General features: G+C 68.6%; 46 protein-coding genes and 1 tRNA gene (2 of these 47 only partly in view). 27 read left to right on the top strand and 20 right to left on the bottom strand.

Translation table 11 applies throughout. The features are described from left to right. Nucleotides 1–297, bottom strand: partial view of a UDP-N-acetylglucosamine 1-carboxyvinyltransferase gene (gene murA, locus ACSQ2G_RS21785; RefSeq protein WP_436034480.1) — the beginning only. The gene continues 999 nt to the left of window position 1, outside the view; the window shows 297 of its 1,296 coding nt (coding positions 1–297); its start codon is at nucleotides 295–297; its stop codon lies off the left edge, out of view. A 120-nt stretch (nucleotides 298–417) separates the two neighbouring features. Continuing rightward, the gene (locus ACSQ2G_RS21780; RefSeq protein ID WP_436034479.1) at nucleotides 418–585 is read right to left on the bottom strand and encodes a hypothetical protein; all 168 of its coding nucleotides are present in this window, start codon (nucleotides 583–585) and stop codon (nucleotides 418–420) included. A gap of 90 nt (nucleotides 586–675) precedes the next feature. Here ACSQ2G_RS21780 and ACSQ2G_RS21775 point away from each other — a divergent pair. The 4 genes from ACSQ2G_RS21775 (at nucleotide 676) to ACSQ2G_RS21760 (ending at nucleotide 4,044) form a co-directional block, all read left to right on the top strand. Next, a tRNA-Thr gene (locus tag ACSQ2G_RS21775) sits at nucleotides 676–750 on the top strand. A 178-nt stretch (nucleotides 751–928) separates the two neighbouring features. Beyond that, nucleotides 929–1,012 (top strand): hypothetical protein, encoded by an 84-nt coding sequence (locus ACSQ2G_RS21770; protein ID WP_145688053.1) that lies wholly within the window; start codon nucleotides 929–931, stop codon nucleotides 1,010–1,012. Nucleotides 1,013–1,107: 95 nt separating this feature from the next. Further along, nucleotides 1,108–2,205, top strand: coding sequence for a 3-deoxy-7-phosphoheptulonate synthase (locus ACSQ2G_RS21765; protein ID WP_436034478.1), 1,098 nt, complete (start codon nucleotides 1,108–1,110; stop codon nucleotides 2,203–2,205). 144 nt (nucleotides 2,206–2,349) lie between these two features. After that, entirely contained in the window at nucleotides 2,350–4,044 is a 1,695-nt protein-coding gene (locus ACSQ2G_RS21760; protein ID WP_436034477.1) for a GH39 family glycosyl hydrolase, read from the top strand. Nucleotides 4,045–4,091: 47 nt separating this feature from the next. On the opposite strand, the gene ACSQ2G_RS21755 is transcribed toward ACSQ2G_RS21760, so the two are convergent. Beyond that, nucleotides 4,092–6,995, bottom strand: coding sequence for a TonB-dependent receptor (locus tag ACSQ2G_RS21755; protein ID WP_436034476.1), 2,904 nt, complete (start codon nucleotides 6,993–6,995; stop codon nucleotides 4,092–4,094). Between the two features lie 457 nt (nucleotides 6,996–7,452). Between ACSQ2G_RS21755 and ACSQ2G_RS21750 the strand changes: the two genes are divergently transcribed. The 5 genes from ACSQ2G_RS21750 (at nucleotide 7,453) to ACSQ2G_RS21730 (ending at nucleotide 14,453) form a co-directional block, all read left to right on the top strand. Next, nucleotides 7,453–9,846 (top strand): glycoside hydrolase family 2 TIM barrel-domain containing protein, encoded by a 2,394-nt coding sequence (locus tag ACSQ2G_RS21750; RefSeq protein ID WP_436034475.1) that lies wholly within the window; start codon nucleotides 7,453–7,455, stop codon nucleotides 9,844–9,846. 195 nt (nucleotides 9,847–10,041) lie between these two features. Continuing rightward, complete coding sequence (locus tag ACSQ2G_RS21745) at nucleotides 10,042–11,232, top strand: rhamnogalacturonan acetylesterase (protein WP_436034474.1); 1,191 nt, start codon at nucleotides 10,042–10,044, stop codon at nucleotides 11,230–11,232. Nucleotide 11,233: 1 nt separating this feature from the next. Then, entirely contained in the window at nucleotides 11,234–12,202 is a 969-nt protein-coding gene (locus ACSQ2G_RS21740; protein WP_436034473.1) for an alpha/beta hydrolase, read from the top strand. Then, nucleotides 12,199–13,752: a rhamnogalacturonidase gene (locus tag ACSQ2G_RS21735; RefSeq protein ID WP_436034471.1), complete on the top strand. Its 1,554-nt coding sequence runs from the start codon at nucleotides 12,199–12,201 to the stop codon at nucleotides 13,750–13,752. The genes ACSQ2G_RS21740 and ACSQ2G_RS21735 overlap by 4 nt, the downstream gene beginning before the upstream one ends. Then, nucleotides 13,749–14,453 carry a DUF6250 domain-containing protein gene (locus tag ACSQ2G_RS21730; protein ID WP_436034469.1) on the top strand — a complete coding sequence of 235 codons (705 nt, stop codon included), beginning with the start codon at nucleotides 13,749–13,751 and terminating at the stop codon, nucleotides 14,451–14,453. Before ACSQ2G_RS21735 ends, ACSQ2G_RS21730 begins: the two co-directional genes overlap by 4 nt. 142 nt (nucleotides 14,454–14,595) lie before the next feature. On the opposite strand, the gene ACSQ2G_RS21725 is transcribed toward ACSQ2G_RS21730, so the two are convergent. Beyond that, complete coding sequence (locus ACSQ2G_RS21725) at nucleotides 14,596–17,715, bottom strand: TonB-dependent receptor (RefSeq protein ID WP_436034467.1); 3,120 nt, start codon at nucleotides 17,713–17,715, stop codon at nucleotides 14,596–14,598. A gap of 294 nt (nucleotides 17,716–18,009) precedes the next feature. On the opposite strand from ACSQ2G_RS21725, the gene ACSQ2G_RS21720 reads away from it, so the two are divergent. Next, the gene (locus ACSQ2G_RS21720; protein WP_436034465.1) at nucleotides 18,010–18,216 is read left to right on the top strand and encodes a hypothetical protein; all 207 of its coding nucleotides are present in this window, start codon (nucleotides 18,010–18,012) and stop codon (nucleotides 18,214–18,216) included. A gap of 8 nt (nucleotides 18,217–18,224) precedes the next feature. Further along, on the top strand, nucleotides 18,225–19,553 hold the full coding sequence (locus ACSQ2G_RS21715; RefSeq protein WP_436034463.1) for an oligogalacturonate lyase family protein: 1,329 nt from the start codon (nucleotides 18,225–18,227) through the stop codon (nucleotides 19,551–19,553). A gap of 151 nt (nucleotides 19,554–19,704) precedes the next feature. Here the strand turns inward: ACSQ2G_RS21715 and ACSQ2G_RS21710 are convergent, their stop codons facing one another. The 5 genes from ACSQ2G_RS21710 to ACSQ2G_RS21690 form a co-directional block, all read right to left on the bottom strand. Continuing rightward, complete coding sequence (locus tag ACSQ2G_RS21710) at nucleotides 19,705–22,758, bottom strand: DUF4982 domain-containing protein (protein ID WP_436034461.1); 3,054 nt, start codon at nucleotides 22,756–22,758, stop codon at nucleotides 19,705–19,707. A 259-nt stretch (nucleotides 22,759–23,017) separates the two neighbouring features. Continuing rightward, nucleotides 23,018–23,863 (bottom strand): rhamnogalacturonan acetylesterase, encoded by an 846-nt coding sequence (locus ACSQ2G_RS21705; protein WP_436034459.1) that lies wholly within the window; start codon nucleotides 23,861–23,863, stop codon nucleotides 23,018–23,020. Continuing rightward, on the bottom strand, nucleotides 23,860–25,002 hold the full coding sequence (lldD, locus tag ACSQ2G_RS21700; RefSeq protein ID WP_436034457.1) for an FMN-dependent L-lactate dehydrogenase LldD: 1,143 nt from the start codon (nucleotides 25,000–25,002) through the stop codon (nucleotides 23,860–23,862). Before lldD ends, ACSQ2G_RS21705 begins: the two co-directional genes overlap by 4 nt. A 4-nt stretch (nucleotides 25,003–25,006) precedes the next feature. Beyond that, nucleotides 25,007–25,768 (bottom strand): SDR family oxidoreductase, encoded by a 762-nt coding sequence (locus tag ACSQ2G_RS21695; protein ID WP_028041443.1) that lies wholly within the window; start codon nucleotides 25,766–25,768, stop codon nucleotides 25,007–25,009. Between the two features lie 32 nt (nucleotides 25,769–25,800). After that, complete coding sequence (locus ACSQ2G_RS21690) at nucleotides 25,801–26,601, bottom strand: IclR family transcriptional regulator (RefSeq protein ID WP_436034455.1); 801 nt, start codon at nucleotides 26,599–26,601, stop codon at nucleotides 25,801–25,803. A 263-nt stretch (nucleotides 26,602–26,864) separates the two neighbouring features. On the opposite strand from ACSQ2G_RS21690, the gene rhmD reads away from it, so the two are divergent. The 8 genes from rhmD to ACSQ2G_RS21650 all read left to right on the top strand — a co-directional run bounded on the left by rhmD (nucleotide 26,865) and on the right by ACSQ2G_RS21650 (nucleotide 37,615). Then, nucleotides 26,865–28,043 (top strand): L-rhamnonate dehydratase, encoded by a 1,179-nt coding sequence (gene rhmD / locus ACSQ2G_RS21685; protein WP_056759691.1) that lies wholly within the window; start codon nucleotides 26,865–26,867, stop codon nucleotides 28,041–28,043. A gap of 21 nt (nucleotides 28,044–28,064) precedes the next feature. Beyond that, the gene (locus tag ACSQ2G_RS21680; protein ID WP_436034453.1) at nucleotides 28,065–28,928 is read left to right on the top strand and encodes a fumarylacetoacetate hydrolase family protein; all 864 of its coding nucleotides are present in this window, start codon (nucleotides 28,065–28,067) and stop codon (nucleotides 28,926–28,928) included. Further along, nucleotides 28,925–29,689, top strand: a complete 765-nt coding sequence (locus ACSQ2G_RS21675) for an SDR family NAD(P)-dependent oxidoreductase (protein WP_436034451.1) — start codon at nucleotides 28,925–28,927, stop codon at nucleotides 29,687–29,689. Before ACSQ2G_RS21680 ends, ACSQ2G_RS21675 begins: the two co-directional genes overlap by 4 nt. 28 nt (nucleotides 29,690–29,717) lie before the next feature. Then, nucleotides 29,718–30,635 (top strand): amidohydrolase family protein, encoded by a 918-nt coding sequence (locus tag ACSQ2G_RS21670; RefSeq protein WP_436034449.1) that lies wholly within the window; start codon nucleotides 29,718–29,720, stop codon nucleotides 30,633–30,635. Nucleotides 30,636–30,667: 32 nt separating this feature from the next. Further along, nucleotides 30,668–31,000 carry an L-rhamnose mutarotase gene (gene rhaM / locus ACSQ2G_RS21665; RefSeq protein ID WP_028041357.1) on the top strand — a complete coding sequence of 111 codons (333 nt, stop codon included), beginning with the start codon at nucleotides 30,668–30,670 and terminating at the stop codon, nucleotides 30,998–31,000. 2 nt (nucleotides 31,001–31,002) lie between these two features. After that, a complete protein-coding gene (locus ACSQ2G_RS21660; protein ID WP_436034446.1) occupies nucleotides 31,003–34,797 on the top strand; it encodes a beta-galactosidase in 3,795 nt (1,264 codons plus the stop codon). 49 nt (nucleotides 34,798–34,846) lie between these two features. Further along, nucleotides 34,847–35,956 (top strand): beta-galactosidase BglB, encoded by a 1,110-nt coding sequence (bglB, locus tag ACSQ2G_RS21655; protein WP_436034444.1) that lies wholly within the window; start codon nucleotides 34,847–34,849, stop codon nucleotides 35,954–35,956. 84 nt (nucleotides 35,957–36,040) lie between these two features. Then, nucleotides 36,041–37,615, top strand: a complete 1,575-nt coding sequence (locus tag ACSQ2G_RS21650) for an MFS transporter (protein ID WP_436034442.1) — start codon at nucleotides 36,041–36,043, stop codon at nucleotides 37,613–37,615. Between the two features lie 69 nt (nucleotides 37,616–37,684). On the opposite strand, the gene ACSQ2G_RS21645 is transcribed toward ACSQ2G_RS21650, so the two are convergent. Then, a complete protein-coding gene (locus tag ACSQ2G_RS21645) occupies nucleotides 37,685–38,023 on the bottom strand; it encodes a hypothetical protein (RefSeq protein ID WP_436034440.1) in 339 nt (112 codons plus the stop codon). A gap of 145 nt (nucleotides 38,024–38,168) precedes the next feature. Between ACSQ2G_RS21645 and ACSQ2G_RS21640 the strand changes: the two genes are divergently transcribed. Then, nucleotides 38,169–40,202: a discoidin domain-containing protein gene (locus ACSQ2G_RS21640; RefSeq protein WP_436034438.1), complete on the top strand. Its 2,034-nt coding sequence runs from the start codon at nucleotides 38,169–38,171 to the stop codon at nucleotides 40,200–40,202. A gap of 82 nt (nucleotides 40,203–40,284) precedes the next feature. Here the strand turns inward: ACSQ2G_RS21640 and ACSQ2G_RS21635 are convergent, their stop codons facing one another. The 3 genes from ACSQ2G_RS21635 to ACSQ2G_RS21625 form a co-directional block, all read right to left on the bottom strand. Next, a complete protein-coding gene (locus ACSQ2G_RS21635) occupies nucleotides 40,285–41,850 on the bottom strand; it encodes an alpha-N-arabinofuranosidase (protein ID WP_436034436.1) in 1,566 nt (521 codons plus the stop codon). 52 nt (nucleotides 41,851–41,902) lie between these two features. Then, nucleotides 41,903–43,705 (bottom strand): IlvD/Edd family dehydratase, encoded by a 1,803-nt coding sequence (locus ACSQ2G_RS21630; protein WP_436034434.1) that lies wholly within the window; start codon nucleotides 43,703–43,705, stop codon nucleotides 41,903–41,905. A 441-nt stretch (nucleotides 43,706–44,146) separates the two neighbouring features. After that, nucleotides 44,147–44,848, bottom strand: a complete 702-nt coding sequence (locus tag ACSQ2G_RS21625; RefSeq protein WP_404979958.1) for a FadR/GntR family transcriptional regulator — start codon at nucleotides 44,846–44,848, stop codon at nucleotides 44,147–44,149. Between the two features lie 375 nt (nucleotides 44,849–45,223). Here ACSQ2G_RS21625 and araD1 point away from each other — a divergent pair, with 375 nt between their 5' ends. The 6 genes from araD1 to ACSQ2G_RS21595 all read left to right on the top strand — a co-directional run bounded on the left by araD1 (nucleotide 45,224) and on the right by ACSQ2G_RS21595 (nucleotide 51,655). Then, nucleotides 45,224–46,246 carry an AraD1 family protein gene (araD1, locus tag ACSQ2G_RS21620; RefSeq protein WP_436034432.1) on the top strand — a complete coding sequence of 341 codons (1,023 nt, stop codon included), beginning with the start codon at nucleotides 45,224–45,226 and terminating at the stop codon, nucleotides 46,244–46,246. Continuing rightward, nucleotides 46,243–47,169 (top strand): Gfo/Idh/MocA family protein, encoded by a 927-nt coding sequence (locus ACSQ2G_RS21615; RefSeq protein WP_310084105.1) that lies wholly within the window; start codon nucleotides 46,243–46,245, stop codon nucleotides 47,167–47,169. The genes araD1 and ACSQ2G_RS21615 overlap by 4 nt, the downstream gene beginning before the upstream one ends. A gap of 14 nt (nucleotides 47,170–47,183) precedes the next feature. After that, nucleotides 47,184–48,710: an aldehyde dehydrogenase (NADP(+)) gene (locus ACSQ2G_RS21610; RefSeq protein ID WP_436034430.1), complete on the top strand. Its 1,527-nt coding sequence runs from the start codon at nucleotides 47,184–47,186 to the stop codon at nucleotides 48,708–48,710. 105 nt (nucleotides 48,711–48,815) lie between these two features. Further along, nucleotides 48,816–49,823, top strand: a complete 1,008-nt coding sequence (locus tag ACSQ2G_RS21605; RefSeq protein ID WP_436034428.1) for an arabinan endo-1,5-alpha-L-arabinosidase — start codon at nucleotides 48,816–48,818, stop codon at nucleotides 49,821–49,823. 145 nt (nucleotides 49,824–49,968) lie between these two features. After that, complete coding sequence (locus ACSQ2G_RS21600; RefSeq protein ID WP_436034426.1) at nucleotides 49,969–51,123, top strand: aldose epimerase family protein; 1,155 nt, start codon at nucleotides 49,969–49,971, stop codon at nucleotides 51,121–51,123. Nucleotides 51,124–51,166: 43 nt separating this feature from the next. Then, nucleotides 51,167–51,655 (top strand): GNAT family N-acetyltransferase, encoded by a 489-nt coding sequence (locus ACSQ2G_RS21595; protein ID WP_436034424.1) that lies wholly within the window; start codon nucleotides 51,167–51,169, stop codon nucleotides 51,653–51,655. On the opposite strand, the gene ACSQ2G_RS21590 is transcribed toward ACSQ2G_RS21595, so the two are convergent. The 6 genes from ACSQ2G_RS21590 to ACSQ2G_RS21565 form a co-directional block, all read right to left on the bottom strand. Further along, on the bottom strand, nucleotides 51,652–52,041 hold the full coding sequence (locus ACSQ2G_RS21590) for a DUF1801 domain-containing protein (protein WP_436034422.1): 390 nt from the start codon (nucleotides 52,039–52,041) through the stop codon (nucleotides 51,652–51,654). The two genes, ACSQ2G_RS21595 and ACSQ2G_RS21590, sit on opposite strands and share 4 nt — an antisense overlap. Before the next feature lie 102 nt (nucleotides 52,042–52,143). Continuing rightward, nucleotides 52,144–52,359 (bottom strand): hypothetical protein, encoded by a 216-nt coding sequence (locus ACSQ2G_RS21585; protein ID WP_436034420.1) that lies wholly within the window; start codon nucleotides 52,357–52,359, stop codon nucleotides 52,144–52,146. A gap of 187 nt (nucleotides 52,360–52,546) precedes the next feature. Continuing rightward, nucleotides 52,547–52,978, bottom strand: coding sequence for an SRPBCC family protein (locus ACSQ2G_RS21580; protein WP_028041375.1), 432 nt, complete (start codon nucleotides 52,976–52,978; stop codon nucleotides 52,547–52,549). Then, a complete protein-coding gene (locus ACSQ2G_RS21575; RefSeq protein WP_436034417.1) occupies nucleotides 52,975–53,298 on the bottom strand; it encodes an ArsR/SmtB family transcription factor in 324 nt (107 codons plus the stop codon). Before ACSQ2G_RS21575 ends, ACSQ2G_RS21580 begins: the two co-directional genes overlap by 4 nt. An 835-nt stretch (nucleotides 53,299–54,133) precedes the next feature. After that, nucleotides 54,134–54,514 carry a tryptophan 7-halogenase gene (locus ACSQ2G_RS21570; protein WP_436034414.1) on the bottom strand — a complete coding sequence of 127 codons (381 nt, stop codon included), beginning with the start codon at nucleotides 54,512–54,514 and terminating at the stop codon, nucleotides 54,134–54,136. Further along, nucleotides 54,460–55,026 carry a LacI family DNA-binding transcriptional regulator gene (locus tag ACSQ2G_RS21565; protein WP_436034412.1) on the bottom strand — a complete coding sequence of 189 codons (567 nt, stop codon included), beginning with the start codon at nucleotides 55,024–55,026 and terminating at the stop codon, nucleotides 54,460–54,462. The genes ACSQ2G_RS21570 and ACSQ2G_RS21565 overlap by 55 nt, the downstream gene beginning before the upstream one ends. Nucleotides 55,027–55,162: 136 nt before the next feature. Here ACSQ2G_RS21565 and ACSQ2G_RS21560 point away from each other — a divergent pair, with 136 nt between their 5' ends. Next, a complete protein-coding gene (locus ACSQ2G_RS21560) occupies nucleotides 55,163–56,740 on the top strand; it encodes an aldehyde dehydrogenase (NADP(+)) (RefSeq protein WP_436034410.1) in 1,578 nt (525 codons plus the stop codon). A gap of 54 nt (nucleotides 56,741–56,794) precedes the next feature. Here ACSQ2G_RS21560 and ACSQ2G_RS21555 read toward each other — a convergent pair whose 3' ends face one another. After that, nucleotides 56,795–57,671: the final stretch of a hydantoinase B/oxoprolinase family protein gene (locus ACSQ2G_RS21555; protein ID WP_436034408.1), read on the bottom strand. The gene runs 2,738 nt beyond the window's last position; 877 of the gene's 3,615 nt are visible here — the last part of the coding sequence; the start codon falls outside the window, past its right edge; the stop codon is at nucleotides 56,795–56,797.

The raw sequence follows: 57,671 nt of genomic DNA, 5'->3' as shown, positions 1-57,671 counted from the left end.
GAACGAGGCGCGCATCTGGCGGACCAGGTCATAGGGCGCGAAGCCGCTGGTGATCTCCGGCGCGTGCAGCACCGTCTCCGAGCCGTCCGGCCCCTCGCGCTCGTCCACGGTCGCGCCCAGGCGCGCCAGCAGCTTGCCCAGGAACCGGGTGTCGGCCAGGCGCGGCATGTTGGTCAGCCGCAGCGGCTGGTCGGTCAGCAGGCTGGCCGCCATCAGCTTGATGGCCGAGTTCTTGGCGCCGCTCACCGGGATGATCCCGTTCAGCTGCGCGCCGCCGGTGATGGCGATACGATCCAATGAAAGTCCCTCGTCACGCGGCCTGTCGGGGGTGTCGCCGCGCGGTCACATGTGAAGGGGCGGTTCTACTGGTTGCAAGAGCCCGCGCAAGAGGGGGCGCCGATTCCTCATGGTTCCTCCTCAGCTGGAGGGGGTCTCGTCGTCCGACGCGGGCGAGTCCGGCCTGGCCGCGCCCTTGTCGGCGGCGGGCGGCGCGGCCTTCCTGCGGCGGAGATTGGTGCGCAGCGCCTGGGCCAGCCGCGCCTCGCGCGCGGCTTTTTCGTTGTGGGGCTTGGGGTTCCGGCTCATCTTTCCACAGGTGAAAGCGCTGCGACGATCGGTCAAGACGATTTTGTCTTTGCCAACCGCGTTTGGTTCGCTATACGCCCCCTCCTCTTCGCCGCCGTAGCTCAGTGGTAGAGCGCATCCTTGGTAAGGCTGAGGTCGGCAGTTCAATCCTGCCCGGCGGCACCATGAGGGTCCAAGCCTTCCAAAGGCTTGGACCCTCGCCACTTCCCCCCAAAAATCCCAGGCTTCCCTCGCCGGTCGCGGCGGGCGTGATCTCGCGACGCCTTTGGCGCTATGAGGTTCCTTCCACCCTCTGTTCCGTCCAGGCGTGGACAGGCCGCCGACTTGGCTCTAGGGTGTCCCCATGATCCTCGCCGCCAGCCAACAGCTGTTTTGGTACTTTAGCTATCCGACGCCTCTGGCGCCGGGAGGGGATCGTTCGGCCTGAATTCAGAGCCGCGAACGTCTTCACCAGCCGCCAGGGGTTCCCCGGGCGGCTTTTTTCATGGCCGCCGGACGCCCAGATTTCTCCGGAGTTCCGCCATGCCTTCCTCGACCGCCGCCCACCTGTCCTCGATCCCCGTCCCCACGGACGATCTGCGCATCCAGCGCCTGCAGACCCTCAGCCCGCCCGCCCAGGTGATCGGCGAGGCCCCGGCCACCTCGTCGATCGCCGAGGTCGTCGGCGACGCCCGCCAGGCCGTGCACCAGATCCTGCACGGCCGCGACGACCGCCTGGTGGTGGTGATCGGGCCGTGCTCGATCCACGACCCCAAGGCCGCCCTGGACTACGCCCGCCGCCTGGCCGTTCAGCGCGAGCGCCACGCTGGCGAGCTGGAAGTGGTCATGCGGGTCTATTTCGAGAAGCCGCGCACCACGGTGGGCTGGAAAGGGCTGATCAACGATCCCGACCTGGATGGCGGTTTCCGGATCAACGAGGGCCTGCGGCTGGCGCGGCGCGTGCTGCTGGACGTCAGCGCCCAGGGCCTGCCGGCCGCCTGCGAGTTCCTGGATGTCACCACCCCGCAATATATCGCCGACCTGGTGGCCTGGGGCGCGATCGGAGCGCGCACCACCGAGAGCCAGATCCACCGCGAGATGGCCTCGGGCCTCTCCTGCCCGGTCGGCTTCAAGAACGGCACGAACGGCGACGTCAAGGTGGCCATCGACGCGGTGCTGGCCGCCGCCCAGCCGCACCATTTCCTGGCGGTGACCAAGGAAGGCCGCGCCGCCATCGCCACCACCACCGGCAACGGCGACAGCCACGTCGTGCTGCGCGGCGGCAAGACGCCCAACTACGACGCCGCCAGCGTCGCGGCCGTGGCGCAGGCCCTGGTCAAGGCCGGCCTGCCGCCGCGCATCATGGTCGACGCCAGCCACGCCAACAGCGGCAAGAACCACGAGAACCAGCCCGCCGTCGTGGCCGACCTCTGCGCCCAGGTGGCGACTGGCCAGGCGCCGATCATGGGGGTGATGATCGAGAGCAACCTGGTCGCCGGCCGTCAGGACATCGTCCCCGGTCAGCCCCTGACCTACGGCCAGTCGGTCACCGACGCCTGCGTCGACTGGGAGACCTCGGTGCGGCTGCTCGACGATCTGGCGGCGGCGGTGCGCGCCGGACGCCAGGCGGCGAAGGACTAGGCCTCGCGGGTGACGGGACGCGCCGGCGTGTCCCGTCACCCCTCCTTCTCCCTATTGTCCTACAATTCGTCTGGCCCGTTCCGCGATCCGTGTTACCCATGGCTCGACGGCGCGCGACAGGCGCTGGCGATAGGGGATGACGTCATGCGGAACGGTGTCGGCGCGGGCTTGTTCGCCGCTTTCTGGCTGGCGGGATCGTCGGCCCTGGCCCAGGCGCCGCCCGCCGACATTCCGGTCTCGATCACCGTCGACGCCGGCAAACGGGTCGGCGAGCTGCGGCCGATCTGGCGGTTCTTCGGCGCCGACGAGCCGAACTATGCGACCATGAAGGACGGCCGCAAGCTGCTGGGCCACATGGGCGCGCTCAAGCCCAAGGGCGTCTATTTCCGCACCCACAACCTGCTGAACACCGGCGACGGCACGCCCGCCCTGAAGTGGGGCAGCACCAACGTCTATACCGAGGACGCCCAGGGGCGGCCGGTCTATGACTGGACCATCCTGGACCATCTGTTCGACACCTACCTGGCCAACGGGGTGCGGCCCTACGTCCAGATCGGCTTCATGCCCCAGGCGCTGTCGACCAACCCCGAACCCTACCAGCACGCGTGGCGGCCCGGTTTCGACTACAACCTGATCAGCGGCGGCTGGGGCTATCCGCCCAAGGACTACGACAAGTGGTCGGAGCTGGCCTACCAGTGGGTGCGCCACTGTGTCGAACGCTACGGCCAGGCCGAGGTCGAAACCTGGTACTTCGAGGTCTGGAACGAACCGAACGGCCCCGCCTATTGGAAAGGCACGCCGCAGGAATTCCACAAGCTGCACGACTACGCCGTCGCCGGGGTCCGGCGGGCCCTGCCCACCGCCAAGGTCGGCGGACCGGACGTCGCCGGCAGCGGCGGCCAGTTCATGGAGGACTTCCTTACCCACCTGACCGACGGGACCAACTATGCGACCGGCCAGAAGGGCACGCCGACCGATTTCCTATCCTTCCACGCCAAGGGCTCGCCGCGCTTCGTCGACGGCCATGTGCAGATGGGGATCGCCAACCAACTGGCCGGCATCGACAAGGGCTTCGCGATGATCGCGGCCCGCCCGGCGCTGAAGGACAAGCCGATCGTCATCGGCGAGTCCGACCCCGAAGGCTGCGCCGCCTGCCAGGGCCCCAGCTTCGGCTATCGCAACGGCACGGTCTATTCCAGCTACACCGCCGCCAGCTTCGCCCGCGCGCACGACCTGGCGGCGCGGCGCGGCGTGACCCTGGACGGCGCCCTGACCTGGGCGTTCGAGTTCGAGGACCAGCCCTATTTCGCCGGCTTCCGCCAGCTGTCGAGCAACGGCTTGGACCTGGCGGTGCTGAACGTGTTCCGCATGTTCAGCCTGATGGGTCCCGAGCGGGTGCAGGCGGTCAGTTCGGGACAGATCCCGCTGGACGAGATCGTCGCCAGCGGCGTGCGCGGACGACCCGACGTCGGGACCCTGGCCAGCCTGGGTCCCGACCGATTGGCGATCATGGTCTGGAACTATCACGACGACGACGTGCCGGGTCCGACGGCCGACGTCAGCCTGGTCCTCAAGAACCTGCCCCGCGCCTTCGCCGACGCCAGGCTGGTCCAATACCGGGTCGACGAGACGCACGGCAATGTCTACGGCGCCTGGCGGCGGATGGGCTCGCCCATGGCGCCCAGCAAGGCCCAGTACGACGCCCTGGAACAGGCCAGCGGCCTGGCCGCGATCGACACCCCGCCGCCGGTTCGCGGCAAGGACGGCCTGACCCTGAGCTTCCAGCTGCCGCGGCAGGGCGTGTCCCTGCTGGTCCTGGAGCGGCCCAAGCCGCAATAGCCGGAGATGACCGGCCGCGGCGATGCTCGCCGCGGCCGGCGCCCGATCTAGAACTTGTACTGCAGCCCCAGATTCCACTGCCGTCCGGTGTGGGTGTAGACGAACGTGCTGTCGCGGTCGGAATCGATGAACTGGCGATTGAACCGGTCGAAGATGTTCAGCCCCTCCAGCGAGAGCTTGAAGTTCTCGTTGATCTGGTAGGAGGCGGCCAGGTCGAAGGTCAGGTTCTCGTCATAGCCTTCCAGGTCCTGGTAAGGATTGTTGGCCGGCAGGGCGACGATCGATTTGTCGCGGTAGGCGGCCGAAATCCTGGCGCTGAACTTGTCGTCTTCGTAGAAGAGAGTGGCGTTGTAGGCGTTCTTGGACAGGCCGACGAGGTCGTTTGTGGTCACCCCGCCCGCCGCCAGGAAGTAATCGATCTGGGAGTCGACATAAGTGTAGTTGATCAGCGCGCCGGTGTGCCGCAGCAGACCGGGCAGGAACGTGAAGTTCTGCTGGTAGTTGATCTCGAATCCCTTGAGCGGGCCGCCCGGGGTATTTACCGGCCTGGTGACCGTAAAGTACGTTTGGTCTGGATCGAGTCTGGAGTCACCCAGCAACGATAGCGGCAAGCCCGTTTGCCGGAAGGTCATCTGCTGGGATTGGTTCTGAACATAGGTCTCGATGTCCTTGTAGAAGACACCGAAACCCAGCAGCGCCCCGGGTGCGAAGTACCATTCGGCGCCCAGATCGGCGGTGGTGGCGCGGATCGGCTCCAAGTCCGGATTGCCCGAGGTGATCGAGGGCGTGCCGTTCAGGTTCAGGCTGCCTCCCGGCGTCAGGAAGCCAAGGTCTGGCCGCGCGACGACCTTGGCCCCGGAGAAGCGCAGCACCAGGTTGTCGGTGGCGTCGACCGCGACGTTAAAGGACGGCAGGACATCGTGATATTTGTTCTCGGCGGTGACCTGCTGAGGCAGCGGACCGATCTGGTAGCCGCGCGACTGCAGCTCGGTCTGGGCGAAGCGGAAGCCGATGTCGCCGCGCACCGGCAGGCCGCCGATCACGGTCTTCAGGTCGGCCTGGAAATAGGCCGAGGCCACCTTCTCGTCGACGCGCCGGATGCCGCCGTAGTTGGGGACCAGGGCGTACATCCCTGTCTCGCTGTAGAGGTTCTGGCTGGCGACGAACTTGTCGTAGTCGATGGTCGCCCAGCTGCTGGGGAACACGCCCTCGTCGATGCCGTGGCCGCCGAAGCCGGACACCACCTTGGTCACCGCCTGCAGCTCGGCCGTGCTCAGGGTCGGGACCAGGAAGTTGTTCGACCGCTGCTTGGCCGATGTGTCGAACGAGAACTCGTCATAGTGCCCGCCGACCTTGAGCGTCAGGTCGTCGTCATAGGCCCAGGCCAGGTTCACCTCGCCGGTCTTGTAGATGTTGGTCGTGTAGATCTGCTGCAGCCGCACCTCGGCGTTGGGCGCCCCGAAGCTGTAGAGCCCGGCGTTGGTGACGTCGAAGTCGTGCTTGATGATCGGCTGGTCGCGGTTGTTGCGGAAGTCGATGGTCATGCCGGCGTTCTGGCGCTGGAACATGATCGTGGTGGTCATCGGCTGATCGTAGTCGGACTTGGAGTAGCCGATCAGCCCGGTCACCTTCAGGCGGTCGGTCAGCTCGTGCGTCCCGGCCAGGGTGTATTGCTGGAAGACGTTCTCGAACTCGTCGTGTTGGGTGTCGGAGCGGATGTCGACGCCGTCGAAGCGGGCGTAGTCAACGTCGTAGACCGTCTGGCCGAAATTGATTCCGGCGGTGTGGCTCGTCCCCGCATCGCGCAGGACCAGCTCGCGCACCGCGGTCTGCGGCTTGCCGTTCTGGGTGATCGGGCGGGCGAACGAGAAGCCCTCCAACCAGTTCTCCTCGCGCTTGACGTCGTAGTCCGAATAGAGGGCGTCGAAGCTGAGCGAGGTCCGCGAGGTCGGCTTCCACTGCAGGGCCAGGGTGGCGCCGGTGCGCTCCTGGTTGTGATGGAAGCGGCCATAGCGCGGCAGGCGCGGGAAAAACACGGTCGAGCGGTTGGCCTGGGCGTAGACCGGGTCGCCGGTCGGCGGCCGGGCCACGCCGGTGGCGCAGTTGGCCGCGTCCGTGCCGTTGCCGGCGTTGGTGGCTGGGTTCTGCGGCGTGACCCCGACCGGGGTGCAGAAGCCTCCATCGATGGTGGCCGGGTTCCAGCCGCCCGAGCCCCACTGGTCCTCAAGGAACTTGCGCTTGCTGTAGGCCAGCGAGGCCTGGGCCCCGAACTCGCCCCAGCGGGTGTCCCAGCTGTTGCCGACCACGGCCGTGAACTTGGGATCGACGTTCTTGGCCAGGTCGTTGTAGCCGGCCGAGGCGCCCAGCACGAAGGTCAGGCCCTTGTGGTCCAGCGGCTTGGCGGTCTCGAGGTCGACGGTCGCGCCCAGCGAGCCCTCGATCACCTCGGCCTGGGCCGTCTTGCGCACCGTGATGCCGCTGAACAGTTCCGAGGCGAAGGTGTTGAAGTCGAAGCCCCGGCCCAGGTTGGCGCCGCGGTCGCTGGTGGTGGCGCCGCTGGTCGACTGGGCCTCCATGCCGTTGATACGCACGCGGGTGAAGGTCGGCGGCAGGCCGCGGACGGTGATCGTGCGCCCCTCGCCGGCCACGCGGGTGATCGACACGCCGGGCACGCGCTGGATCGACTCGGCCAGGTTGGCGTCGGGGAAGTCGGCGATATCCTCGGCCTTGATGGCGTCGACCACACCCGAGGACTGGCGCTTGACGCTCAGGGCGCTCCTGAGGCTCTCGCGGAAGCCGGTGACCACCACCTCCTCGACGGTGTTTTCCGGCGACTGGCCAGCCGATGGGGCGGTCTGCGCGCTGGCGGCGCCGGCGGCCAGGACCCCGGCGAAAGTCAGGGCGAGCGCCGAGCAACCCATGCTCCAGCGCTGAATGCGACGGTCAGACATCTATCCCTCCTGGTGGAGGCCCGGCCCATGCCGGCCTCCCGTGTTTCCCCCAGGGCCGGTTCGTCCGATCCTGATGTCGAGAGAAATCCCATTTGTTGGGATGAACTCTCATTTTGTCGATAAGATAAATCCGACAGGGTGAATTGCAACCGTTTTGAAATATTCATTCCGGCGTGAAGTTCGCCGAAGCGACGTGGGCGCGGTATCCCAGGCGCCGGGTTGCCCGGACGAGGCTTTGACGCTAGCCTTCCATGAAATGGGACAAAGTCTCATTTTGTGAGAAATAAGACCCGCCAAAAACGGCGAGGCGCGAACCCGCGAGGGAGGAAACATGGTCACACCACGCCTTTCCGCGGCGCGTCTGACCCTGGCTTGTTCGCGGTCGGCGAGCCTTGGATTCCAAAGCGAGCGGCCAGGCCCGTCGCCGTCCCGTGGCATGACGCTCCAGGAGCCCGCCTTGTCCAAGACCCGTCCCCTGCTGCTCACCGCCTCGGCCCTGGCCCTGCTGGCGAGCGCCGCCAGCGCCGCCGAGCGCGTCACCGTCCCATTGACCGCCGGCTGGCGCTTCGTTCAGGGCGATCCCGAGGGCGCGGAGACCCCGGCGCTGGACGACTCCCGCTGGGCGACCGTGTCGGTCCCGCACGATTGGGCCATCGCCGGGCCGTTCGACGTCAAGGCCCGGGCCGGCGGGGCAGGCGGCTTCCTGCCCACGGGCGTGGCCTGGTACCGCCGGACCCTGGACCTCAGGCCAACGCCGGGCCGCCGCGTGTTCGTCGAACTGGACGGGGTGATGGAGCGCAGCGGCGTCTGGATCAACGGCCACCATCTGGGCCATCGGCCCAGCGGCTATGTCGGCCTACGCTACGACGTCACCGACTTCCTGCGCGCTGACGGCCCCAACGTGCTGGCCGTGCGGGCCGACACCTCGTTCGCCCCGTCCTCGCGCTGGTATGCCGGCTCGGGACTGGTCGGAAAGGTCCGACTGATCGAGACCGGCGACCTGCACGTCGAGCAGGGCGGGGTGTTCGTCAGCACGCCGACCATCGCCAAGGACAGGGCCGTCGCCAAGGTCGAGGTCGACCTCACCAACAGCGGAGCGGCCGACACGCGCGTCGGGCTGGAGATCGTCGTCACCGATCCCGACGGCAAGGTCGTGGCCCGGCAAGGAGTCCCGGCCGTCACGGTCGGCGTCGCCCGAACCGAGACCCTGAGCGCCGAGGTCGCCCTGCCCTCGCCCCGCCTGTGGGACCTAGCCAGCCCGAACCTCTACCAGGCCGCCGTCCGAGTGGTCGGCGCCGACGGCCAAGTGCTTGACAGTGACGTCGTCCCGTTCGGCGTCCGCGAGGCCCGGTTCGAGGCCGGCACCGGGTTCTGGCTGAACGGCAAGAACATCAAGCTCAAGGGCGTGGCCCTGCACGCCGACGGCGGCGCGCTGGGCGCGGCCGTGCCGATCGCCGTCTGGCGCCAGCGCTTCACGGCCCTGAAGGCCGTGGGCGCCAACGCCGTCCGCACCGCCCACAACCCGCCCTCGCCGCAGGTGCTGGACCTGGCCGACCAGATGGGCCTGGTGGTCATGGACGAGCTGTTCGACCAGTGGAACGTCGCCAAGACGCCGGGCGACTATCACCTGTTCTTCGGCGACTGGCACAGGCGCGACGCCCGCGACATGCTGCGCCGCGACCGCAATCATCCCAGCGTGGTCATCTGGAGCGCCGGCAACGAGATCCACGACACCGCCTATCCGGTCCAGGCCAAGGCGGCGCTGAAGAGCCTGCTGGACGTGATGCACGCCACCGATCCGACCCGGCCGGTGACCATGGGCCTGTTCCGGCCGAACGTGACCGGCGACTACGATAACGGCCTGGCCGACATGCTGGACGTGGTCGGCCAGAACTATCGCGAGAACGAGCTGACCGCCGCCCATGAGGTCAGGCCGACCCGCAAGATCATCGGGACCGAGAACAGCCACGCCCGCGCCTCTTGGATCGCCGTGCGCGACTACGCCCCCTATGCCGGCATGTTCCTGTGGACCGGGGTCGATTATCTGGGCGAGGCCGACCGCAGCGGCTGGCCCAATATCGACAATCCCGCCGGCCTGCTGGACCGCACCGGCGCCGTGAAGGTCTCCGGCATGCAGCGGGCCGGCTGGTGGGCCGAGCAGCCGGTGATCCACGTGGTCCGCAACGCCGCGCCCGCCGCTCCGCCGCCCTCGAACGATGGCGCGGGTCCCGCTCCCGCCCTGCCGACCATGATCGCCGTCGCCACGCCCCGTCCCAAGATCGACATCGCCGACGACTGGACGCCGGCCGACCTGTCGCCGCACCCCGAGACCATCGAGGTCTACAGCAACTGCCCGACCGTGGAGGTGATGCTGAACGGCAAGGCCCTCGGCGCCAAGCCCCTGCCCGCCGACGGCTCGCCCCGCCAGTGGGCCGTGACCTTCACGCCCGGCGAGGTCGTGGCGTCCTGCGGCGCAGCCGGTCCGCGCGACACGCTGCGCACCGCCGGGCCGGCCGCCCGCCTGTTGCTGTCGACCGACGACAAGGCCGTGGGCTCGACCTTTGACGACCTGGCCATCGTCCGCGCCCAGGTGGTCGACGCCAAGGGCGTGATCGTGCCGGCGTCCAGTGCGGCCATCACCTTCGCGGTCAGCGGATCGGGCCGCTTCGTCGCCGCCGACAACGCCGCCCCGACCGACCACACGCCGTTCGCCTCGCCCACCCGCCAGGCCTGGCGCGGCAAGGCCACGGCCTTCCTGCGCGGGTCAGGCTCCGGCGGCGCGGTGACGGTCCAGGCCAGTGCGCCGGGCCTGAAGCCCGCCGTCCTCACCTTGCCGGTCGCTCGACCTTGAGTTCCAATTTACGGGACTTGATCTCGCAATATGAAATCCATTGCCTCGACGCGGGACGGCGGATATTTGTGGGATCAATGTAGCGCGACCCAGATCGCCAAGGGAGGCCGGGCCTTGATGTGGCATAGACGCGCGGTCCTGGCCGCCCTCGCCGTCGCGCCAACCGCGAGCTGGGCGGCGGAGCCCGTGACACCGATGCAGAGCTGGGCCTTCGACTTCGGCGACGACAAGCCGGCCCCCGGCTACGTCCGCGTGGCCCGCGACGCCGCCTATGACCCGACCGTCGGCCACGGCTTCGAACCCTCCCCTGCCGGCGGCCCGTTCCTGTTCTCGCTGGCCGTCCCCGAAGGCGACTACCGGGTGAGCCTGGAACTGGGCGGCAAGGCCGCGTCCGACACCACGGTCAAGGCCGAGTCCCGCCGGCTGATGGCCGAACGGATCGTCGCCCGGGCCGGCAAGACCGCGACCGTCGAGTTCGTCATCAACGTCCGCACCGCCGCCCTGACCGCGCCGCCGACCAACGCGCCGGGCGGAGTACGGGTGCTGCTCAATCCGCGCGAGGTCGGCGCCTACGACTGGGACGACAAGCTGACCCTGGAGTTCTGCGGCCCGGCCCCGGCCCTGCGCCGCCTGCGCGTCGAGCCCGTCACCGTGCCGGTGGTCTACCTGGCCGGCGACTCCACCGTGACCGACCAGCGCTTCGAGCCCGGGGCCAGCTGGGGCCAGATGCTGCCCCGGTTCTTCAAGCCCGACGTTTCGGTGGCCAACCACGCGGAGTCCGGCGAGACGCTGAAGTCGTTCCTGTTCGAGCACCGGCTGGACAAGCTGCTCAGCCGGATCAAGCCCGGCGACTGGCTGCTGATCCAGTTCGGCCACAACGACCAAAAGGTCCAGTGGCCCCAGACCTATGTCGAGGCCGCCACCACCTATCGCGACTATCTGAAGGCCTATATCGGCGAAGCCCGGCGGCGCGGGGCCAAGCCCGTGCTGGTCACCTCGATGCACCGCCGCAAGTTCGACGCGGCCGGCAAGATCGTCAACACCCACGGCGACTATCCCGAAGCCGTGCGCGCCGTCGGCCGCGAGACCGGCGTCCCGGTCATCGACCTGCTGGACATGAGCGCGTCGCTGTACGAGGCCCTGGGTCCAGACAACGCCTGGAAGGCTTTCGCCGACGGCGGCAAGGACGCCACCCACCACAACAACTACGGGGCCTATGTGCTGGCCGAGTGCGTCGTCAACGGCGTCCGCGCCCAGGTTCCGGACCTGGCGGCCCATCTGGTCGAAGGCCTGCCGCCGTTCGATCCGGCTCATCCGCCCTCGCCCGACAGCTTCGTCCTGGCGCCCAGCGCCGCCCACAGCACGGAGGCTCCCCGTGGGAATTGATATGGCGACCGATCGCCGTTCGCTCCTGGGGCTGGGGGCCCTGGCCCTGGCCGCGCCGACCCTGGCCCGCGCCCAGGCGTCCGCCGCTCCCTCGACGATCGAGGTCATGGACCTGTGGCCCGGCAAGGCGCCGGGCGGCGAGAAGGTCACGGTCACCGAGCAGGTGATCCTGCGCAAGCCCGGCGGCGATCCCAACGACACGGCCTTCCTGAACGTCACCAAACCCTGGCTGACGATGCGCCGGCCGGCCAAGCCCAATGGCGCGGCGATCCTGATGATCCCGGGCGGCGGCTATATCCGCGTGGCGGTCAGCAAGGCGGGCGGACCGATCGACGCCTGGATCGCCGACCAGGGCGTCACCGCCTTCGTCATGGACTACCGCCTGCCGGCCGACGGCTGGGCGGCGGGGCCGGACGTCTCGCTGCAGGACGCCCAGCGCGCCATCCGCCTGATCCGCGCCAATGCCGGCAAATGGGGTCTGGACCCCGAACGGATCGCCGTGACCGGCTTCTCGGCCGGCGGCCACGTCGCCGCGCGGCTGGCCACCCGCTTCGGCGTCGAGACCTACGCGCCCGTCGACGCCGCCGACCGCCTGTCGACCCGGCCGGCGGCGGCGGGCCTGTTCTATCCGGTCGTCACCATGACCGCGCCCCATGCCCACGGCAGCTCGCTGAAATCGCTGCTCGGGACCAACCCGACGGACGCCCAGCGCCTGGCGGTGTCGGCCGAGCACGACATCCCTGCCGACGCCCCGCCGACCTTCATCGCCGCCGCGGCCGACGACAAGGTGGTTCCAATGGAGAACAGCCTGATGATGTTCCAGGCCCTGCGCGCCCGGAAAATCGCCAGCGAGCTGCACGTCTTCGAGTCCGGCGGCCACGGCTTCGGCCTGACCGGCCCCGCCGGCGTCGCCATGCCCTGGCCAGCCCTGCTGGACGCCTTCCTGAAGCGGCACGGCCTCTACGCATGATCACCGCGCCCTTCGACGTCCGGGCGTTCGGCGCGACGGGCGACGGCGCGACCCTGGACACCGCCGCCATCAACGCCGCGATCCAGGCCGCCCACGCGGCCGGCGGCTGCGAGGTTGTGCTGCCGGCCGGGCGCTGGCTGTCGTTCTCGATCCGCCTGCTGAGCGGCGTCGCCCTGCGGCTGGACGAGGGCTGCGTGCTGGAGGCCGCCGACCCGGCCCGTCACGCCGGTGCCTACGATCCGGCCGAGCCCAATCCGTTCGACCTCTACCAGGACTTCGGCCACAGCCACTGGCGCAACAGCCTGATCTGGGGCGACGGCGTCGAGGACGTCGCCATCGTCGGCCCGGGGATGATCGACGGCGCCGGCCTGACCCGCGAGGGTCCCGGCTCGCGCTGGACGCGCCAGGCCGGCGAGTTTCCGGTCAGCATGGCGGGTCTCTCGCCCGAGGAGATGGCGATCCTGGTTCCCGATCTGGAGACCATGGCCGGCCAGGGCAACAAGACTGTCGCCCTGAAGAGCGCCCGCCGCGTTCGGCTGGAAGGCTTCACCATCTGGCGCGGCGGGCACTTCGCGGTGCTGGCCACCGGCTGCGACCACTTGGCGATCAGGAACCTGCGGATCGACACCAACCGCGACGGGATCGACATCGACAGCTGTCGTCACGTGACCATCGCCGACTGCCGGGTCAACACCCCCAACGACGACGCCATCGTGCTGAAGAGTTCGCTGGCCCTGGGCGAGCTTCGCTCCACCGAGCGGGTCGAGATCACCCGCTGCCACGTCAGCGGCTTCGACCTGGGCACGATGCTGGACGGGACCGAGGGACGGACCCAGCAGCTGGCCCCCGACCAGGACCGCGTCACCGGCCGGATCAAGCTGGGCACCGAGTCCAACGGCGACTTTCGCCACATCGCCATCCGCGACTGCGTGTTCACCCGCTCGCGGGGGCTGGCGCTGGAGACCGTCGATGGCGGGACCATCGAGGACGTCGCGATCGACAACCTCGTCCTGCGCGAGGTGACCACCGCCCCGCTGTTCCTGCGCCTGGGCCATCGGAGTCGCGGACCGGAGGGGACAGGCCGCGGGGCCATGCGGCGGATCAGCGTGCGCAACCTGACAGCCTTCGACATCCTGCCCGACTACGCCGCGACGATCGCCGGCCTGGAGGGCGACCCGATCGAAGACGTCACCCTGGCCGACATTCGACTGGTCTATGCCGGCGGCGGCGAGACGGACTGGGCGCGGCGGCGTCCGGACGACATGGCCCAGGCCTATCCGGAACCCAGCATGTTCGGCCCGACCCCCGCCCACGGCCTCTGGGCCCGGCACGTGACCGGCCTGACCCTGGACAGGGTGCGGATCGAGACCCTGAAGCCCGACCCCCGCCCGCCCATCCTGCTGCAGGCCGTGCACGGCGCGCGGTTCAGTCGGCTGGACCTGACCTGGCCGGAGGGCGCCGAGCCCATCGTCTGTGAGAACGTTTCCGGCCTGGTCGCCGAGCCGCCCCGGCGATCGGCGCTGGCGACCGTCGAAGGAAACCCTCGGTGAGGCGTCGCGCGATACTGGGCGGCCTGGCGGCCCTGGCCGCGGGCCCGGCTGTCGCCGCCTCGACGCGGCCGCCCCGACCCGGGCGTCGCCTGAACACGGACGACTTCCGCCACGGCCTGGAGCAATGGGCGCTCGAGGCCGAGAAGCCCGCCAAGGTCAGCGCCCTGGACGGCGTGCTGGACATCGACACCCCCGCCGGCCTGACCCTGTGGTTCCGGCCCGAACTGGTCGGGCCGATGCTGATCCAGTACCAGGCCCAGGCCGTCTCGGCGGGCGGTCCCAACGACCGGGTCAGCGACCTGAACGCCTTCTGGATGGCGCGCGACGCCGACGGCGGCGGCCCGCTGGCCACGCCGCGCACGGGGGCCTTCGCCGACTACGACACCCTGAAGACCTATTATGTCGGCCAGGGCGGCAACGGGAACACCTCGACCCGCTTTCGCCGCTATGTCGGCCGTCCGGGCGAGCGGCCGCTGCTGCCCCGCCACGACCATGCGGCCGCCGACGAGATGCTGTTTCCCAACCGCTGGCAAACCGTGCGGCTGGTCGCCGACGGCGGGCGGATCCAGTACTGGAACGACGACCGCAAGCTGTTCGAGCTGGACGACGCCGAGCCCTATACGCGCGGCTGGTTCGGCCTGCGCACGACGTTCAGCCACCTGCGGGTGCGGCGGTTCAGGGTGTACGCGCTGGGCCATTAGCCCTCACCGGCGACCGTAGGCGGAAAAAGAAAAGGCCGCGCCATGCCGGCGCGGCGTTGAGTCATCCTAGATCGTGATCCGCGAAGGCGGCGATGGCGAAGGACCCGGGCTCGACACCGGACCTTCGCCACGCCATCTCGTCCTAGAACTTCGCCGTCATGCCGACGAAGAAGCGGCGGCCGAAGTAGCCCAGTTCGGTCAGGCGGATGTCGCCCGCCGTCGAACGCTCGTCTTCCTTGGTCAGGTTCTTGCCTTCGACGAAGAACGACAGGTTGGGCGCCCAGCTGAAACCGGGCTTCACGGTGACCTTGCCGTCGAGATAGCCGGTCGAGTCGCGATAGACCGGCTGGAGCGAGTTGTCGGCGGCCGACACCAGATACCGGGAGCGGTAGTTGTAGGCCAGGCGGGCGTTGAACGGGCCCTTGTCGTACCACAGGGTCAGGTTGGCGCTGTCCGAGGACAGGCCCGGGAACGGCAGGGGCGAGCCGTCCAGCTGCGAGAAGAGCCGGACGTTCTTGGCCTTCTGGTAGGTGTAGTTGACGTCGACGCCGAAGCCCGAGAGGAAGCCCGGCAGGAAGGTGAAGGCGGTCTTGGCGGTCACTTCGACCCCCGAGATCTTGGCGCCCTGGCCGTTGATATAGGTGTTGTAGTTGTAGAGCTGGCCGTCGCCATAGACGTCGCGCTTGCCGATCAGGGTGCGCGACGAGACGTAGAACGACTCGATGTCCTTCTTGAACAGGCCGACCGACACCTGGGTGTCCTGGTTGGGATAGTATTCGAAGCTCAGGTCGTACTGCTTGGCGCGATAGGGCTTCAGCTCCGGATTGCCGGCGTTGCAGCTGGGCTCGTCGAACTCACCGTTGGCGTCGGGCGAGGCGTCGGTGGTGCAGGCCACAGTCGGCATCAGGAAGTCCATGCGCGGACGGGCCATCAGGTCGGCGAAGCCGGCGCGCGCCGACAGCTTGTTGGGAATGAACCACAGGCCGACGTTGAAGCTGGGAAGCCAGACCGTGTAGTCCTTGGTCATCTTGCCCAGGGAATTGCTCAGCGTGTAGGTGGTCGTCCCGTAGGTGGCGCTGCGGCTGGAGACGCCCTCGCCGGTCGTCTGGGTGTGGACCCGGCGCCAGCCGAAATTGCCGTCAACCTCGTAGCTTCCCAGCGGGAAGTCGTAGTCGAACTTCAGGTAGATGGCGTCTGTCTTTTCCGCGATGCGATACGGAAACTGGGCGTGGGGCTTGCCGTCGCTGCCGACGGTGTTCTCCAGGTTGTTCAGGTTGAAGTGCGAGGTGTCGAGGTTCTTCGACACCTTGTCGAAGTCCGGATAGTTCCAGCTGGTCGGGATCGAGCCGCCGCCCCAGTAGAAGTCGCTGGACAGCGGGGTCATCGCCGAGCCGAACAGGGCGTTGGAGAAGCCGCGCGACCAGGTCTCCGTCGAGGTCCAGTAGCCCGTGGTGCTGGGAGCCCCCAAGGTCGGATCGGTCTGGTCGGCCAGCTGGGTCGCCAGGACCCCCGCCGTCGAGTTGACGGCGTTGGAATAGATCACGGTGTCGTCGAGCAGCGACGAGGGATTGGCCCCGCCATCGAGGATGAAGCCGCCGTAGCCGTAGCCCTTCGTCGAAAAGTCGGTGGCGCGGCCGCCGAACTCGATCTTCTTGATGAACGGCAGGTTGGTCTCGTAGTCGAAGTCCAGCTTGTACTGTTCTTCCTTCGATCCGTTGTTGGACGGGCGATACTGGATCTGCCACTGGCGGATCGCCGAGGCGTCGCTGGGGCTGTAGCCGCTGGCGAAGGCGAACGACGGATTGCCGGTGGCCGGATCGAGGGTCACGGTCATGCCGGGCGTGTCGAAGCTGACGCTGACATTGTTGGTCTGCGACACGGTGCTGGTGTCGGCCTTGGAGCCCTGGAACTCGATCTGCAGGCGGTCGCCGCGATAGTTGGCGCCGAAGTTGTAGTAGTTGCTGGTGGTGTCGTACTTGAAGTCGCGGGCGCTGATGCCGAAGCCGTTGTTGCCGCCGGCCCCCGTGGTGTTCACGCAGTTGCCCAGCGTGTAGCCGATGACGTTGTGGTTGGCGTTGACCTTGACCGCGCTGGCCGTGGTGTTCGTCGACGAGCAGGTGGTGGCGGTGGCCGTGTTGCGCAGGCGGTTGGCCGTGGTGAAGTCGGTGCCATAGTTGATGTCGTTGAGGGTCTGGGTGCGGTCGTTGCGGTTGTAGCTGACCCAGGCGTCGATCTTGTCGGTGAAGCGGTACTGGGCCGTGAACTCGGCCGAGATGCGCTCGTCGTTGCGGGTCCAGACGCCGTAGCGGGCCGTGCGCGGCGCGTAGTCGTACCATTGCGACAGGCAGGCGTTGCGCAGGTTGGTGGTCGAGATCTGGGTCGAGTCGGGCGTGGTCAGGCCCGAGCAGCCGGCGGCGGTCGTGACGTTGCGCGCCAGGTCGTTGATCTGGGAATTGTAGGCGCTGCTGTAGTACGGGACGGTCTTGTCGGCCGAGGCGTCGAAGTCGGCGAACCGGCCCCACGACGAGTTGCGGACATAGTCGCCGCGGGTGTCGACGTCGTCGTAGGTGACGTTGGCCATCAGGCCGAGGCGACCGTCGAACAGGGTGGTGGCGGCGAAGATATTGCCGCGCGGCTTCCAGGTGTCGGCCGTGTCGAGGTTTTGGGCCGACGCGGTCAGCGACAGGACCGGCTTCTTGAAGTCCAGCGGCTTGCGGGTCTTGACCGAGACCGTGCCGCCGACGCCGCCTTCGGTCATGTCGGCGGTGAAGCCCTTGAACACGTCGATCGACTGGACCAGTTCCGAGGCCAGTTCGCGGAAGTCGTTGGACCGGCCGCCGCCGCCGTAGACCTGCAGGTTGCCGGCCGTCGACAGCGTGCTCATGCCGTTGATCTCGACACGGTTCAGGTCGGGCTCGACGCCGCGGATCGAGACCGCGTTGCCTTCGCCGAAGTCGCGGGCCAGCTGTACGCCGGTGATCCGGCCCAGGGCCTCGCCGACGTTCTTGTCGGGGAATTGGCTGATGTCCTCGGCGACGATCGAGTCCGAGATCGTGCCGTTGCGCTTCTTGCGGTTCATGGCCGACTGCAGGCTGGCGCGGGTGCCGACCACGACCACCTCGTCGATGGTGTTGACCTTGTCCTCGGCCTGGGCGCCCGCGCTCTGGGCGTGGGCGCCGGTGGTGAAGGCCAGGCTGGCCGCCAGGGCCAGCAACGATGTGGTGGCGACGGCCGCCCGACGGCCGCGAGTGAATGCAAGCATTGAGTTCCCTCCCTCTAACCAGGCTTGGGGCCTCCCGACGAAGGTCCCCGGACGCCTTACCGGCCCCGCGGCCCTCCTTGCTCGGACGGCTCGCGGCGCTCGGCGGCGCATTTCTCATACAATAGGAATAATTCCATATATTGAGATGTCAACGCAATTTGTGGGAAGACAGCCGTTTCGTTCCATGGTGTAAGTTCGACGCAACGCTCGCGAGGCGGCCCAAGCGCTGATCCGAAGGCCGCTAAGAACGGTCGCCACGAGCCGGGAAACGGGGAAACCAAAGGGGTTCGACGCATGAGCAAGCGTGGTGAGAACCGGGGCGCGGTGACGGCCCTGCTGTGCGCGACGGCGCTGTCATCGGCGATCACGCTGATGCACGACCCGCAGTATCGAGCGGCGATCGCCTGGCGGAACACCGCCTACAACCAGCCGCCGCACACCAGTTTCTATCTCGGCGAGGGCATGAAGGCCCCGCCCCGTCCCGACATCCGGACCCAGTGAGACCGCCGATGAAAGCTCCCCTCCTCTCCGCCCTGGCGCTGGCCTTGATGGTGCTGGCGCCGTGCGCCCACGCCCAGGACGTCGTCACCCGGCCCAAGCCGGGCGCGCCCGAGCCGCCGCGTGAATGGGTCGACAAGGACACCGGCCACCGGGTGATCCGCCTGTCGGACAAGCCCGGCAGCGGCAGCCTCTATTTCAACTTCAACGGCTACACGCCCGACGGCGCGACCCTGGCCATCAGCACGCCCGACGGGATCTCGGGCGTCGACCTGAAGACCCACGCCCTGCGTCCGCTGGTCGAGGGCAAGGTCCGGCTGCTGTTCGTCGGCCGCAAGACAGGCCAGGTCTACTACCAGCGCCTGGTCGAGGACGGCTCGGGCGTGGTCGAGGCGGTCGATCCGAAGACCCGGGCGGTCCGCCAGGTCGCCAAACTGGCCAAGGGCGTGGGCATCCAGACGATCAACGCCGACGAGACCCTGCTGGCCGGGGTGGCCAACCGCACCGACGTGCCGATCCCGCCCAACCTGATGGACGCCCTGCCCCGCAATCCCGACGACGTGAAGGGGCCGGACGGCCGCGCGCTGTCCTACGCCGAGGGCCGCGAGGTCCAGCTGAACGCCCGCCTGGACAGCCGCATCCCGATGGAGATCTTCACGATCGACACCGCCACGGGCGAGCGCAAGGTCGTGCACCAGGCGACCGACTGGCTGAACCACCTTCAGTTCTCGCCCACCGACCCGCACCTGCTGATGTTCTGCCACGAGGGCCCCTGGCACAAGGTCGACCGCCTGTGGCTGACGCGCACCGACAAGCCTGGCGCGGCGCCGGTCAAGATCCACACCCGGACCATGAACATGGAGATCGCCGGTCACGAGTGGTTCAGCGCCGACGGCAAGACCGTCTGGTACGACCTGCAGACCCCGCGCGGCGAGGACTTCTGGGTGGCGGGCTACGAGATCGCCAGCGGCAAGCGCACCTGGCTGCACCTGGACCGCAACGCCTGGTCGGTGCACTTCAACACCTCGCCGGACGGCAAGCTGTTCGCCGGCGACGGCGGCGACAGCGAGATGGTCGCCCACGCGCCCGACGGCAAATGGCTCTATCTGATGCGCCCGCGCGCCATCCCCGACGTCGCCGGCATCCACGCCCCCGGCTCCGAAACGCTGGTCCAGCCTGGCGTGCTGGACACCGAGAAACTGGTGAACATGAAGGACCACGACTACCGGCTGGAGCCGAACGTCAACTTCACCCCCGACGCCAAGTGGATCGTGTTCCGCTCCAACATGCACGGGGCCAACCATGTGTATGCGGTGGAGGTGGCGAAGGCGGCTCCGTAGATCCTCCCCCTCTGGGGGAGGTGTCGGCGCAGCCGACGGAGGGGGGAGTGATCGGCAGACGACCACAACCTGGATCGGCGATCCTAATACTCCCCCTCCGATCGCTAGGCGATCGCCTCCCCCATAGGGGGAGGATCTTGGGCCGGCGGCGTCACGGCCGGCGATAGATCTCCGCCTCGATGATCCCCAGACCGCCGCCGGCCGCCACCTTCTCGGCCCCTGTGTCGAGGCCGGCCTTGGCGCCGGTGATCTCGACGATCTTGCCGAAGGCGTCGCGGTCGACGGTCGGGCCGGTCAGGGCGATGCGCAGCCTGCGGCCCTTCACCGGCTTCAGCGGCAGGGTGACATAGCCCAGGCTCTTGGCCGGCGCGCCTTCGTAGACCGTCGCCCCGTCCACGGTGATCCGCAGCGGGTACGAGCGCAGGCGCCAGCCGATCAGCTTCAGCACCACCTCGTCGACCACCTGGGGCCTGTCCAGCTGGTACTCGATCCAGGCGTTGGCCAGTTGGCCGTCGCTGGCCCAGTGCGTGGTCTCGTCGTCGTCGCGGGCCAGGCCGACCGTGTCGAGGTTCGAGCCGGCCAGGGTGGCGACGGGCTTGAGGGCCACCCGGCGAACCTTGAACGACGGCGTGGCCGGCGTCGGGCCCCGCGCCAGGCTGACGGGCAGGAGCGGCTCGACCGCCAGCGGCGCGGCGACGTCCAGCGTCACGGTCGCGGGCTTCAGCCCCTGAGCCCGCGCCGTCACCGTGACCTTGCCGGCCTTGAGGGTCGAGCGCAAGGATACGCGGTTAATCCCCGCCTCGACCGGCAGGGTCCGGGACAGGATGTAGTTGTCGTCGCCGCGCGAGGCGCCGGCGTAGGAGGTCACCCCGTCCACCGTATGCGCCCCGGTGACGACGTCGCCCGTGGGCGAGGCGGGGGCCTGAGTCGGCTTGGCGCCGCCCTTGGAGTCACCCTGGGCGATGCCGCCGCGCCATTCGGCCGGGCCGGCGAGGTCGAAGGTCACCAGGTCCAGGGCGGTCGGCACGCGCCGGCCTTCCGCGTCCACCGCCTCGACATCGACCAGGGCCAGGTCTGCGGCGTCGGCCCGCCAGCCGGACGGACCGACGCGCGGCGTCAGGCGCAGGGCCACGGCTGGGCCGGTGGTGACACGCTCGTCCGACGAGACGACCTTGCCGGCGGCGTCGCGGCCGACCGCCCGCAGGGTTCCCGGCGCCCAGGCCACGGCCTTGAAGGTGAACAGGAAGCCGTCCGACTTAGCACCCTTGCCCAGCGACCTGCCGTTCAGCAGCAGCTCGACGCTGTCGGCGCTGGAGACCACCAGCACGTCCTTCACCGTGCCCGGCGCGTAGTTCCAGTGGCCGATGATGTGGCTGCGCGGGCGCTCGACGTCGACCCAGCCGTCCCACATCACCTGGTGGGCGTAGAAGCCTTCCTTGGGCAGGCGCATGGCGTCGACCTCGCCGCTGCGGCGGTAGTTGTTGTCGCCGCGGAAGTGGGTGTTGCTGTCGGAGAAGATGATGTTGACCCCGCCCGAGCTGACGCGGTCGCCGCCGCCGGGCCGCTCGCGCCAGTAGTCGAACCAGCGGCGCACATCCTCGGCCGCATGGCTGTCCTGGTTGCGGTTGTAGTCAGGGCTGTCCTTGTGGAACGGCGGGGTGAAGTCGTCCTGGAACTTCCGCGCCGCCTCGTCGCGGGAATATTCCATGGCCCAGACCGGCTTGGTCCCGCTCTTGTTGATGTACAGCATCTCGCCGCCGTACTCGGCCACCTTGCTGGCCAGCATCTCGCGCGAGCCGATGGCGCGGCCGCCATGCGGGTCGAACTGGTCGCGGATCGCCTTCAGCTCGGCCATGTGCGCGTCGCTGATGTTCTCGTTGCCGCCCTCGTAGAACAGGATCGAGGGGTTGTTGCGGAAGCGGACGATGGCGTCGCGCATCACCTCGATGCGCTGCTCCCAACGGCGGCCCGTGACGTCGCTCTCGGCGTCGCCGGCCGGCATGGCCTGGGCCAGGCCCACGCGGTCGGCCGACTCCACATCCTGGGCGGCGGGGGCGATGTGCATCCAGCGCACCAGGTTGCCGCCGCTCTCGACCATCAGGGCGTTGGAGAAATCGCTGATCCACGGCGGGATGTCGGTCCCAAGCGCCGGCCACTCGTTACTGGTGCGCTGGGCATAGCCGTGCACCTGCATGACCCGGTCGTTGAGGAAGATCATGCCGTTCCTGAACTGCGTCTTGCGAAAGCCCGTGCGGGTGACGACCGCGTCAACGCTGGCGCCGTTCTCCACCAGCTCGGTGGTCACGGCGTAGAGATAGGCGTAGCCCCAGCTCCAGAACTTCAGGTCCTTCAACGGCGCCTGGGCGGCGATCGTGCGGGTCTCGCCGGGCGCCAGGGTGACCATGGGACCGTCGAACGCCCCGGCCGGCTTGCCGTCGACGTCCTTGAGGCTCACCCGGTAGCGGAACGTGCGCGGCCGGTCGGAGGCGTTGCGCACCTGCGACTCGGCGTGGACCGTCGCCGCGCCGCCCTTGATGTCGAACGCGTCGGCCCAGACATAGACCCCGGTCGTGCCCAGGCTGGAATACAGCGGCAGGGTCTGGTGTAGGCTTCCGGTCAGGTGCAGCCGCACCGCCCTGTGGATCCCGCCGTAATTGACGTTGAAATTGTCGTTGTTCCACTGGAAGCCGCTGCCGGTGGCGCGTTCCTTGTACTTCCAGTCGCTGTCGACCCGCACCGCCACGACATTGACGAACGGCGCCGGCCTGAGCGCCGCGGTGGCGTCGACGCCGAACGCCGTGACGCCGTTCTCATGGCCGCCGACCAGGACACCGTTGACATAGACCTCGCCGGCCTGGCGCACGCCCTCGAATGCGATGAACGCCTTGCCGCCGGCCGCCGGTCCGATGGTGGCCGGCAGGACCAGGCGCTTGCGGTACCAGGTGATCCCGCCTTTCAGGTCGTGGATGTCGACCTTGAAGGCCTCGTCCTCATTCCAGGCGCGCGGCAGGGTGACGGGCCTCCAGGCGGCGTCGTCGAACTCCGGCCGCTCGGCCCCGGCGATGTCGCCGGTCGCCATGCGCCAGCCGTCGTTGAAGGGCCGATTGATCCGCGAGGCGGCCGCGGCCGGGCTCGCCAGCAGCACGGAGAGGCACAGGGCGGCGCACAGCCTGCCCAGGATCGACCCCGAAAGGATGCGCCGCATCGATCTGCCTCCGATTGGCCAGGCCACTTCAGGCCTTTCGCCACCTGTGGCTTGACACCCGGTCGACTGTCAAGATATTCTCATTATATCGAATGATGTTCCACATTGTGGAACGTCAGGCGTAGGTCTTGGACTTCTGTCCATTCCTCCTCACACACGACTCGCCCGTTCTTCCCCCCATCCGGGCCAGCGGGGCGCCGCAAGGCGCTCCGCTTTTCTTTTGCCGTTCGCCGGGATGAGCGGGTCGAACGGAGGGGCCCTACCGCCCCGGGCAGCGCGGACCGCCGAGGATCGGCTGGTCGCCGGTCGAGGCCGGATGGACATAGGTCGAGACGGGCAGCTTCAGGAACGCCAGGCGGCCAGCTACCAGCGAGGCGGCCAAGCGCGCCCCGCCCTCGTTGATGTGGGTGGTGTCGGTGTTGCCGTTCGGATAGCGGGCGACGCCGTCCTGCGGCGTGTAGATCAGATAGAAGCCGCGCGACCCGGCCTCGCCCCGCGCCTGCTGGGCGCCCATCATGTCAGCGTCCAGGTCGATCAGCGGCGCGCCCGTGGCCCTGGCCACGTCACGGACCGCCTGGGCGTAGGCGCCGTGGGTCTCCTGAACCCGGTCGCCGAGGAAGACGTGCTTGGCGATCGGCGTCATCAGCACCGGCTGGCCACCCTTGGCCCGCACGTCGGCGACGAAGCGGGTCAGGTTGTCGGTATAGGCGCCCTTGGGGTCGGTGAAGCGGACGATCTTCACCCGATCGGCGTCGTTGTGGCCGAACTGGATCAGCACGGTGTCGCCGGGCTTCAGCTTGTCGAGCAGGCCCGTCCACAGCCCCTCTTCGATAAAGGTCTTGGTCGAGCGGCCCCCGCGCGCCAGGTTCACCACCTCGACGCGGGGATCCAGCGAGCACTTCAGCACCATGCCCCAGCCCATCTGCGGATAGGCCGAGGCGCCGTAGTTGGCGGCGGTGGAGTCGCTGGCGATCAGGATGCGCGCGACCGGCGCCTCCATGGCGGCCGGCGGCGGCACGTCGGTCAGGTCGGGCCTGGGCGCGCCCGGCGCCGAGACCTGGGCGAGAGCCAGGGTGGCGGTCAAGACCAACGACACGACGCTCATCGGTCGACCTTCGCCAGGATCGAGCGATCGATCTCGGCCAGGCTGTTGACGCCGGTCAGGGCCATGGCCACCCGCATCTCCTTCTCGATCAGGTCCAGCAGCTGGCTGACCCCCGGCCCGCCGCGCGCGGCCAGGGCGTAGATGAAGGCCCGGCCCAGCAGCACGCCCTTGGCGCCCAGGGCCAGCATCCGCACCACGTCCAGGCCCGAGCGCACGCCGCTGTCGGCCAGCACGGTCAGGCGGTCGCCCACCGCCTCGGCGATATCGGGCAAGGCGCGGGCCGAGGACAGCACCCCGTCCAACTGCCGGCCGCCATGGTTGGAGACCACGATGCCGTCGGCGCCGATGTCGGCGGCGGCCTTGGCGTCCTCGGGATCCAGCACGCCCTTGATGATCAGCGGGCCCTTCCACTGGTCGCGGATCCAGTCGAGGTCCTTCCACTGGATCGAGGGGTCGAAATTGGCCCCCAGCCAGCCCATGAAGTCCTCAAGGCCGGAATTGGCGCCCAGCACCGGAGCGACATTGCCCAGGGTGTGGGGCCGGCCCATGACGCCGACATCCCAGGCCCAGGACGGCTTGAACACCGCCTGCATTAGGCGCCGCGCCGCGGCGTTGGGACCGCTCATGCCCGAATGGGCGTCGCGGTAGCGGGCCCCGGGCACCGGCATGTCGACGGTGAACACCAGGGCCGTGGCTCCGGCGTCGGCGGCCTTGGCCAGCAGGTCGCGCATGAAGGTCCGGTCGCGCAGCACGTAGAGCTGGAACCAGATCGGCGCGGGGCTGGCCTTCGACACCTCGGCCAGGTCGCAGACCGAGACCGTGGACAGGCAGAACGGCACGCCCTTGGCGGCCGCGGCCTTGGCCGCCTGGCACTCGCCGCGGCGGGCGTACATGCCCGTCAGCCCCACCGGCGCCAGGGCGACCGGCAGGGCCTGGTAGTGGCCGAACAGGGTGGTCGACAGGTCGACCTGGGAAACGTCCTTCAGCACCCGCTGGCGCAGCGACAGGTCCGCCAGATCCAAAACGTTGCGGGCCAGGGTGCGCTCGGCATAGGCGCCGCCGTCGATATAGTCGAACAGGAAACGCGGCAGCTTGCGCCGCGCCGCCTCGCGAAAGTCGGTGGTGGAGGAGACGATCACGGAGCTACTGCAGGTTCACGAACGCGCCGCCGTCGACCAGCAGGGCCGCGCCGGTCACGTACTTGGCCAGGTCCGAGGCCAGGAAGACGATCGGCCCGGCCAGGTCGTCGGGCTCGCCCAGGCGGCCCAGCGGGATGCGGCCGGCCATGTATTCGCGCTTCTTGACGTCGGCCAGGTCTTCCTTGTTGATCGCCGTCTCGATGGTGCCCGGCAGCACCGAGTTGCAGCGGATGCCGTACTTGCCCAGCGCGATGGCGGTCGACTGCATCAGGCTGTGCACGCCGGCCTTGGTCGGGGTGTAGTGGGTCTGCATGCCGCCGCCGACCAGGGCGCTGATCGAGCTGACGGCGATGATCGCCCCGCCGTCGCCCTGCCTGACCATCTGGTTGGCCGCGGCCTGCACCATGTAATAGGCGCCGAACAGGTTGACCTTCATCGTCCGCTCCATGACCTCGGGCGGCATGTCGAGGAAGGCGTGGAACGGGCAGATGCCGGCGTTGTTGACGAACACGTCGACCCGGCCGAACGCCGCGACGGCGGCGTCGACGAAGGCCTGGGCGGTGGCGACCTCGGCCACGTCGCCCTTCACGGCGATGGCGCGGCGGCCCAGGGCCTCGATCTCGCGCACGGCGTCGGCCGCGCCGGCTTCGTCGGAGTGGTAGTTGATCGCCACGTCCGCGCCGTGCCGGGCGCAGCCGATGGCGGCGGCCTTGCCGATCCCGCCCGAGGCGCCGGTCACCAGCACCACCTTGTCCTTCAGAAGCATCGTTCCTCCACTCTTACGCTTGAACAGGCCGCCTATCGCTTGGCGGACGTCCGCTTCTCGTTCCATCCCAGTTCGAAACTGATGGCGTTGGCGCATTGGCGCACGTCGTCGGTCAGAGTCGCCATGCGGTCGTCGTCCATGTACTGGGCCGCGCCCGAGACGCTGATCGCCGCGACGATCTGGCCGCTGGGCCCGCGGATCGGGGCGGCCACGCAGCGGATGCGGTCCTCGTTCTCTTCAAGGTCGAAGGCCACGCCCCGCTTGGCGTAGTCCTTCATCCAGGCGATCCACTGCTCTTCGTCGGGACCGTGCTCCGAGCGCGGGCCCTCCTTGCGATAGAGTTCGCGCCAGCGTTCCTCGGTGTCGTCCAGCACCAGGGCCTTGCCCAGGCCCGTCGAGCGGATCGGCTGGCGGTCGCCAACGCGCGAGCTGATGTTGATCCGCCGGCGGCCGGTCAGCTTGTCCAGATAATGGGCGCGGTCGTCTTCCAGCACGCCCAGGTGGACGGTGTCCTCCAGCTCTTCCCACAGCTTTTCGAGATGCGGGCGGGCTAGGCGCGGCAGGTCCATCTGCTGGCCGGCCAGATAGCCCAGCTCCAGCAGCTTGGAGCCCAGGCTGTAGCCTTCGCGCGGAGCCTGGGACAGCAGCCGACGCTCGACCAGGGCGGTGGCCAGGCGGTGAGTCGTGCTGCGGGTCAGGCCCAGGCGCTGGGCCAGGGCGGGCAGGCCGATGGTGCCGGAGTCGGCGACCACGTCGAGCAGGTCCAGGCCCCGGAACAGCGTCTGGCTGCCGCTGGGCGCCTTGGCTCCGGAGTTGTCTTCCTTGGCTGCCACTGAGGCTCCCCTTGACGCGTCACGTTTCATTTTGTAGCACTCTCTCTCATAATATGGTACCTAACGCAAGCGGCGAAGGTGACGATCCGGTCTCCGAAAGTCAGGGCGCGCCACCGTGTCATAGGACGTCCCGGGGAGGTAGGCGCGACCTTTCAAAGTCTCGCCAAGCATGTCGAAGGCCTTTGCCTCACGATACGCCCTTCTCTTCCTTTAAGTTGATCGCTTCCTTGCAGGAAGTGCTTGGGCTGGAGCTGGTTTTTCCCATGCCGTTTCCCCTTATCCGGCAGGTTCGGGCCTATGTCGTGCGCGGCGGCGGAGCCGACTATCACGACCAGGGCGAAGGTCACTGGATCGACGACCACATCGCCACGCCGATGTCGCGCTATCCGGAATACCGCCAGAGCCGCCAGAGCTTCGGCATCAACGTGCTGGGCACGCTGGTGGTCGAGATCGAGGCCGCCGACGGCACGGTCGGCTTCGCGGTGACCACCGGCGGCGAGCCCGCCGCCTACATCGTCGAAAAGCACCTGGCCCGCTTCCTGGAGGGCCGCGATCCCACCGAGATCGAGAAGATCTGGGACCAGATGTACTTCTCCACCCAGTACTACGGCCGCAAGGGCCTGGTGGTGAACGCCCTGTCCGGCGTCGACCTGGCGCTGTGGGACCTGCTGGGCAAGCTGCGCGGCGAACCCGTCTATCACCTGCTGGGCGGCAAGGTCCGCGACGAACTGACCTTCTACGCCACCGGCGCGCGGCCCGACCTGGCCCAGAAGATGGGCTTCATCGGCGGCAAGATGCCCCTGCACCACGGTCCGGCCGAGGGCGAAGAAGGCCTGCGCAAGAACCTGGAAGAACTGGCCACCATGCGCGAGCGCACGGGCGAGGACTTCTGGCTGATGTTCGACTGCTGGATGGCGCTGGACCTGAACTACGCCACCAAGCTGGCCCACAAGGCCCACGAATATGGCCTGAAGTGGATCGAGGAGGCCCTGAGCCCCGACGACTACTGGGGCTATCGCGACCTGAAGAAGAACGCCCCCAAGGGCATGCTGGTCACCACCGGCGAGCACGAGGCCACCCGCTGGGGCTTCCGCATGCTGCTGGAGATGGAGTGCTGCGACATCATCCAGCCCGACGTCGGCTGGTGCGGCGGCATGACCGAGCTGGTCAAGATCTCCAACCTGGCCGACAGCCGCGGCGTGCTGTGCATCCCGCACGGCTCGAGCGTCTACAGCTACCACTTCGTGGTCACCCGCCATAACAGCCCGTTCGCCGAGTTCCTGATGATGGCCCCCAAGGCCGACGAGGTGGTCCCGATGTTCCACCCGCAGCTGATCGGCGAGCCCGTGCCGGTGAACGGCAAGCTGAAACTCTCCGACGCCCCCGGCTTCGGCGTCGAACTCAATCGCGAGGTCGGTCTGCACCGGCCTTACGCCCGCTGATCCTCCCGAAAGACCAGAGCCATGAAACTCCTGCGTTACGGCCCGCGCGGCGCCGAAAAGCCCGGCCTCCTCGACGCCGAGGGCCAGATCCGCGACCTGTCGGGCCACGTGTCCGACATCACCGGCACGGTGCTGTCGCCCGAAGGGCTGGCCAAGCTGGCCGCCATCGACCCGGCCACCCTGCCGGTGGTCGAGGGCTCGCCCCGCTACGGTGTGCCGATCGGCAATGTCGGCAAGTTCCTGGCCATCGGCCTGAACTTCGCCGACCACGCCAAGGAAGCCGGCCTGGAGCCGCCGCCCGAGCCGATCTTCTTCACCAAGGCGACCTCGTGCCTGAACGGCCCGAACGACGACGTGATGCTGCCCAAGGACGCCCTGAAGGGCGACTGGGAGGTCGAGCTGGGCGTGGTGATCGGCAAGCGCGCCCGCTATGTCGAGCAGAGCGAAGCCCTGGACTACGTCGCCGGCTACGTGCTGGTGAACGACGTCTCCGAGCGCGCCTTCCAGAAGGAGCTGGGCTCGCAGTGGGACAAGGGCAAGGGCTGCGACACCTTCGGTCCGGTCGGCCCGTGGCTGGTCACCGCTGACGAGGTCGGCGACTGCCAGGACCTGGACATGTGGCTGGACCTGAACGGCAAGCGCATGCAGACCGGCAACACCAAGACCATGATCTTCGGCGTCGCCGAGCTGATCGCCTATATGAGCCGCTTCGTCACCCTGGAGCCGGGCGACATCCTGACCACCGGCACCCCGCCCGGTGTCGGCGAGGGCCAGAAGCCCGACAAGATCTTCCTCAAGGCCGGCGACGTCATGCGCCTGGGCATCGAGAAGCTGGGCGAGCAACAGCAGACGGTCGTCGCCTGGACCAAGGAAGGCGTCGCTTGAGCACGCTCTACGCCAATCCCTATCTTGGCCGCTTCTCCGGCCGCACGGCGGTGATCACCGGCGGGGCCTCGGGCCTGGGCAAGGCCGTGGCCGCGCGCATCGTCGCCGAGGGCGGCCAGGTCAGCCTGTGGGACCTGGACGCCGAGGGCCTGAAGGCCGCCGCCGCCGAGGTCGGGGCTCTGCACACGGTCGCCCTGGACGTCTCCGACGAAGCCGCCGTCCTGGCCGCCGGCCAGGCCGCCAACGCCGCGCTGGGCCGCATCGACGTGCTGGTCGCCTCGGCCGGCATCACCGGCGCCACGGCTCCGGTCCACGACTATCCCACCGACAGCTGGAAGCGGGTCTTCGACATCAACGTCAACGGCGTCTTCTACTGCTGCAAGGCCGTGGTCCCGTTCATGCTGGCCAACGGCTATGGCCGCATCGTCAACGTCGCCTCGGTGGCCGGCAAGGAAGGCAACCCCAACGCCGGCGCCTATTCGGCGTCGAAGGCCGCGGTGATCGGCCTGACCAAGTCGCTGGGCAAGGAACTGGCCACCCAGGGCGTGATCGCCAACAGCCTGACCCCGGCCACCTTCGAAAGCCCGATCCTGGAGCAGCTGCCGCCCAGCCAGGTCGCGTACATGAAGGGCAAGATCCCCATGGGGCGCCTGGGCGAAATCCACGAGAGCGCGGCCATGGTCTGCTTCATGGCGTCGGAGGAATGCAGCTTCACCACCGCCGCCACCTTCGACACTTCCGGCGGCCGCACCACGTTCTAGGGCCAAACCTTTGGGAGAAACGGGAGCGATGACCTATCTCGGCCCGATCATCGACCCGCACATGCACCTGTGGGACCTGGACCGGCACTATTACAGCTGGCTGCAGGACAGGCCGCTGCCGAACAACCCGGCCGGCGACATGTCGCCGATCGCCTACAAGTCCTATGGGCTCGACGACTATCTGGCCGACGCGGCCGGGTGGAACCTCGTCCAGACCGTCCATGTCGAGTGCGGCCTGCCGCCCAAGGACCAGCTGTCGGAAACGGACTGGCTGCAGGGCCTGGCCGACACGCGCGGGGTGATCGGCGGCCTCGTGGTCGGCGCCAACCTGGACGATCCCGGCGTCGAGCCGCTGCTCGAGGCCCAGGCGGCGCGGGCCAGCGTCCGCGGCGTGCGCCAGATCGTCAACTGGCACGCCGATCCGGCCAAGACCTACAACGACCACGACCCGTTGCAGGACCCGCAATGGCGGGCCGGCTACGCCCTGCTGGCCAGGTACGGCCTGTCGTTCGACCTGCAGCTCTATCCCTCGCAGATGGCGACCGCCGCCGCCCTGGCCGCCGCCCATCCGGACATCCCGGTGATCGTCAACCACGCCGGCATGCCCACCGACCGCGACGAGGCCGGCCTAGCGGCCTGGCGTGAGGGCCTGGCGCTTTTGGCGCAGCTGCCCAACGTCGCTTGCAAGATCTCTGGCCTGGCCATGATCGACCGCGCCTGGACGATCGACAGCCTGCGGCCCTTCGTGCTGCGGGTGATCGAGACCTTCGGCCCGGCCCGCTGCATGTTCGCCAGCAACTTCCCGGTCGAGAAGGTGCACGGGTCGTTAGGCGATTTCTATGCCGCCTATGACGCGATCACCGCCGATTTCGGCCAGGCCGAGCGGGACCTGATGTTCGCCGGAACGGCCAGTCGGATCTACCGCCTGCCGCCGCCGACGACCTGATCCACGACAAAAGCAAGAAACGGGAGGACATGATGAGCAACCACCAGGACCGGCCCCTCGCCTTCCGCATGCAGCTGAAGCCCGGCGTCGCCGCCGAATACGAGCGCCGCCACGACGACCTGTGGCCCGACCTGGCCGAGGCCCTGCGCAAGGCCGGGATCCACGACTACTCGATCTTCCTGGACGAGCAGACGATGAGCCTGTTCGCCGTGCTGCGCCTGCGCCCTGACAACACCAAGGACGCCCTGCCGCTGGAGCCGGTCATGAAGCGCTGGTGGGACTACATGGCCGACCTGATGGAGGTCCATCCGGACAACAAGCCCGTCGAATGGCCGCTGAAGCCCGTCTTCTATTTCGAGGGCTAGGGATGACCCGCCTGCCCCTCAAAGCGCTCGGCCTGGCCGCCACCCTGCTGGCGACCACCGCCTTTGTAGAGCCCGTCCGGGCCGAGCCCGCGCGCTACACGATGACGGCGTTCACCAACGCCAGTCAGTCGAACATGAGCGTCTACGACTCGGCGGACGGCACGCGCTTCACCCTGAAGAAGCCGCTGGCCTACACCCCGCCCAAGGGCCTGATCCGCGATCCCAGCGTGATGAAGCACACCGACGGCTGGTACTATGTCGCCTACACCACCGGCTGGACCGGGAACACCATCGGCCTGGCCCGCAGCCAGAACCTGACCGACTGGACCTTCCTGCGCGACGTGACGATCGAGGTGCCCGGGGCGACCAACAGCTGGGCGCCGGAATGGTTCGTCGACCAGGACGGCGCGATCAACCTGATCCTGTCGGTCTCGACCACCAGCATCGCCGGCCAGTTCCAGCCCTACCGGATCACCGCCACCGACGCCTCGCTGGCGACCTGGTCGGCGCCCAAGCCGCTGAGCGGCCTGGGTCCCAACTTCATCGACACCTTCGTGGTGCGCGAGGGCGGGCTCTACAACGCCTTCGCCAAGAACGAGACCAGCAAGTTCATCGAGCTGTGGACCGCCCCCTCGCTGGACGGTCCCTGGCAGGCCAAGGGCGTCGGCGACTGGGCCGGCTGGGGCAAGGGCGTCGAAGGTCCGGCCCTGGTCCGCACGCCCGACGGCGGCTGGCGGATCTATTTCGACGAATATTCGGCCAAGCGCTACTGGTACAGCGACAGCAAGGACGGCTTCCGGACCTGGACGCCGAAGGCCGAGCTGCCGGACCTGTCGGGCACGGTGCGCCACTTCACGGTTCTCAAAGAAGGCGGCGACCCGGCGGTCGCGGCCAAGCCGGCGCAAGCGCACCAGATCACCTGGGACAAGTACTCGCTGAAGGTCGATGGCGAGCGGGTGTTCTCGTGGGGCGGCGAGTTCCACCCCTTCCGCGTGCCCAGCCCCGACCTGTGGCGCGACATCCTCCAGAAGATGAAGGCCAGCGGCTACAACACCGTCGCCATCTATTTCGACTGGGGCTACCACTCGCCGAAACAGGGGGTCTACGACTTCAACGGCGTGCGCGACATGGACCGCGTGCTGACCATGGCCAAGGAGGAAGGCCTCTACGTCATCACCCGCGCCGGCCCCTATGTGAACGCCGAGCTGACCCGCGGCGGCTTTCCCGGCTGGATGGTCAATCAGCAGGCTCGGGCCCGCACCGACGCGCCGGAATACATCGCCGCCGCCGACGAGTGGTTGACTCAAATCAACGCCGTCATCGCCCGCCACCAGCTGACCACCGGCCAGGGCACGGTGATCGCCCACCAGATCGAGAACGAGCTCGACGTGGTCGGCGCCCCGCAGCAGCGCTACATGCGGTGGCTGGACGACAAGGCCAAGGCCGACGGGATCACCGTCCCGATCTTCCACAACGACAAGGGCCGCAACGGCTACTGGGTCCCCAAGGGCTCGAACGTGCCGGGCACGGTGGAGGGTCCCAACGACCTCTACGCCTTCGACGGCTATCCGGGCGGCAGCTGCAAGGTCGATTCCACGCCGTCGGCGCCCGGCGTCGCGCCCGACTGGGGCCTGTACGGTCCCGGCGGGGCGAAGGGCGGGGCCTCGGCCAGTCCCAACACCCCCGGCTTCGCGGCCGAGTTCGGCGGCGGCTGGTTCGACTACTGGGGCAGCAACGGCGACTATGACTGCACCGCCATCCATCGCGGCGTCGGCTACCAGCGGGTGTTCTATGGCGCGAACATCGCCAACGGCCTGACGATCCAGAGCTTCTACATGACCTATGGCGGGACCTCGTGGGGCTGGCTGCCGGCCCCGGTGGTGTTCACCTCCTACGACTACGGCTCGGCCATCGACGAGGCCCGGGGCCTGCGCGACAAGGCTCGCGTCATGAAGCAGATGGGCGAGTTCATCGCCGCCGTGCCCGACCTGCGCCGCATGGACAAGGGCGAGGCCGTCAAGCCGGCCAACGACAAGGTCCGCGTCTATCACAACGTCAACGCCGAGACCGGAAGCCACCTCTATGTCGTGGTCCACAATCCCAGCAGCGGCGTGAGCGACGAGGCCTTCACCTTCCAGGTCAAGACCCGCGACGGCGCGTACGAGGTCGCCTCGCGGATCAAGGGCCAGGACAGCAAGATGCTGATGGCCAGCTACGACCTGGGCGGCCAGCGGCTGGTCTATTCGACGTCCGAGATCCAGACGCACCTGAAGTGGAACGACGGCGACCTGGCCCTGCTGTACGGCCGAGCCGGCGAGGCGGGCGAGACGGTGCTGCGCTACGCTGCCGCGCCGAAGGTCGAGGTCCTGGAGGGCGAGGTCGCCTCCAGCTTCGACGCCGCCAAGGGCGACCTGAAGCTGACCTACGCCCATGAGGGCGTCCAAGGGGGCCTGGCCCGGGTGCGGATCACCGGCGGCGGGCGTCCGCCGCTGACCCTGTTACTGGCCGACGCCGAGACCGGCCAGACCTTCTGGCGCCGCGACACCGTGCTCGTGCGCGGCCCCGGCCTGGTGCGGAGCGACGCCGTCAAGGGCGGCGTGCTCAGCCTGACCGGCGACACCGAGACCGACAGCCCGCTGGAGGTCTTCGCGCCCAAGGCCGTGACCGCTCTTCGCTGGAACGGCGCCAAGATCGCGGCTAAGGCCACGACCTCGGGCAGCCTGTTGGCCGACAAGCCGCTGGCCGGTCCGACGCCGGTCGCAGTTCCTGACCTGGCCAAGCTGGAGTGGAAGACCGCCCCCGGCTCGCCGGAAGCCGACCCGAAGTTCGACGACGCCGCCTGGCTCAAGACCGAGGGCCGCCGCAGCGGTTCGACCGTGCGCGGCCCCACGGGCCAACCGGCGCTCGACATGAGCGCCTATGGCTTCCACCAGGGCGACGTCTGGTATCGCGGCCGCTACCAGGGCAAGCCCGACATCGACACCCTGACCCTGCACTACGGCGGCGGCGGGGCCGGCATGCTGCAGGTCTGGCTGGACGGCCGGTTCCTGGGCCAGCACGAGTTGGATGGCGGCCTGCCCCGCCCGATCACCACCGGGGTGGCGACCTTCAAGCTGCCCGAGGACCTGCGCGGGACCGGCGAGCACGTGATCTCGGTGATGGTCCGCAACAACGGCCACAACTGGGACCTGGACGCCGACGATTTCCACAAGGAGGCCCGCGGCCTGGTCTCGGCCTCGCTGTCGGGTCCGGGCAGCTACAGCTTCGCCGTTCCGATCGCCTGGAAGATCCAGGGCAATCTCGGCGGCGAGGACATCCAGGATCCGGTGCGCGGCAACGCCAACAACGGCGGCCAATATGGCGAGCGGATGGGCTGGCACCTGCCCGGCTTCCCCGACGCGGCATGGGCCAAGGCCGACATGGCCGCGACCAAACCGGCCGCAGGCACGACCTGGTACCGCACAAGCTTCGACCTGGACCTGCCCAAGGACCAGGACACCACCCTGGGCCTGACCATCGGCGATCCGAACACCCCGCGCTCGCCGGGCCGCTACCGGGTGCTGATCTTCGTCAATGGCTGGAACATGGGCCAGTTCATCGCCCATGTCGGCCCGCAGCGGACCTTCGTCCTGCCGACCGGCATCATCGACCTGCGCGGCAGGAACACCCTCGCCCTGGCGGTGACCAGCGACGGCGCCCCCGGCGACGCCCTGGAGACCGTCAAGCTCGTCACCCTGCGCACCGTGCGCGGCGGCATTGCCGTCGCCCGCGTTCCCGCGCCCGACTTCAAACCCTGACCGGACGCTCCCCCGTCCGCGCCTGAAAAGACTTCAAGGAGACTACCCCGTGCCCAATCTCGCCCACGGCCTCGAGGCCAAGGACATCAAGGCCAAGATCGCCCTGCTGATCAGCAACCTGGTCGACATCCAGGACGAGACCGGCGAGTTCCTGCTGCGCCTGGACGACGGCCGGGTGATCGACACCAAGGGCTGGAACGACTGGGAGTGGACCCACGGCGTGGGCCTGTACGGCCTGTGGAAGCAGTACGAGATGACCGCCGACCCGCGGGCCTTCGAGATCATGACGCAGTGGTTCGCCGACCGCTTCGAGGCCGGCACCCCGACCAAGAACATCAACACCGTCTCGCCGTTCCTGACCCTGGCCTACCTCTACGAGGCGACCGGCGACCACACCTACCTGCCCTATCTGGAGACCTGGGCCGACTACGTGATGTACGAGGGCCCGCGCACCGAGGAAGGCGGCTTCCAGCACATCGTCTTCAACAGCGAGAACCCTCAGCAATTGTGGGACGACACGCTGATGATGAGCGTCCTGCCGCTGGCCAAGATCGGCCTCTTGCTAGGCCGCGACGACTTCGTCGAGGAGGCCAAGCGCCAGTTCATGGTGCACATCAAGTACCTGGCCGACCGCAAGACCGGCATGTGGTTCCACGGCTGGACCTTCGAGGGCCGGCATAACTTCGCCGACGCCCTGTGGGCGCGCGGCAACTGCTGGGTGACGATCGCCATCCCCGAATTCATCGAGCTCTTGGACCTGAAGCCCGGCGACGCCCTACGCGACTTCCTGATCGACACCCTGGAGGCCCAGATCAAGGCCCTTGCCCGCTACCAGGACGACGCCACCGGTCTCTGGCACACCCTGGTCGACGACAAGACCTCGTACCTGGAGGCCTCGGCCACGGCCGGCTTCGCCTACGGCGTGCTGAAGGCCGTGCGCAAGCGCTACGTCGGCCGCGAGTACCAGGAGCTGGGCGTCAAGGCGCTGAAAGGCGTACTAGCCAATATCGACGACAAGGGCGAGCTGCAGCAGGTGTCGTTCGGCACCCCGGTGTTCGACACCCTGCAGGGCTACAAGGATATCCCCCTGACCTCGATGCCGTACGGCCAGTCCCTGGCCATCCTGGCCCTGGGCGAGTTCCAGCGCGCCTTCATCTAGCTTCGACGGACTTGACCCGATCCGGTCTCGGGACCGGATCGGACGGGGCGACAAGACCCCCCTTCATTCGGGAATGACACGCAGATGGCGACGTCGGAACTTCGCACACCCACCTGGATCAACTACTGGGGCTGGGGTTCCGGCGACATGCTGGGGGCCGGCGCCCAGGCGGTGATCACCGGCTGGCTGGCCTATTTCTTCATCACCTTCTGCGGCCTGTCGGCGGTCGAGACCGGCCTGATCCTGGGCCTGCCGCGCCTCCTGGAGGCGATCACCTGCCCGCTGATCGGCTACATCTCCGACAACCTGCGCCACACCTGGGTCGGGCGGCGCATCGGCCGGCGCAAGATCTTCCTGATCCTGACCATCCCGCTGCTGCCCTGCTTCGCCCTGATCTTCGTCACGGGCCAGACGTTCGCCTACTACCTGACGACGTTCGTCTTCTTCGAGTTCCTCTACACGATGTTCCTGATCCCGTGGGAAACCCTCGCGGCGGAGATGACCAAGGACTACGGCAAGAAGGCCAAGTTCGCCGGGGCGCGGATGCTGATCGCCCAGAGTTCGGCGATCCTGGCCTCCTACCTGCCGACCCTGATCATCAACCATTTCGGCGGCAAGGACTCGCCCGGCACCTTCCTGATCATGGCCGCCATCTTCGGCGGGCTGTTCAGCCTGGTCGTGCTGCTGGTCGTGCTGTTCACCTGGGAGCGGCCCTACACCGAGGCCGAGAAGCTGGTCCAGCCCGAACCCATGGACTGGACCAAGGCGGCGCTGATCCCGGTCAACATGTTCCGCGACCTGTTCTCGACCCTGCGCATCAAGGCCTTCCGCCAGCATCTCAGCCTCTATCTGGGCGGCTACATCAGCCAGGACATCTTCAACACCGCCTTCCCGCTGTTCGTGGCGACGGTGATGATGGGCGCCACCCTGGTGATCTCGCAGCTGATGACCACCATGTACGTCGCCCAGCTGGTCTCGGTGATCATCGCCATCAACGTGGTCATCCGCACCGGGCCGACCGCCGCCTACCGCATGGCCATCAGCTTCGTCGGCGCGGCCCTGCTGCTGTTCCTGGCCTTCTACCTGATCCGTCCGGCGGGCTTCGCCGAGGGCCTGACGGCCATGGGCGGCAACCTGTTCGCCGCCGCCAACCCGATGGTGCTGTTCTGGCTGTTCGTGCCGATCATCCTGGCGGGCCTGGGCCGCGGCACGCTGAACTTCGTGCCCTGGAGCGTCTACAACTACCTGCCCGACATCGATGAGGCCGTGACCGGCCAGCGCCGCGAGGGCATCTTCGCCGGGGTGATGACCTTCGTGCGCAAGATCGCCCAGTCGGGGGCCATCGTCGTCACCACCTCGCTGATCGGCCTGGGCGGCTATGTCTCGGCCGACAAGGCCCATCCCGGCGTGGCCGTGGTCCAGAGCCCCGAGGCCGTGCGCGCCGTGGTGCTGGTGATGGTCGGCGGCCCGATCCTGATGATGCTGTGGGGCTTGGTCGTCTCCTGGTCGTTCCGCCTCAACGCCCGCACCCACCAGGTGCTGATCCACGAGGTCGAGCGCCTGAGGGCCGGCGAGACCCAGGCCGAGAGCGCCGAGTCCAGGGCGATCGTCGAGAACCTGACCGGTTGGCGCTTCGAGCGGCTGTGGGGACGGGGGTAGAGAACTAGAAGGTTGTCATCCCGGAAGCCTCGCAGAGGCTGTCCGGGAACAACCAGGGCAACGGAGTCCCTACCCCTGCCCCGGGACCGGCAACTGTTCCATGATCTCCACCGAGTCTCCCGGGAAGATCGTGAAGTGGGGGTGGTTCTCGAACAGCTTCGCCGCCGCCTCGTGCGACTCGGCCTGGACGACGATGTAGCCGGCGACCTTGTTGCGGATGTCGGTCACGCCGTCCTTGCCGGTCTTCTTGGTCTTGCCCACCGGACCGCCGGTCACGACGACATGGGCGGCGTTGTCGGTCATCCATCGACCCCAGGCGGCCATGCCCCTGTCGATGGTCGCCTGGTCCAGCGCGCCCGGATCCACCGGCATGTCGGAGCCCATATAGAGGGCCAGGAACGTCTTCATCGCCATTTCCTCCTCGGTTTCGGAACGCCGTTCAGGCTCGGCGACCCTAGCCCATTCAGCCCGACTTGACGCCGACAAGAAAGGCTGGTGATCGCCGCCGCCCCTCGCTAAATACTCAGACAAAACAGCTTCAAGGGGAACGGGAATGGCGGGATGGACACAGGGAGCGCGGCTGGCCCTGGCGCTGTGGACGACGACGGCCCTGGTCGCGCCGGCGGCCGCGGCGACTTCGCCGAAGCTGGACGCCCACGCCATCACCGTCGCCCGGTTCGGCAACGACGCCTCCTGGTACGAGGGCAACATCCCGCTGTTCGAATCCTCGGACCAGAAGCTTGACCAAATCTACTATTATCGCTGGAGCGTGTTCCGCGCCCACCAGCGCGACCTTGGCCCGCGCGGCTACATCACCACCGAGTTCCTCGACGACGTCGGCTGGCAGCGCGAGCCCTATGCCAGCCTCAACGACGCCACCGGCTTCCACATCCAGGAGGGCCGCTGGCTGCGCGATCGGCGCTATGCCGGCGACTATGTCGACTTCATGTACGGCCAGGGCGGCAACGACCGCCACTTCAGCGAAGCGATCACCGACGCCACCTGGGCCCGGTTCCTGGTCGACGGCGACCAGGCGGCCGCGACCCGGCACCTGGCGGTGATGAAGCACATCTACGCCCTGTGGGACGACCACTACGACTTCGACAAGAAGCTGTACTGGGTCGAGCCGCTGGCCGACGCCACCGAATACACCATCAGCTCGATCGACGCCTCGGGCGGCAAGGACGGCTTCACCGGCGGCCAGGCGTTCCGGCCCTCGATCAACAGCTACATGTACGCCAACGCCCGGGCGATCAGCCGGCTGGCGACCCTGACCGGCGACAAGGCCACGGCAGCCGACTACGCCGCCCGCGCCGCCGACCTGAAGGCCCAGGTGCAGAAGAGCCTGTGGAGCCGGGACTTCGCCCACTTCATCGACCGCTACAAGGTCAACAACGAGCACGTGAAGTACTGGGACCCGATCCGCGGCCGCGAGCTGGTCGGCTACCTGCCCTGGACCTTCGGCCTGCCCGACGACGCCCCGGCCTATGCGGCGGCCTGGAAGCACGCGATCGATCCGGACGAACTGGCGGGCCCCGCCGGCCTGCGCACGGTCGAGCCGTCCTACGAATATTACATGCGCCAGTACCGCTACATCAAGGAAACCGGCGAGCGCGAGTGCCAGTGGAACGGACCGATCTGGCCGTTCCAGACCACCCAAGTCCTGACGGGCCTGGCCAACCTGCTCAACGACTATCACCAGTCGGCGATCACTCGCGCCGACTACGCCCGGATGCTGGCCCAGTACACCCACCTGCACTTCAAGGACGGCAAGCCGGATCTGGAGGAGGACTATGATCCGGCCACCGGCAAGGCCATTGTCGGCCTGGCCCGCAGCCACCACTACAATCACTCAGGCTATGTCGACCTGGTCATCAGCGGCCTGGTCGGCCTGCGGCCGCGCGCCGACGACGTGCTGGAGATCAATCCGCTGGCGCCCGCCGACCCGGCCGATCCGCATTTCCTGAAGTATTTCAGCCTGCAGGACACGCCCTATCACGGCCATCTGGTCGGGATCGCCTGGGACGCCGACGGCTCGCGCTACGGCCGCCGCGGCCTGGTGGTGACGGTGGACGGCCGGGAGGTCGCCGCCTCGCCGACCCTCGCCAGGATCACGGTCCCGCTGGCCCGCAAGCCGGCCGCGCCGATCGCCCGCCCGGTCGACCTGGCGGTCAACCTGGTCCGCTCGGACTATCCCAAGGGCTCGGCCTCGGCGGGCGAGGATCCCAAGACCGTGCACCAGGCGCTGGACGGGCGGGTGTGGTTCTTCCCGGAAATGGCCAACGGCTGGTCGCCGGGCGCCGGCCAGGCCCCGCCGTGGTTCGCGGTCGATTTCGGCAAGCCGGTCCCGGTGCGCGCGGCCGAGCTCAGCTTCTTCGCCGACGGCCAGCACCTGGCCGCCCCGACGGCCTATCGGCTGGAGGCCTGGATCGGTGGGAAGTGGGTAGAAACCGCCAAGGTCGCCGCGCCCCTCGACAACGGCGTCGACCGCACGACCTGGAAGCCGGTCACGACCTCGAAACTGCGCGCGGTCTTCGACCTGGCGCCGGGCCAGGACATGCGGCTGGTCGAGATGAAGGTGTTTTGAACTACAGCCAAAACCCGCCGGATGAGCGGATCGAAGGGAGCCGGGGACATGCACATGTGCATGTCCCCACTCTTTTAGAGCCCTAGTTCAGATCCAGCACCACCACCGACTTGCTCGGCAGGGTGGCGGTCAGCACGTCGCCCTTGATCGAGGCGCTGGTGAAGGCCGCCGGCTTGACGGCGTTGGGCGCGTCGAAGGTGTTGTGGGCGGCCATGGTCGAGGCCGTCAGCACCCGGCCCTTGGCCGTCTTGCCGGCCACGCCCGTGAGCTTGATCGTCACGGTCGCCGACTTGTTCGGATCCACGTTGACCAGCGCCAGGTGGACCACGCCCGCCGTGTCCCGCGCCGCCGAGGCGCTGACCGCCGGGACGCTGGACTTGCCCAGCGTATAGTTCGGGCTGTTGACCTCCAGCGGCAGCGAGGTCGCGCCCTGGAACGGCTTGTAGAGGTCGTAGACCCAGTAGGTCGGGGTCAGGACCATCTTTTCCTTGTCGGTCAGGATCATCGCCTGCAGCACGTTGACCATCTGGGCGATGGCGGTCAGCCGCACCCGGTCGGCGTGCTTGTGGAAGATGTTCAGGTTCACGCCGGCCACCACCGCGTCGCGCATGGTGTTCTGCTGGTAGAGGAAGCCCGGATTGGTGCCCGGCTCGACATTGTGCCAGATGCCCCATTCATCGACATAGAGCCCGACCTTCTTCTCGGGGTCGTACTTGTCCATGATGGCGCTGTGCTTGCTGACCAGCTCTTCCATCTTCAGGGTCGAGACCATGGTGTCGGCCCACAGCTGCTCGTTGAACTCCGTCGCCGAGCCCTTGTCCTTCCAGCTGCCGGTGGGGATCGTATAGTAGTGCAGGCTCAGCGCGTTCATGTTCTTGGCCGCGCCGGCCATCAGGGTCTCGGTCCAGGCGTAGTCGTCGGCGTTGGGGCCGCTGGCCACCTTCACGGTGTCGGTCCCGGCCGGCACCCGCACGAACTCGGCGAAGTTGCGGTAGAGATTGGTGTAGTGGGCCGCCGTCATCTGGCCGCCGCAGCCCCAGTTCTCGTTGCCGACCCCGAAGAAGTCGAGCTTCCACGGCTTGTCGCGGCCGTTGGCGCGGCGCTGGTTGGCGATCGTCGACTTGGTCGGCGACACCATATACTCGACCCACTCGGCCATTTCCTGCGGCGTGCCGCTGCCGACATTGCCGGCGACATAGGTCTTGGCGCCGATCAGCTCGGCGAAGTCCATGAACTCGTTGGTGCCGAAGCTGTTGGGCTCCTCGACGCCGCCCCACATCACATTGACCTTGGTCGGGCGCTTGTCGCGCGGGCCGATCCCCTCGCGCCAGTGATAGTCGTCGGCGAAGCAGCCGCCCGGCCAGCGGACGACCGGCACGTGGATCTGCTTCAGGGCCGCGACCACGTCGTTGCGATAGCCCTTGGTGTTAGGGATCTTGCTGTCCTCGCCGACCCAGACGCCCTCGTAGATGCCCCGGCCCAGGTGCTCGGCGAACTGGCCGTAGATCTCCGGCTGGATCACCGCGCCGGGCTGGTCGGCCCGCAGGGTGGCGGTCACGGCGGTCTGGGCGACGGCGGTCCCGGCCGTCGCCAGGGCGGCGACGGCAAGGCCCGCGACGAGCGCGTGCTTCAGCGTGGTCAGCTTCACGTTATTCTCCCTAGGTCGCCGTTTTGTCGGCGCTTGTCTTCGGTGGATTGGATCAGTGGTTGTCGCGCGGCAGGCCCTTGGTCTGGGCGATGCGCTGGTACTTGACCGCCGGCTCCAGCACCGCCCCGGTCTCCATCTGGCCGACGATGGCCCGCTGGATCTCTTGCCAGGGCGTCTGGCTTTCCGGATAGGCGTAGCCGCCGGCCGCCTCGAGCGCCTTGCGCCGCGCCACAATCTCTTCGGGCGTGACCAGCACGTCCACCCGCGACTTGCGCAGGTCGACCCGCACGCGGTCGCCGGTCTTCAGCAGGGCCAGGCCGCCGCCGGCCGCCGCCTCGGGTGAGGCGTTGAGGATCGAGGGCGAGCCGGAAGTGCCCGACTGGCGCCCGTCGCCGATGCACGGCAGCTGGTGGATCCCCCGCTTGATCAGGTAGTCGGGGGCCCGCATGTTCACGACCTCGGCCGCGCCGGGATAGCCGATCGGCCCGGCCCCGCGCATGAACAGCACGCTGCGCTCGGTGATGCCCAGCGCCGGGTCGTCGATCCGGTGGTGGTAGTCCTCGGGCCCGTCGAACACCACGGCCTCGCCCTCGAAGGCGTCCGGGTCGTTCGGGTCGGACAGGTAGCGGTCGCGGAACTCGGCGGTGACCACGCTGGTCTTCATGATCGCCGAATTGAACAGGTTGCCGCGCATGACCACGAAGCCGGCGCGCTCGACCAGCGGCTTGTCGAACGGACGGATCACCGCCTCGTCCTCGATGATCGCGCCGCGGCAGGCCTCGCCGATGGTCTTGCCCGAGACGGTCAGGGCGTCCTCGCGGATCAGGCCCTGGCCCATCAGTTGGTTGACGACGGCGGGCACGCCGCCGGCGTGGTAATAGTCCTCGCCGAGATATTCGCCGGCCGGCTGCAGGTTGACCAGCAGCGGCACCTCTTCGCCATAGGTCTGCCAGTCGTCGACCGAGAGCTCGACGCCCATGTGCCGGGCCAGGCCGTTCAGGTGGATCGGGGCGTTGGTCGAGCCGCCGATCGCCGAATTGACCACGATGGCGTTCAGGAAAGCGTCGCGGGTCAGGATGTCGGACGGCTTGATGTCCTGCTCGACCAGCTCGACGATCCGCAGGCCGGTCTCGTAGGCGTTCTGCTGCCGGTCGCGGTACGGCGCGGGAATGGCGGCCGAGCCGGTCAGCGACATGCCCAGCGCCTCGGTCAGCGAGTTCATGGTCGTGGCCGTGCCCATGGTGTTGCAGTAGCCTGTCGACGGGGCCGAGCTGGCCACCAGCTTGATGAAGCCGGCGCGGTCGATCTCGCCCGCCGCCAGCATCTCGCGCGCCTTCCAGACGATGGTGCCCGAGCCGGTGCGCTGGCCCTTGTGCCAGCCGTTCAGCATCGGGCCCACCGACAGGGCGATGGCCGGGATGTTGACCGTGGCGGCGGCCATCAGGCAAGCCGGGGTGGTCTTGTCGCAGCCGATGGTCAGCACCACGCCGTCGATCGGATAGCCGTACAGGGTCTCGACCAGGCCCAGATACGACAGGTTACGGTCCAGACCCGCGGTCGGGCGCTTGCCGGTTTCCTGGATCGGGTGGACCGGGAACTCCAGGGCGATGCCGCCAGCGGTGCGGATGCCTTCACGGATCCGCTCGGCCAGCACCAGGTGGTGGCGGTTGCAGGGCGACAGGTCGCTGCCGGTCTGGGCGATGCCGATGATCGGCTTGCCCGACTGCAGTTCCTCTAGCGACAGGCCGAAGTTCAGGTAGCGCTCCAGGTACAGCGCCGTCATGTCCGCGTTGTCGGGGTTGTCGAACCAGGCGCGCGAACGAAGGGCGCGGGGCGGAACGGCGGCAGAGCTCATGACAGTCCTTGATAAGGCGGCCCTTGATCGAAGAGGGGGCCTTGGGTCGGCGACGGCGGGAGGGCTTGGCGGGACATCAGGAGGCCTGTCCGCCATCCGGGCGGAGCGATCGACACCCCACTCGGTTCACTCCTGTTCATTTGTCTGACTATACCGCTCGCAACCCCGCGTCAACGTGGGAGCTGCGCCGTGGAGGGGCGTGGGCGGGTCAGGTTTTCTAATTGAACGGATAAGGAAATCGTTCCGTGACAGTTGTCGGACGATAGGTTGCAGAGGACGGGCTGGCGGAGCCGAAAAATCGACCTGTGTCGCATCCATTCGCGCCCCGCGGTGGTCCGGCGACCACAGCCGTCGTCGCGCCCAGGCGTCTTTGGATCGTACGAACCGATGATTCTTTCGCGCCGCGACGGCGAGCGTCGAAACCCGGCGCGGGGTCTCCGCTCAGTCCTTGGGGTCGATCGCCGCCCGGGTGTCTTCCAGGGCCAGGCCGACCAGTTTTTCCATCGCCTGCCGAGCCTGGTCCGGCCGGGCGGCGGCGATGGCGTCGAACACCTTCCAGTGATCGGGCATCGGGTCGCGCGGCAGCTCGCGCTTGCGCTGCTTGAAGATCGTCGTCCAGCGCACCGCCGCGCCAATGCTGCTGGACAGGGTGAACAGCGGCGCGTTGCCGGTGGCCTCCAGCACGGTGTCGTGGAAGTCGCGGTCGGCGGCCTGGCCGGCGTCGGTGGCCAGGGTCTGGCTCTCCATCTGGATCAGCGCCTTGCGCATGCGCTCCAGCTGGCCGTCGTCGCGGCGTTCGGCGGCCAGGGCGGCGGCGGCCGGCTCGACGATCATCCGCAGTTCATACAGGCCCTTGAGGAACTCCTCGCTGGGCTCGGATTCGAAGAACCAGGCCAGGACCTCGGGGTCCAGCAGGCTCCAGCGGTTGCGCTCGGTGACGCGGGTGCCGGTCTTGGGACGGCTCTCGACCAGCCCCTTGGCGGCCAGGATACGGATCGCCTCGCGATAGGCGCTGCGCGAGACCTGCAGCTGCTCGCTGGAATCGATCTCGTTGTTGAGGATGTCGCCCGGCGCGTACTGGCCCGAGACGATGGCCACGCCAAGGGTGCGGGCGATCGAGCCGTGGATCCGGCTGTTGGTCAGCCCCTCCCGCGCGAACTCCCCGTCCCCGGCCCTGTCCTTCTTCTTCCGCACGCGCGCTTCACTCCCTGCTCCGTCGGGGACGGAGCCCCCGCCCGTCCGCCGATCCGGCGCCGCGCGACACTAGCGAGACAGTTTGTGCGCCGACAAGGGATTTCGCGGCTCGGCCGCCGATCGCGGCGTCAAATTCCGCGCTCAAAAGTACGATGATTGCCCAAACCCCGACGCGGCGCGGGTTTGCGCACGTTCCCGTGCTATCACAGCGCCCGGCGCCGCGACGAAGACCGCCGCGCCGCCGTCGATCCGGGTTTGACACCGTCAGGCAGATCGCTATTTGTCTGACTAAATAGCCAAACCCGCTGGGAGGTAACGACAGCCATGGTGCTGCGGTTCGTGCAACTGAAGGAAAAGGACGGGGCGCGAATCCTCGCGGCGGTCAACGATTCGGGCCTGGCCCGCAAGGTCGAGGTGGCCGACACCCTGCTGGCCCTGGCCCAGGCGGCCCTGGCCGCCGGCGCCACCCTGGCCGAGGCCGCCCAGGCCCATCCGCTCGGCGCCGAGGTCGATCTCGCCGCCGCCCTGGCCGAGGGCCGGGTGCTGGCCCCGATCGACCATCCCGATCCCGCCCACCTGGTGCTGACCGGCACCGGCCTGACCCACCTGGGCTCGGCCGAGGGCCGCGACAAGATGCACAAGGCCGCCCTTGCTCAGAAAGAGGGGGCCGGCGAGCAGCTGACCGATTCGATGCGGATGTTCCTGATGGGCGTCGAGGGCGGCAAGCCCGCCGCCGGCGCGGTCGGGGCCCAGCCGGAATGGTTCTACAAGGGTGACGGCTCGCACGTCGTCGGCCACGGCGCGCCCCTGATCTCGCCCGCCTTCGCCAAGGACGGCGGCGAGGAGCCCGAGATCGCCGGCGTCTACCTGATCGGCCCCGACGGAACGCCCTATCGCCTGGGCTTCTGCCTGGCCAACGAGTTCTCCGACCACGTGATCGAGCGCGGCAACTATCTGTGGCTGGCCCACTCCAAGCTGCGCCAGGCGGCCCTGGGCCCCGAGCTGCTGACCGGCGAACTGCCGGTCGACGTGCGCGGCGCCAGCAAGATCCTGCGCGACGGCCAGGTGGTCTGGGAAAAGCCCTTCCTGTCGGGCGAGGCGAACATGTCCCACACGATCGCCAATCTTGAGCACCATCACTTCAAGTACGACATCTTCCGCAAGCCGGGCGACGTGCACGTGCACTTCTTCGGCACGGCCACCCTGTCGTTCTCGGAGGGCTTCCAGACTCAGGTCGGCGACGTGTTCGAGATCAGCGCCGCCCCGTTCCTCCACCCGGTCAGCAACCCGCTGGCCCTGGCCCCAAAGGAAATTGAGGACAAGCCGGTGACGGTGCGCAGCCTGTGAGCAAGATCCGCCTCGCGCTGGTCGGCCTGGGCAAGATCGCCCGCGACCAGCACCTGCCCGCCATCGCCGCCGACGACCGGTTCGAGCTGGTCGCCATCGTCAGCCGCAACGCCGACCTCGAGGGCGTGGCCCACTTCACGACCCTGGCCGACCTGCTGGCCAGCGACGTGGCGGTCGACGCGGTGTCGCTGTGCACCCCGCCCCAGCCGCGCCACGCCCTGGCCCACCTGGCCCTGGCGGCCGGCAAGCACGTGATGCTGGAAAAGCCGCCCGGCGCGACGCTGAGCGAGGTCGAGGACCTGCGCCTGACCGCCGCCGCCCGCGGCCTGACCCTGCAGACCACCTGGCACTCGCGCTACGCCCAGGGCGTGGCGCCGGCCCGCGCCTGGCTGGCCGACAAGACCATCAAGGCCGTGCGCATCGACTGGCGCGAGGACGTCCGCGTCTGGCATCCGGGCCAGACCTGGATCTGGGAGGCCGGCGGCCTGGGCGTGTTCGACCCGGGCATCAACGCCCTGTCGATCGCCACCGCCATCCTGCCCCGGCCGTTCTTCCTGACCGGCGCGGTGCTGCACGTGCCCGAGAACTGCCAGTCGCCGATCCAGGCCGAGCTGGACTTCGTGGACGCCGCCGGCGCCCCGGTCCGGGCCGAGTTCGACTTCCTGCAGACGGGCCCGCAGAGCTGGGACATCGCGGTCGAAACCGACGCTGGCGTGTTGAAGCTGTCGCACGGCGGCGCCAAGTTGTTCATCGACGGCGACCTGCTCCATGAGGGTCCGGACGCCGAATATGCCGGCCTCTACGACGCCTTCGCGCGCCTGGTGGCCGGCGCCGTCAGCGATGTCGACGTCAGCCCGCTGCGCCACGTCGCCGACGCCTTCCTGCTGGGTCGACGGGTCGTCGCCCCGGCGTTCATCGAATAGAGCGAGACTTGCTAATGGCCGAAGCCGCCTTGCGGGCCCTGAACCCCGCCACCAACGAACACTTCGGCCCCAGCTTCCCAGAGCCCAGCGCCGCCCAGATCGAGGCGGCCCTGGCGGCCGCCGCCGCCGCGTTCGACACCTATCGCGAGACCGACCTGGAGACCCGCGCGGCCTTCCTCGAGGCGATCGCCACCGAGATCGAGGCGCTGGGCGACGACCTGATCCAGACCGCCATGGCCGAGACCGGCCTGCCCCAGGCCCGGATCACCGGCGAGCGCGGCCGCACCTGCGGTCAGTTGCGGCTGTTCGCCCAGGTCGTGCGGCGCGGCGACTGGATCGGCGCCCGGATCGACCCGGCCCTGCCCGAGCGCACGCCCCTGCCCCGCGCCGACCTGCGCCAGCGTTTCATCCCGCTGGGCCCTGTGGTGGTGTTCGGCGCCAGCAACTTCCCTCTGGCCTTCTCGACCGGCGGCGGCGACACCGCCTCGGCCCTGGCGGCCGGCTGTCCGGTGATCGTCAAGGGCCACTCGGCCCATCCCAACACCGGCGCGATGGTCGGCAGCGCGATCGACAAGGCGGTCAAGGCCGCCGGCCTGCCCGCCGGGGTGTTCGCCATCCTGATCGGCCAGCAGCGCACCCTGGGCGCCGGGCTGGTCGCCGATTCGCGCATCAAGGCCGTGGGCTTCACCGGCTCGCGGGCCGGCGGCGTGGCCTTCATGCGGATCGCCGCCGACCGCCGCGAGCCGATCCCGGTCTTCGCCGAGATGAGCAGCATCAACCCCGTGGTGCTGATGCCCGTGGCCCTGGCCGCCCGGGCCGAGGCCCTGGGGACGGCGTTCGTCGGTTCGCTGACCATGGGCGCGGGCCAGTTCTGCACCAATCCCGGCCTGGTCTTCGCGCTCGACGGCCCAGACCTGGACCGCTTCGAGGCCGCCGCCGTCGCCGCCCTGACCGCGGCCCAGCCGCAGGTCATGCTGACCCCCGGCATCTTCGGCGCCTTTGAGCAGGGCGTGAACCAACTGCTCGACCGCGACGGCGTCAAGCTGCTGGCGCGCGGCTGCGTCGGCGACGGCGTCAACCAGGCGGTCGGGGCGCTGTTCAGCGTCGACGCCGAGACCTTCCAGCGCGACGCGGTGCTGAGCCACGAGGTGTTCGGCTCGTCGTCGCTGATCGTGCGCGTCAAGGACGCCGCCCAGCTGGCCGCGGTCCTGGAAGGGCTGGAAGGCCAGCTCACCGCCACGGTGCAGATGGATCCCGCCGACGCCGAGGCCGTGCGTCCCCTGCTGCCGATCCTGGAACGCAAGGCCGGCCGGATCCTGGCCAACGGTTGGCCCACCGGCGTCGAGGTCTCGCACGCCATGGTCCATGGCGGCCCGTTCCCGGCCACCTCCGACCCGCGCGGCACCTCGGTGGGCACCCGCGCCATCGAGCGCTTCCTGCGGCCGGTCTGCTACCAGGACATCCCCGACGCCCTGCTGCCGGCCGCGCTGAAGGCCGACAACCCGCTGGGCGTGCGGCGAGCCGTGGACGGCGTGCTGTAGGCTCGCTTCTCCGGAACGCGGACAGGCATGCGCCTGTCCGCGTCGCCCTCGAGCTGACCGTCCGAGGCTCGTCCAGCGGGCCATGTCCCAGCTTCGGAATACGCGATGCCGACCCGCCGTAGCGTCCTGGCCCAGATCGTCGGCGGCGGCGCCGTCGGCGCTTCGGTTCAAGCGGCCGCCGCCAGCCTCAACGACCAAATGACCGGCGACCTGGCGCCCGTCCACGACCCCTGCATCATCCGACAGGGCGCGACCTATCACCTGTTCTGCACCAGCCAGGCCAACCAGAAGCCCGGTCTGATCCACTGGCGCACCTCGCCGGACCTGGTCGCCTGGACCCTGGTCGGCGCCGTCATGCCCGCCCTGCCCGACTGGGCCCGGCAGGCGGTTCCCGGCGCGCGCGGGGCCTGGGCGCCGGATATCAGCCTGATCAACGGCCGCTACCACCTCTATTACGCGCTCTCGACCTTCGGGAAGAACCGTTCGGCCATCGCGCTGCAGACCACCGCCACCCTGGACCGTTCGGACCCGGCCTTCGGCTGGCGCGACGAGGGCGTGGTGCTGGCCTCCGGGCCGGACGACGATTTCAACGCCATCGACCCCAACATCGTCGCCACCGCCGACGGTCGCGTCTGGATGAGCTTCGGCAGCTTCTGGTCCGGCCTGAAACTGGTCGAGATCGATCCGGCGACCGGCAAGCCCCGGGCTGGCGCGGCCCTGACCGCGATCGCCGCCCGCCCCCGCCCCGGCGCGATCGAGGCGCCCTGCATCATCGAGCGCGAGGGCTGGTTCTACCTGTTCGCCTCGTTCGACTTCTGCTGCCGGGGCGTCGACAGCACCTACTACACCGTCGTCGGCCGCTCGAAGGCGGTGGCGGGCCCCTATGTCGACCGCGACGGCAAGCCGATGATGAAGGGCGGCGGCTTGATCGTGCTGCACGCCGACCTCGACCCCGCCAGGCGCTTCAAGGGACCGGGTCACGTGGCCGTGCTGCGCGACGGCGACCGCGACGACATCGTCTACCACGCCTATGATTCCCGAAGGGGCGGCGTCCCGACCCTGCGCATCCAGCCTCTGGCCTGGACCAACGACGGTTGGCCCGTGACCGTCTAAACCCTCTATTCCACCCGGGCCTGACGCCCGCCGCAACGACCTCCGCTCTTTCCGCAGCGCTTCGATTGCACCGGCGTCAATTGTCGGACTATATGATCGCCAAGCGCCATCCAGAGCCGCTCCGATCGTTGGAACGAGGAACCCCATGAACACTTCACGCCGCAAACTGACCGGCGCCCTCCTGGCCGCCGCCGCCATCACTCTCCCGGCGGCAGCCCTCGCGGCCGACTACGCCCGGGCCCCGTTCGGCAAGACGCCCGACGGCGCGGCGGTCGAGGCCATAACCCTGACCAATGGCAAGGGCGTCAGCGCCACCGTGATCACCTATGGCGCCACCCTGCAGTCGCTGATCGCGCCGGGCCGCGACGGAACCAAGGCCGACATCGCCCTGGGCTTCAAGGACGCCGAGGCTTACGCCAAGAACGCCAGCTATTTCGGGGCTTCGGTCGGTCGATTCGCCAACCGCATCGGCAAGGGCAAGTTCACGCTGGACGGCAAGACCTACCAGCTGGCCCTGAACAACAACGGCGTCGCCGCCCTGCACGGCGGGCTCAAGGGCTTCGACAAGCAGGTCTGGAAGGTCAGCGACGTCAAGCGCGGACCGGTCGCCTCGGTCACCTTCACCTATGTCAGCCCCGACGGCGAAGAGGGCTATCCCGGAACCCTGACGGCCACGGCGACCTACGCTCTCGATGAACAAAACCAGCTGACGATCAGCTACGGCGCCACCACCGACAAGCCGACGATCGTCAACATGACCAACCACGCCCTGTTCAACGTCGCGGGCGAAGGCTCGGCCGACGGCGCGATGGGCAATGTCCTGACCCTGGCGTCCGACGGCTACACCCCGGTCGACGCCGAGCTGATCCCGACCGGCCAGATCACGCCCGTGGCCGGCACCGTGTTCGACTTCCGCAAGCCGCGCGTGGTGAGCGAGCGCGTCCGCGACGCCCGCGACCCGCAGATCGTGGTCGGCCGCGGCTACGACCACAACATGGTGCTGACCGGCAAGGCCGGCGGCGCCCCGCGCCTGGCCGCGCGCCTGGCCGATCCCAAGAGCGGCCGGGTCCTGGAGATCCTCAGCGACCAGCCGGGCATCCAGTTCTACACCGGCAACTTCATCGACGGCACCACGGTGGGCAAGAGCGGCAAGATCTATCGCCAGGGCGACGGCATCGCCCTGGAGCCGCAGCACTTCCCCGACGCCCCCAACAAGCCGGCCTTCGCGTCGGTGCGGCTGGACCCGGGTCAGAAGTACAGCAACGTCATGGTGTTCAAGCTGACCACCGACAAGAAGTAGTCCGGCCTTGCCGGACGGCGGAGAAGTCTGCTCCCATCAGCGCATGGCGACAGACTTCTCCATCCGCCCCGTCCGCGCCGCCGACGACCTGGCCGCCGTCGTCGCGTTGTTCCAGGCCTATGTCGCCACGCTGGACGTCGACCTGGGCTACCAGGATTTCAGCGGCGAACTGGCCGGCCTGCCCGGCAAGTACGCGCCGCCCCGGGGCGAACTGCTGCTGGCCCGCGACGCCGCCGGCCAGCCACTGGGCTGCGTGGGCCTGCGCCCGATTTCACCCGACGGCTGCTGCGAGATGAAGCGCCTCTACCTGCTGCCGGCCGCGCGCGGGCTGGGCCTGGGCAAGGCCATGACCGAGGCTGTGATCGAGGCCGCGCGAAGCCTCGGCTACAGCGAGCTGCGGCTGGACACCCTGCCCAGCATGACCACGGCCTTGCGGCTCTACGACCTCATGGGCTTCGAACGCACCGGTCCCTATTACGCGCCGACGCCGGACGGCACGGTGTTCATGCGGCTGAAGCTTCAGGCGGCTTAACGCTTGGAGACGTTCAGCGCCACGGCGGCGCGGATCAGCGCCTTGAACGCGGCCTCGTCGATCGCCTCGCCCTGGCGGAAGTCGATCGCCCGCCGCGTGGCGCCCTCCAGGCTGGAGTTGAACAGGCCGGAGGGGTCCTCCATCGACGCGCCCATGGGAAAGGTCGTCTTCACGGCGGCCTTGTAGGTCTCGCCGGTACAGACGATCCCGTCGTGCGACCACACCGGTACGCCCCATTTCCACGCCTCGACCACGTCGGGGTCGGCCTCGTGGATCAGCTTTCGGATCCTGGCCAGGGTCTCGCCGCGCCAGTCGTCCAGCGCCGCGATCGCCTTGTCGATCAGCTCGGACGGCGGGCCTTCCACCGGGCCGCCCATCTTCTTCATGGTCTTCACCTCGTACTGGCGGCCCGCGGGCGTTCGCCGGGCGATTGGCGAGTCGCGCCCGACAGCGGCGTCGGTTCGGACGCCGCCTCGACCACGGCCTTTCTAGCCTCCCGCCCGTCGCGCGCTCCGCCCCTTGGCGACATAGGGCAGCACGAACATATACAGGCCGCTGGCCAGCAGCAGGATCAGCGGGACCAGGGCGAACAGCCCGACCCAGGCCGGGGGCTGTCCCTTGGTCATGACGACCATGTAGCCGACGACGCCGGCCGTGAAGAGGATCGACAGCCAGCGATGGGTCTGTCGGATGATCTTGCTCAAGGGTATTTCCTTTGATGGTGGGTGCGACGGATCGGGCGTCGGATCAATATTCATTCTCCGGAAGCGAAAACCTCGTCCTTCGACAAGCTCAGGATGAGGCTTTCGACTGCCAAGGCTGCACCATGGTCCTCATCCTGAGCTTGTCGAAGGACGAGGACCATGCAGGGCGCTGGACGGCGACAAGCCCTTAGTCCAGCCGCTCCAGCAGCTGGTCCAGGTTGCCGAGGAACGACTTCCAGCCGGCGTGGGCGCCGCCATAGGCCTGTTTCTGGTCGGGGTGGAAACCGGCCTGCTCGACGCGCAGGTGCGTGCCCGTGGCGGTCGGGGTCAGGGTGAAGGTCACCACGCTCTGCAGATTGTAGGCCGCGTCCTCGTGCGCGAAATCCCAGGTGTAGGACAGGGTCTTGTGGGGCTCGACGGCCAGGACCTTGCAGTCCAGCACCCCGCCCCACTCGCCGCGCAGGTTGAAGCTGTGGCCCACCTGGGGCTTGAAGTCGTTCTTCATCAGCCATTCCTCCATCAGGTGCGGCTGGGTCAGCGCCCGCCAGAGCTTTTCCGGGGGATGAGCGATCTCTCGCTCGACGACGACGGTGCGGGTCTGCGTCGCGGTGCTGGTCATTGGTCCATCCTATTGAGCAGGTCTTCGAGATTGTCGAACCGGGTCTCCCAGAACCCGGCCATGCGGCTTGTCCAGTCGACCAACGGGGCCAGGGCGTTCAGCTGGGCGCTGTAGTGCGTCTGGCGGCCTTCATGACGGTCGCTGACCAGGCCGGCCTGCTTCAGCACCCCCAGGTGCTTGGAGACCGCCGGCTGCGAGACCCCGGCCAGGGCCGTCAGGGCCCCCACCGTCTGCTCGCCGTCGCGGCACAGCCGCTCGAAGATCCCCCGCCGGGTGGGATCGGCGAGCGTCCTGAAAAGCAAGTCGTGGGCGTTGGTCATGAGAACCGATAACTCGTTGGCTATGGATTACTCATAACTGGTGAGTTATGGGTTCGTCAAGCGGGAGGTTCGCGGCCATACGCAAATCCGCTCATCCCGGCGAATGCCGGGACCCAGATCCGTTAGCGGTGTGGATGATTGGACAGGCTCTGAGCGCCGGGAACCCACCTCCCCGCCATGCCATCCGGGTCCCGGCATTCGCCGGGATGAGCGGCGCCTCTACGGGGATGGAACGCGTTCAATCCCCGCGATCATGCACCATGAATGGTATGAATTTCAGAGACTTACGAGATTTTCAGCGTCACATCCGCCGCCGTATTCAAACCGCCTGCATACTCATCCTCGCCCTGTCGTAGGGGAGGACGTCCGGCCGGCGACCTCGACGTGCGGCGGGGGCGGTCGAGCGGGAAGCGTCCGCCGGCCGGCGTCGAAGGGCCCCTCGGGTCGGTCGGCGGAGCGTGGGGGTCCTGGATGGGGCCTCGGGCGGTCCGGACCGGACGGCGGGAACACCCCCTCGGGGTCGAACGGCGAAGCGCACCAGGCGCGGGCTGAAATCGCCCGCGCGGTCCAGGACGAAGCCAACGTCCTGCCCGCCGGGGGCCTCCATCGGAGCGGGTTAAAAATCCGCGACCCGAAGGCTCTCGTCCACCGGCCGCGCGGAGCGCCCGTGACGTGTCGAAACGGTACTCTCCAAAATTCTACACCGGGCGCGCCCCGGACGCTCCGCCGCCTCCCCAAGCCTGTCGGCTTTCACCGACGGGGACATGCACTTGTGCGTGTCCCCAAGCCTGCCCGTGCGCCCGTTGGGGACACGCCCAAGGGCATGTCCCCGGCTTCACGTCCGAGCGTAATACGCCTCGACCAGCTGTCGATGCGGCGGCAGATGCTTCAGCGCTTCCCGCGCCGCCTCGGCCACCTTGGCGAAGCTCTGGCGGGCGAGCGCGGCCTCGCCGTAGCGCCCCTTGATCGGCGCAAAGTCCGTGGCTGCGTTCATGCCGTAGAGGATGTACTGGTAGCTGGAGGGCAGGAAGGTCTCCAGGTCGACCAGGAAGTCGAACCGCGACACCGGCCGGTGCTTCCACTGGGCCAGCAGGTCGCGCAGCGCCTGCGGCCAGGTCGCCGGATCGGCGTTGTCGCGCCAGTAGGGCTCGTCGCGCTTGGTCAGGCCGTAGTGCAGCTTGAGGAACGAGACGATCCGCTCGAAGCGGCCCGCCATGGCGGCGTTGAACGTTCGGGCGGCGGCGTCGCGGGCCGCCCGGTCGCCCAGCGGAAAGACCTCGGCGCCCCCAGCACCACCGGGTTCTCGCAGTTGGGCGGGGTCAGGATCACCCCGTCCGGCTGCAGCGACGACAGCACCGCGGTGATCTGTTTCTCCAGTTGGTCCGACTCGCGGTCGACCAGCTCGAACATCAGGTGGTAGCCCGACTGCTCGCAGCGCAGCATGGCGCCGTACAGCATCTGGTCGATCCACTCGTTGCCGCGCTCGCTGCGCCAGCTGTCCAGCGTCAGGCGACGGTCGTTGAAGGCCACCAGCAGGTAGGAGCGCGAGCCGGCCATGGTCCGCGCCGCCTTGCTGGGGCTGTAGCCCAGCTTCTCGACGGCCGCGAGCACGCGGGCCTTCAGGTCCGGCGTGACATTGGGCTCGTCATTGAGCACCCGCGACACCGTCTTGACCGACACGCGCGCCTTTTCGGCGACATGGATGATCGTGGCCGGCCGCTTCGCCATTCAGAATCCGTTTCCCCCAGGGTTCGAACGACCGTAACCGGGGCGAAACGCCCTGTCTGCCCCCGCGCCGCTTGACGTCCATGGGAGCGGTATCATTTAAGACCCCAGCAACGCACACGACACGAGGGATCGCGCCATGACCATCACCGGTGAACTTCTGATCGACGGCGGCGCCCGCCCCGGAACCGGCGGCGCGATCCACGCGGTCGACCCCAGCACCGGCGCGACCCTGGACGTCACCTTCGGCGGCGCGACCAAGGCCGACCTCGACGAAGCCTGCGCCCTGGCGGCCGCCGCCTTCGGCCCCTATCGCGCCACCTCGCCCGAGCAGCGGGCCGTGTTCCTGGAAACCGTCGCGGCCAAGATCGAGGCGATCGGCGACGACCTGATCGTCCGCGCCATGGCCGAGACCGGCCTGCCCCGTGCCCGCCTCGAAGGCGAGCGCGGCCGCACCATGGGCCAGCTGAAGATGTTCGCCGGCGTGCTGCGCGACGGCGGCTGGCTGGAGGCCCGGATCGACCCGGCCCAGCCGGACCGCAAGCCGCTGCCGCGTCCGGACCTGCGCCTGCGCAACGTGCCGCTGGGCCCGGTGGCGGTGTTCGGCGCCAGCAACTTCCCGCTGGCGTTCTCGGTGGCCGGCGGCGACACCGCCTCGGCCCTGGCGGCCGGCTGCCCGGTGGTGGTCAAGGCCCACCCGGCGCACCCGGGCACGTCGGAACTGGTCGGCCGCGCCGTCCAGGACGCCGTCAAGGCCTGCGGCCTGCCGTCGGGCGTCTTCGCCCTGCTGCACGACGCCGGCATCGAAATCTCGCAAGGCCTGGTCGCCGACGCCCGCATCAAGGCGGCCGGCTTCACCGGTTCGCGCCGCGCCGGCCTGGCCCTGACGGCCATCGCCCAGGGCCGTCCCGAGCCGATCCCGTTCTACGCCGAGATGAGCAGCATCAACCCGGTCCTGCTCCTGCCCAACGCCCTGAAGGCGCGCGGCCCGGCCATCGCCCCGGAGTTCGTCGCCGCCCTGACCCAAGGCGCCGGCCAGTTCTGCACCAATCCCGGCCTGATCCTCGGCATCGACGGCCCCGAGCTTGACGCCTTCCTGGCGGCCACCGCCGAGGTGATCGCCGAGGCCCCGGCCGGCCAGATGCTGACCCCCGGCATCTGCAAGGCCTATACGGGCGGCGTGAAGGCCCTGGCCGAGACCTCGGGCGTCACCGAGGTGGCGCACGGCCTGGACGGCGGCCACGGCCAGGGCCGCGCGACCCTGTTCTCGGTCGACGCCGAAACCTTCCTGGCCACGCCGCACCTGCAGGACGAGGTGTTCGGCGCCGCCTCGCTGGTGGTCCGCGCCCACGACCTGGCCCAGCTGACCCAGGTGCTCGCCGCCCTGGAAGGCCAACTGACCATCGCCGTGCACATGGACGAGGCCGACACGGACCTGGCCCGCGCCCTGCTGCCGACCCTGGAACTGAAGGCCGGCCGGGTGCTGATCAACGGCTTCGGCACCGGCGTCGAGGTCGGCCACGCCATGGTCCATGGCGGCCCGTTCCCGTCGACCTCCGACAGCCGCTCGACCTCGGTCGGCTCGCTGGCGATCTTCCGCTTCCTGCGGCCGGTTTCGTACCAGAACCTGCCGGCGGCCCTGCTGCCCGCGGAACTGCAGGACACCAACCCGCTGGGCATCGCCCGGCGGGTGGATGGCAAGGTCGTGCTGGCCTAAGCCGCGCATTGGCTGGGGACAGGCGCATGCGCCTGTCCCCAATCGTTTCTCGACCTAAACCGCCCCGTACCCCCCGCCCCCCGGCGTCTCGATGACGATCGCGTCGCCCGCCGCGACCTCCACGGCGTCGGTCGCGCCCAGCGCCTGCGTCGAGCCGTCCGCCCGCTCGACCCGCGCCGCGCCCAGCGCGCCTGGACCACCACCGGCCAGCCCGAACGGCGCCACCCGTCGGCGGTTGGACAGCAGGGTCGCCGTCATCGGTTCGCGGAAGCCGATCCTGCGCACCACCCCGTCGCCGCCGCGATGCGCGCCCGCGCCGCCCGAGCCGCGCCGGATCGAGAAGGCCTCGACCAGCACCGGATAGCGGCTCTCCAGCACTTCCGGGTCGGTCAGGCGGCTGTTGGTCATATGGGTCTGGACCGCGTCGGCGCCGTCGAAGCCCGGCCCGGCGCCGGCCCCGCCGCAGATGGTCTCGTAATATTGCCGCCGGTCGTCGCCGAAGGTGAAGTTGTTCATCGTTCCCTGCGCCGCCGCCATCACGCCCAGCGCGCCATAGAGGGCGTCGACCACCACTTGGCTGGTCTCGACATTACCGGCCACCACCGCCGCCGGATAGCGGGGCCGCAGCATCGAGCCTTCCGGAATGACCAGCTCGACCGGCCGCAGGCAGCCATCGTTCATCGGGATCTCGTCATCGACCAGGGTGCGGAACACATAGAGCGCCGCCGCCCGGCAGATCGAGGCCGGGGCGTTGAAATTGGTCGGGACCTGGGCGCTGGTTCCCGTGAAATCGACCTTCGCCGTGCGGGCGGCGCGATCGACGGTGATCGCCACCTTCACCACCGACCCGTCGTCCAGTTCATAGGCGAAGGCGCCGTCCGACAGCGTGGCCAGCACCCGCCGCACGGCTTCCTCGGCGTTGTCCTGCACA

Source organism: Caulobacter sp. LjRoot300, from assembly GCF_964253875.1.
Taxonomy (GTDB): domain Bacteria; phylum Pseudomonadota; class Alphaproteobacteria; order Caulobacterales; family Caulobacteraceae; genus Caulobacter.
The sequence above is the reverse complement of the archived record's forward strand: the minus strand, read 5'-3'. Positions and strand labels throughout refer to the sequence as shown.

Coding starts and splice junctions, on each gene's coding strand:
- ACSQ2G_RS21780 (WP_436034479.1), bottom strand. CDS start 585: ATGAGCCGGAACCCCAAGCCCCACAACGAAAAAGCCGCGCGCGAGGCG.
- ACSQ2G_RS21770 (WP_145688053.1), top strand. CDS start 929: ATGATCCTCGCCGCCAGCCAACAGCTGTTTTGGTACTTTAGCTATCCG.
- ACSQ2G_RS21765 (WP_436034478.1), top strand. CDS start 1,108: ATGCCTTCCTCGACCGCCGCCCACCTGTCCTCGATCCCCGTCCCCACG.
- ACSQ2G_RS21760 (WP_436034477.1), top strand. CDS start 2,350: ATGCGGAACGGTGTCGGCGCGGGCTTGTTCGCCGCTTTCTGGCTGGCG.
- ACSQ2G_RS21755 (WP_436034476.1), bottom strand. CDS start 6,995: ATGTCTGACCGTCGCATTCAGCGCTGGAGCATGGGTTGCTCGGCGCTC.
- ACSQ2G_RS21745 (WP_436034474.1), top strand. CDS start 10,042: ATGCAGAGCTGGGCCTTCGACTTCGGCGACGACAAGCCGGCCCCCGGC.
- ACSQ2G_RS21740 (WP_436034473.1), top strand. CDS start 11,234: ATGGCGACCGATCGCCGTTCGCTCCTGGGGCTGGGGGCCCTGGCCCTG.
- ACSQ2G_RS21735 (WP_436034471.1), top strand. CDS start 12,199: ATGATCACCGCGCCCTTCGACGTCCGGGCGTTCGGCGCGACGGGCGAC.
- ACSQ2G_RS21725 (WP_436034467.1), bottom strand. CDS start 17,715: ATGCTTGCATTCACTCGCGGCCGTCGGGCGGCCGTCGCCACCACATCG.
- ACSQ2G_RS21720 (WP_436034465.1), top strand. CDS start 18,010: ATGAGCAAGCGTGGTGAGAACCGGGGCGCGGTGACGGCCCTGCTGTGC.
- ACSQ2G_RS21715 (WP_436034463.1), top strand. CDS start 18,225: ATGAAAGCTCCCCTCCTCTCCGCCCTGGCGCTGGCCTTGATGGTGCTG.
- ACSQ2G_RS21710 (WP_436034461.1), bottom strand. CDS start 22,758: ATGCGGCGCATCCTTTCGGGGTCGATCCTGGGCAGGCTGTGCGCCGCC.
- ACSQ2G_RS21705 (WP_436034459.1), bottom strand. CDS start 23,863: ATGAGCGTCGTGTCGTTGGTCTTGACCGCCACCCTGGCTCTCGCCCAG.
- ACSQ2G_RS21695 (WP_028041443.1), bottom strand. CDS start 25,768: ATGCTTCTGAAGGACAAGGTGGTGCTGGTGACCGGCGCCTCGGGCGGG.
- rhmD (WP_056759691.1), top strand. CDS start 26,865: ATGCCGTTTCCCCTTATCCGGCAGGTTCGGGCCTATGTCGTGCGCGGC.
- ACSQ2G_RS21680 (WP_436034453.1), top strand. CDS start 28,065: ATGAAACTCCTGCGTTACGGCCCGCGCGGCGCCGAAAAGCCCGGCCTC.
- ACSQ2G_RS21670 (WP_436034449.1), top strand. CDS start 29,718: ATGACCTATCTCGGCCCGATCATCGACCCGCACATGCACCTGTGGGAC.
- rhaM (WP_028041357.1), top strand. CDS start 30,668: ATGAGCAACCACCAGGACCGGCCCCTCGCCTTCCGCATGCAGCTGAAG.
- ACSQ2G_RS21660 (WP_436034446.1), top strand. CDS start 31,003: ATGACCCGCCTGCCCCTCAAAGCGCTCGGCCTGGCCGCCACCCTGCTG.
- ACSQ2G_RS21650 (WP_436034442.1), top strand. CDS start 36,041: ATGGCGACGTCGGAACTTCGCACACCCACCTGGATCAACTACTGGGGC.
- ACSQ2G_RS21645 (WP_436034440.1), bottom strand. CDS start 38,023: ATGAAGACGTTCCTGGCCCTCTATATGGGCTCCGACATGCCGGTGGAT.
- ACSQ2G_RS21640 (WP_436034438.1), top strand. CDS start 38,169: ATGGCGGGATGGACACAGGGAGCGCGGCTGGCCCTGGCGCTGTGGACG.
- ACSQ2G_RS21630 (WP_436034434.1), bottom strand. CDS start 43,705: ATGAGCTCTGCCGCCGTTCCGCCCCGCGCCCTTCGTTCGCGCGCCTGG.
- araD1 (WP_436034432.1), top strand. CDS start 45,224: ATGGTGCTGCGGTTCGTGCAACTGAAGGAAAAGGACGGGGCGCGAATC.
- ACSQ2G_RS21610 (WP_436034430.1), top strand. CDS start 47,184: ATGGCCGAAGCCGCCTTGCGGGCCCTGAACCCCGCCACCAACGAACAC.
- ACSQ2G_RS21605 (WP_436034428.1), top strand. CDS start 48,816: ATGCCGACCCGCCGTAGCGTCCTGGCCCAGATCGTCGGCGGCGGCGCC.
- ACSQ2G_RS21600 (WP_436034426.1), top strand. CDS start 49,969: ATGAACACTTCACGCCGCAAACTGACCGGCGCCCTCCTGGCCGCCGCC.
- ACSQ2G_RS21595 (WP_436034424.1), top strand. CDS start 51,167: ATGGCGACAGACTTCTCCATCCGCCCCGTCCGCGCCGCCGACGACCTG.
- ACSQ2G_RS21590 (WP_436034422.1), bottom strand. CDS start 52,041: ATGAAGAAGATGGGCGGCCCGGTGGAAGGCCCGCCGTCCGAGCTGATC.
- ACSQ2G_RS21580 (WP_028041375.1), bottom strand. CDS start 52,978: ATGACCAGCACCGCGACGCAGACCCGCACCGTCGTCGTCGAGCGAGAG.
- ACSQ2G_RS21575 (WP_436034417.1), bottom strand. CDS start 53,298: ATGACCAACGCCCACGACTTGCTTTTCAGGACGCTCGCCGATCCCACC.
- ACSQ2G_RS21570 (WP_436034414.1), bottom strand. CDS start 54,514: ATGGCGGGCCGCTTCGAGCGGATCGTCTCGTTCCTCAAGCTGCACTAC.
- ACSQ2G_RS21565 (WP_436034412.1), bottom strand. CDS start 55,026: ATGGCGAAGCGGCCGGCCACGATCATCCATGTCGCCGAAAAGGCGCGC.
- ACSQ2G_RS21560 (WP_436034410.1), top strand. CDS start 55,163: ATGACCATCACCGGTGAACTTCTGATCGACGGCGGCGCCCGCCCCGGA.